A 56,407-nucleotide genomic window follows, 5' to 3' on the forward strand; every position below is an offset into this window, starting at 1 on the left:
ACCCCATGGTCCCGAGGCAGAGCCCAGCGAAGCGCGAACCGGGCGGGCGCACAAGCGCCGCAAGGCCCGGAGCTGGCGGAGGCAACCCCGCCATGCAAGCTGGAACAAACTAGTTTGCAACGGCGTATGCCAAGCTCCCTGAAATGACGTCCGGCGATGCGTGCCTGGGCATGGCCGCGTTCGGTCAGAGGCGAGTCGCACCAGCCCTGGTTCTTGTGGTGGACATTGAAGAGCGTCTCGCCGTGCCGCATGAGATAGAGCGCCTTCATTGTCTGTCTTTCTCCTGGAATGGGTCCTGGCCTGAGCATAGCAGGAGCCGGATGCTCTGTCTGAGCACACGGCTTTCAGGTGCGCTTCTGCCTGCGTTCAGCCTGGTTTTCATCTCTCTTCAAATGTCTCGAAGCATTGTGCGCTGTCTGCATTGTCGATGCCCACAAGCGTCCAGGCAGGCGTGACACGCGGTATATCTAGGCCAACAGCAATCGAGCTTTATGGAATGGAAGGGGTCCGTCATGAAGCGACCGAGCAGCCTCGAAGGCGTGTCTGTGCAGACAGGACGGAAGGCGTTCCGGAAAGATCTCGCACGAGTTGGTGCATTCGCGCTGACAGGCGTCCTCGTCTTCTCGTCTGCGCCTCTGTATGCCTTTGCAGAAGGGGCACCTGCCGCACCGAGCGGACAGTCCCAGCCGGGCGAGCCGCTGACAGGCGGCGCTGGCGGCATGGGCCAGGGTGCCGGAGCCGATACGATGGCCTACGACTACACAGGGACGCTTTCCGGCATCCTCGTCGCTGACGGCACGGAGAGCGACTCGACCAGCACGACCGTGAGCACGGCGAAGGATGTGAATGCTGCGCTTGTCCAGAATGGCGGCACGCTCACGCTTGATGCTGCGACGCTCCAGAAGTCGGGTGACGATACGGATGGAGACTCCTGCAACTTCTACGGCGTGAACTCGATCCTGCTTGCTGTGGGCGAAAGATCGACTGCCACGGTGCAGAGAAGCACGCTTTCGACTACCTCCGAGGGGTCGAACGGCATCTTTGCAACCGATGGTGCGACCGTCCTTGCCTATCAGGATGAGATCGCGACGACGGCAGGCAACTCGCGCGGTCTCGATGCTACCTATGGAGGTAAGATCCTGGCGTCGGAGCTCTCGATCTCGACCGAAGGCGACCATTGCGCCGCGCTTGCAACAGACCGCGGCGGCGGCACGGTCTCGGTCACGGCCTCAGATCTTTCGACGGCAGGCTCCGGCTCGCCTCTGCTCTATTCGACGGGCGATGTCGAGGTCTCGGGCGTCACGGGAACCGCCACCGGCTCGCAGATCGCCGGCATGGAAGGCTTCAACACGATCCTCATCGAGGACTCGGACCTCACGAGCACGATGACAGAAGCGACAGCGTCCGACCCCATGGCAGATGCCGTGATCATCTACCAGTCGACCTCAGGCGATGCGGAGAGCACGACAGGCGAGACAGCCAAGTTCCAGGCAGCGGACTCGACGCTCTCGAGCTCGATCCAGTCAGGCTCCTTCTTCTATCTGACGAACACGTCGGCCGATATCGTGCTTTCGAACACGACGCTCGATTTTGACTCCGACGCGGTGGCGCTGCTGACAGCAGAGGGCAACAGCTCGAACAATTGGGGCAGTGCCGGCTCGAATGGTGCGACGGTGCGCTTCACCGCTATCGGCGAGACGCTTTCCGGAAAGATCTCTGCAGACACGATCAGCTCGGCTGACGTCTATCTGACCGGCGGCACGACATGGACCGGTGCGGCGGACATCGAGCAGAGCTCTGCCGGCTCGACATCCGAGACGCCTCTTTCGGTTTCAGTCGATGGGACCTCTTCCTGGGCCGTGACAGCAGACTCGACGGTCTCGAACCTCACGCTTGCAGATGGTGCCACCGTTGTGGACAGCTCGGGAAACGACGTCCAGATCGTCGATGCTTCCGGCAAGGTGCTCAGATCCGGCACCTCTGATGTGATCGTGACGGTCGAAGGGAGCTATGGCACGGCCTACGATGCCTCCTCTGCTGGCACGCTTGCGACGAGCACGGCAGACCGCAGCGCCTTCGATGAGGCATTCGGTACCGATACATCCTTCACGATGGGCGAAGGCGTCACTCAGGCAAGCGATACCGAAGACACATCGGCTTCTTCCGAGGCGGCTTCTGATGCCGCATCCAGCACGGAGAGCACGCAGGCAAGCCCTTCGTGGTGGGACAGCATCGTGAACTTCTTCAAGAGCATCTTCGGATAGGAAAGACTGCACGGCCCTGAGGCTTCTCTCGGGGCCGTGCTGCTGTGCGAGGATGCCCGATCCAAGCACGCGCACGAGCGCCTCGGCATCCTCGTCTTTCGTGGCCCGGCTTGTCGCGAGACACACAATCGTGTGATGCTCGTCTGGCTTCTCCCGGAAGCTTGCAAGCGCCACTTCGCCGAGACGCTTTGCCTGGGAGTTGGAGAGGATGGGGAAGACCTGGTTCGTCTCGGTCGGATGGGCAAGCGCGATGCCGGCATCTTCGAAGGCATGAGAGATCTCGTGCGCGTGGGCGATGGCAGGCCTGCCGATGCGCTCATAGAGCCCATCCTCGAAGAAGGCCTCGAATTGGACGCCGAGCAGACGTCCCTTGGCAAGGCGGGCTCCTTGCTGCTTCACGAACGTGAAGAAGTGGGGGACAAGCTCAGGCTTCGGGAAGACAAGCGCCTCGCCGAAGAGCGCACCGCACTTCGTGCCGCCGATAAAGAAGGCATCGGTGAGATGTGCGGGGTCTTCGAGCGTGTCATCGTTTTCCGGTGCAGCAAGGGCATAGGCAAGGCGTGCGCCGTCGCAGCAGATCTTGAGATGGCGGGCATCTGCGACCGAACGCAGCGCCTCGAGCCCTGCCTTCGTATAGATGAGGCCATACTCGTCTGGCTGGGAGATGCAGATGAGTGCCGGCTGGACCATGTGGCCACGGTTGCCATCCTTCTCCCAGAGCCTCATGAATTCGTCGACATCCCCTGCTGCAAGCTTGCCGTCGTGGCCGGGGATTGCGGGCACCTTGTGGTCGCCTGCTTCGATAGCGCCTGCCTCATGCACGGCGATGCGTCCCGAGGTGGCGCAGATGACGCCCTCCCAGGGAGCAGGCAGGGCACAGATCGCGACCTCGTTCGTCTGCGTGCCGCCGACGAGGAAGAAGACCTCGGCGGAGGGCGCCTTGCAGGCACTCTTTATGAGCTGCTGCGCATGGAGGCTGTGCTCGTCGAGCCCATAGCCTGCGCTCTTCTCGTGGTTCGTTGCCACGAGACGGTCCATGATGGCATCGGCACAGCCCTCGAGATAATCGGAAGAGAAATCGAGCTTCTCCTTTGCGGCCTGCGACGCTTCCTGCCCATGGGTGCGCTCTGCATAGATCGTGTGGCGGGCGGTCTGGAAGGCGGCAATACGGAGATGGGCCAGTGGCTCAACAGCCGTGCGGTCGATCTCTGCTTCTGCGCAAAGCTGGCACGGGGCACCTGCTGCGACTGGAAGGCGCTCTATAGGGATGAGATGGTCATGTGGCTGCCGAAGGACCATCCTCTGGCAGGGGCTGCGAGCTATCCGATCCGGAATCTCGAGCACGAGGCATTCATCCATGCGCTTGACGACCATGATACGGACCAGGTCTGCTTGATCCGCGAGGAGGGGCTCCATATCGAGGACCGCTATGAGACGACCGATGGCTTCATGACCTGCAGCATGGTCGAGGCAGGACTCGGCGTGAGCTTCAACCAGCGTTTCATCAGCAGGAAATGGACGGGAGCCGTGGCAGAGGTCCCCTTCGAGGAGCCGCACTATATCTCTCTCGGCATCGCTGTGCCATCTCTTGCTGAAGCCTCTCCTGCAGCACAGCGCTTCATTGCCTGCATCGAGGGCCTCATGCCGCGCCTGGCGGCCCTTGCCCAAGCTCCTGCCTGAGCTTTCTGCATAGCCAAGGACCCTTCTCTCCGTTCGCGGAGCCTTACAGAAAGCTGCACATGGATAAGCCGCTTTCCTGCGAGAATGGCAGGTGTCTCATGGTGGGGCATGCTGCATTGCGAATATGTGAGGCATGCCGTATCATTTGACAGATGCAGGCAGAGCGTCTGAGGGGGCCTCAGCCTGCATGCATAGCCAGGAAGGTATCTGGCCATCCATACGCAGGGAGCGATCCCTGCCACGAGAGAGGGGTTCTGCTGTGGGATATGTGCTCACGCGGGATGGGTTCGACGAGCTCATAGCGAAGCTCGGCGAAACCTATCGCATCTATGCTCCGGTGCTCAAGAAGGGAGAGGGACGCTTCACCGACGTCGATGTCGTGCGCTATGACTTCGTGGCGTCCGGCTCCGAGATGGAGCTCGAGAAGAAGTCCGACTATCCGGCGAAGGAGATCCTGAGCCCGCTGTCGGAGACGCTCTTCTACTTCACGGAGGATTCCGTCAAGGAAGCAGATATCGATCCGCGCGACGTGATCGTGTTCCTGCGTGCCTGCGACCTCCACGGCGTCCGTCGTCTCGACCAGATCTATCTCGACAACGGTCCCTCGAAGGACTACTTCTACAAGCGCATCCGCGACCACGTGCACTTTGCCCTCATCGGCTGCACGAAGAGCTTTGCAAGCTGCTTCTGCGTCGATATGGGCACGAATGTGGCGCCCGTGGGCTGGATGTTCTCAGTCGAGGAAGCAGGGGACAAGATCCTTTCCGCTGTGGCAGACAAGGACCTGGACCCCATCTTCGCTGCCTGCGCAGAGAAGGAAGAGGACGTCACACCGGCTTCCGTCACGGAGAACGAGGTGCATGTGACACGCCCCGAGACGGTGCCGAATGCGATCTATCGCTCCGACATGTGGAACGAGTACACGGACCGCTGCATCGAGTGCGGCCGCTGCACGATCGCCTGCCCGACCTGCTCCTGCTACACGATGCAGGATGTGTTCTATACAGAGAACGGCCGTGTCGGCGAGAGGCGCCGTGTGCAGGCAAGCTGCATGATCGACGGCTACTCCGATGTCGCAGGCGGCGGCTCCTACAGAAAGACCGCTGGCGAGCGCATGCGCTTCAAGGTGCTTCACAAGGTCTATGACTTCAGGCGCCGCTTCGGCTACGACATGTGTGTCGGCTGCGGTCGCTGCGACGATATCTGCCCGGAATACATCAGCTTCGCTGCCTGCGTGAACAAGCTCAATGCTGCCTGCGAAGCCTACGAGAAGGAAGAGGAGGCGAAGGAGAATGCCTAGCCAGACGGTGACGTTCGACGCTGTGAACGATGCGGCCGTGAACCCCTACATCCCCTTCTCGTCAGAGATCCTCGATGTGATCAAGCACACGAAGAAGGAATACACGTTCAGGATGGCATATGAGGGAGAGGTGCGCCCGGGCCAGTTCTTCGAGGTATCCGTCCCGAAGTTCGGCGAGGCACCGATCTCTGTCTCCGGCATCGTGCCCGGCAAGTCCATCGACCTCACGATCCGCCGTGTCGGCAGGGTCACGAACGAGGTCTTCGAGAACTATGTGGGCCAGAAGCTCTTCCTGCGCGGGCCCTTCGGCAATGGCTTTGATGTAAGCCTCTACCAGACAGGCGAGGTCGTCGTCGTTGCCGGCGGCACCGGCGTCTCTCCGGTCCGTGGCGTCATCGACTCTCTTGCCTCCTCTCCCGACCCAGAGAACAAGTACGTGATCGTCGGCTTCAAGAGCCCGGACGATATGCTCTTCCGTGACGACCTTGCCCGCTGGGACAAGGCGCTGAACCTGACGCTCACAGTCGACGGGGCGCCTGAAGGCTACGAGGGCAATATCGGCCTTGTCACGAAGTACATCCCGGACCTGCCTCTCAAGGACCCGAAGACAGCCCAGGCCGTCGTCGTCGGTCCTCCTCCCATGATGCGCTTCTCGATCAAGGGCTTGCTTGAGCTCGGCTTTGCCGAGGAGAACATCTGGGTCAGCCAGGAAAGGCGCATGTGCTGTGGCCTTGGCAAGTGCGGACACTGCCGCATCGGCGAGCACTATGTCTGCCTCGATGGCCCGGTCTTCAACTATACCGTGTCCAAGGACATGCTGGATTAGGAGGGAACGCATGATTCAGGACGTGAATGTCAAGGCGCTCAAGAAGAATGCCTTCCGCTACAGCAAGGTCCGCGGCGAGACGGCAAGCCGTATCCGCATCCCGGGCGGCCTCGTCTCGGCAAAGAGCATGGCCAGGATTGTGGAGATTGCCGAGGAGTTCGGAGATGGCCAGATCTTCCTGACGAACAGGCAGGGCGTCGAGATTCCCGGCATCAAGCTCGAAGACATGCCGAAGGTGAACGAGAAGCTCCAGGCCATCATCGAGGACACGAAGATCAATCAGGAGGATACGGCAGACGGCTATCTGGCTTCCGGCACGAGGAACATCGTTGCCTGCCCGGGAAAGAGGCTCTGCCCCTTCGGCTGCTATGACACGACGGCCTTCGCCCAGCGCATGGACCAGGCAATCTTCCCGAACAACCGCCATGTGAAGGTCGCCTTCACCGGCTGCTCGAACGACTGTGCCCATGTCGCCCTCAACGACTTCGGCATCATCGGCATGACCGAGCCGCAGTACGACCCGGCACGCTGCATCGGCTGCGGCCAGTGCGTCAAGTGGTGCCAGCGCAGGTCGGTCTCTGCCCTCGAGATGGTGAATGGCAAGGTCGTGCGCAACGAAGACCGCTGCATCGGCTGTGGCGTCTGCGTCGTCTACTGCCCGACCCGTGCCTGGACGAGGAGCCCCGAGCACTACTTCCGCCTCAAGATCTTCGGCCGCACCGGCAAGCAGAATCCGCGCATGGCAGAGGACTGGCTGAGGTGGGTGGACGAGGAGTCCATCTTGAAGATCGTGAAGAACACCTACGCCTACATCGAGGAGTACATCAATCCGAATGCGCCGGAAGGAAAGGAGCACATTGGCTACATCGTGGACCGTACCGGCTTCGACGAGTTCGTGAAGTGGGCGCTCAAGGATGTGGAGCTCCCCGAGAAGTGCCAGCAGGCACACCGTGTCTACTGGGGCGGCACGCACTACGACCGCGACAACGAGCTCAGATAGCTTCAGCTCTCTCCGGCATGCAGGGAGGCGCGGAGCCGTGTGGCGCCTCCCTTTTCCGATTCTTCGCTGTCCCTGGCGGCAGTGCATGGGACCGCCAGCCATGCTGAGCAATCCGCTGGCTTTTCATGCAGCACCGAGGGGCTGATGCCGCACATGGCTCCGCTACCTATGCCTCTTGCGCGGCAGATCTTTCCTGCGGCATCGCCACAGCGGATGCCTGCTTTTGCTCGAAGCCCATGCTTGCCTGCAGAAACGAGCCATCTGCCCTCTTCCTGGACAGGATCGGGCATCTGGATGAGCTTTTGCCCGAAGGCTCAGGGAGCTCTTCGAAGGCCTGCTCTCTCAGGGGAATCAAGACTGACGGCTTTGATCTGGGACTCGGCCCTCAATCCCATGAGCGCATAAATGAAGGAAGACATCTCAATGATGCGCATGTCCAGCGGTTTTGCATATGCGGATATGCTGAGAGCTTCTTCGCTATCGATGGGGCAACAGCTGCCTTTGGTCTACGATTGCGCTTGTCCGGTTCCGCCATGGAAAAGGGAGGCCCGATGGCTGCAGGCAGGATCCGCGCCTTCGTGCGCAGGCTCAAGGACAGGATTGCGCTCAACAGGAAGACGTTCATCCTCTATTCGGTCCTGCGTGCGCTGGTGCTCGTGACCCTCATCCGCTGCATCATGACGGCGAGGTGGGAAGGCGTTGCGATATCGGTCCTTGTGCTCGTCCTCTTCCTGATGCCGGCGCTTCTCGAGGACCGGGCGCATGTCGACATCCCGCCGCTCTTCCAGAACATCATCTACATCTTCATCTTTGCGGCCGAGATCCTGGGCGAGATCGACCACTACTATGTCCTGATTCCTGGCTGGGATACGGTGCTCCATACCCTGAACGGGTTCCTCTGCGCAGCGGTCGGCTTCTCGCTTGTCGACCTCCTGAACCGCTCGAGCGACAAGATCAGCCTGTCTCCGATCTACGTGACGCTTGTTGCCTTCTGCTTCTCGATGACCATAGGCGTGCTCTGGGAGTTCGTCGAATTCTCGTTCGATTCCTTCCTCGGCATGGACATGCAGAAGGACACGATCGTGTCCTCTATATCCTCGGTCGCCCTGGACCCCACGGATACGGGCACCCGCATCCATGTGGACGATATCGTGGATACCGCCATCACATGCGCCTCGGGCGAGGTCGTGCATGTCGCAGGCTACCTCGATATAGGCCTTATCGACACGATGAAGGACCTGCTCGTGAACTTTGCCGGCGCCATGGCCTTCTCCGTCGTCGGCTATGAGCACCTGAAGCGCGGCGAGCAGGGCAGCTGGGCAGACGGGCTTCGGGTGGTGCCGGTAACGCCTCAGGAGGAAGAGGAGACAGATGTCCTTCTCGAGCATATGGCCGTGAAGCGCAACGAGCGCAGGCTGAAGCGGAAGTAGCCTGTCCGCCATCCATTCCTGTCGGGGCCGGCAGCTGCCAAGCGCGAAAGGCTGCGCGGAAAGATGGAGCAGCCCGGGCTTAGGGCTCGGAGCCGAAATGCTTGGGCATTGCCGGCGGCACGGAAGGAAGCGTTCCCGCAATGCGCGAAGCCCTGGAAAAAGAGTTCGCGGCGCTTGAGGAAGAGAAGGGCGCATGTCTTCTCTCTGCAGCAGAGTCCGGGAGCCGTACCGGGCGATTCGCTTCGTGCGGTGTGCGCTTCGTCCCTATGCATGAGCACGCGTGGCTTCTGAGGCGCGAGAAGGGGCGTGACGCCAGCGAATGGAAGTCGGCGAGACGCTCGATGTCTCGGGCTGGGAGATGGCAAGGTCCCTGAGGCCTGTGCGTGTCTTGAATGCCTCCGTTCTTGAATGGCCTGCATCTCCCATCGTCTGTCGGAAGCCCCCTGTCTTCGCAGGCATGAAGGAGCTGGCAGCAGGGGACCACCACCCACGTGTCGGCATCTGCCATTGTCTGGATATGCGATATGGAACCTCCGCGCAGGGCTCGTGCACCCGAAGAGGCGCTTCCCTGTTGCACACCCGATACTGGCAGCACGCCGGATTCTGCAACAGGGCACGGTTCATCCGTGCCCTTCGAAGACCTTTTTGCAGCAGAGCTTGAGCGTGAGCTCCTGCCTCATGCGGACAGGCTTCTGAAAGAGAAGATTAAGAGCGCACTGTGTGTCCGAGGATCCTGAGACCGATGGCTGGACCGAGCGGTCCTGCTCCGACATCCTGGACAGGGAAAAGCTCGCCCCAAGACGGAAAGGCTTTCATGGGAGTGCATCGGCGAGATGCTCCTGCATGCGCCGGAGGAAGTGCCTGAAAGCCAGACCCCGGCCGGGACACTTGCCTGAATTCTGTGCCGCCGCGCTCGGTGCTGGGGGCAATGAGTGCCTGGGCTTCGGCCAAGCGCGGCTTCTGCTCCCCGTCAGGCATGCGGGATTGCCGTCTTGCGCGAAGCGAAGAGCAGCCTCGCTGCATCTTCCGGGTACCCTTCGGAGGGCTCTGGCTCTCCGTCTTTTCGACAGCATGTGCCAGACCCGCACGAAAGCTGCGGCAGCCACGACGGCAGGAAGCAGCTGCCGGAAGCTTTCATGGACGGAGCGAAAGAGGCTGGAAGGCAGGTGGCGGCAGAAAACGAGAGGCTGATCCGATGCAGCCACCGAGTCTCCCAAGGCCGGTGCAGCAGATACGTGCTGCACCGGCTGCCTTGCTGGCGAAGGTGCTGCCGCTTCTGGCTAGGCCGTCTGGGCGCGGGAGCGTGTCCTGCCCTGGACCATGCCAACAAGAAGAAAGGCTAGGCCGAAGAGGGCACAGATCGCGATGTCGGCCAGAAGGGGAGCAGCAGCCGCAGGCGTGGCATCTGCCATTGCGCTGGCACCCTCTATTGCAAGTGCAGACCAATACGAGGGCGTGAAATGGGCAAGCGCGATGATGGAGTCGGGCAGAAGCGAGAGCCCTGTCCAGCCGCCGCCCAGGAAGGAGAAGAGCATGCCGAAGATGTTCGCAATCGCATTGGAAGCATTCTCGGAGCAGCCGAGCTGGCCCATGAGGAAGCCTGTGGCAGCCGAGACGAACGAATAGGCAAGCAGGGCGGCACCGACGATTGCCATCTGCACAGGCGAGTCCGCGATGGCAGTGCGTCCCAGGATGGCAGCCTGGAGGCCGAAGTTCCATGCCCAGGCAATGAGTGCGACTGCGGCGCAGGCAGCGAAGAGCGCAAGGCTTCTGGTGCGTGACGGTTCGGGAGAGGCAAGCCTTCTCATCTTCACCGGAGCCCTGTTGACCTCGGCCATGAGGACAGCGATGCAGACGGTCACGCTCGCAAAGATGGGATAGGCGGAAAACTCTGCTGCAACCACGGTGGACGACGGCAGGGGAGATGCCTTCTGAGCGATGAGGGAGGTCGCGGCGCTCTCCTTCCAGGCGCTGTCCGCTGCGTCCGCAATGCCTTCTGCATCTCCGCCTAGCACAGCCGCATTTCCGTAGAGTGCATTTGCATAGCTCGTGACTTCGAGGTCGAGGAGCCTGCCGCGGCCGGACTGATAGGAGATGTAGGTCTCGAGCGGAGGGGCATCTGTTCCGGCTGCGGCGGCATCCATGAGGGCATCTCCCCAGCCTTCGGGAATGACGAGAAGGTAGGAGACCGTATCGCGGGCCAGGGCATCCTGGATGGCGAGCTTGTCATCCGGGATGTCCATCGCATCGTTGCCGTCCTTTGCATGCGCGGCAAGCGCTTCGGAGAGCCGTGAGCCATCGCGGTCGATCACGGCGACGCTCACGGAGGCGGGACGGAATTCTGCCGTATCCGGCGAGGCGCTGCCGAGACCGGAGATGATGCCGACAGAGGAGATGAGGATGAGGTAGATCACGATATAGATCTAGTGGGCAGACAGGATCTTGAGGTAGGTCTTAAAGGTGCTCATGAGAGATCCTCCTCATACGCAAGGATGCCAGGGCGAAAAATGCCAGCGCCATGAAGACAAGGGCTGTGCAGCGCGCCTGGAAGGCATCGAGCGTGTCATAGTAGAGCAGGGCATAGAAGCAGTTCGTCATTTCCCAGAGCGGATTTGCATAGGCAAGGAAAGGCACTGAGGATTCGACGAGGTCGGCAAGCGACTGCGAGGCCGGGCCATAGAGCCCCGTGAAGAGGGAGAGCAGGCAGGTGAGGCCTGAGACCATGCCGCTCTCCATGGCAGGGATCGTGCCGAGGAGGGCACCTGCTGCACAGGCCACGAGCGCCGAGAGGAAGATGGCAAGAAGGACAAGCGCTGCATTGTCGCCGAAATCGACCTCGGCGACGAAGCGCATGAAGAGGAAGGCTGCGAACATGCAGGCAAACTCGCAGAGCCAGGTGCCGAGAAGCGTGCCCAGAAGCATGCGCCAGCGGGGCGTTGAGGCAAGCGTCGTACGTGCGCCGACAGATCCTGCCTCGGGCAGAAGCCTTCTCACCGATTGCATGGCAGCTGAGGCACCAAGTCCTGCTGCCATAGCAAGAAGGGCATAGTAGTAGCGGACATCCGGGGCGGGTGCCGTCTTCGTGGCGGTGAGGCGTACCGTGCTCACAGCTCCTGCTTGGAAAGCAGCGAGCGCTGCCCCTGACTGCACAAGATCGGGGCGCAGCGCTGTGATGTGTTCGATCGCAGAGCGCATCCTCACGTAGGTATCGAGCACTTCGGTCAGCACCGAGGCGGGGAGGTTTCCATGCTCGGTCAGGCTCGAGGCGCTCACATGCAGCTCGGGCACTCCGTCATCTGAGACGGTGAGGTAGGCATCGATTCTTCCTGCATCGGCTGCGTCCTTTGCTTCCTCTTCTGTCTCGAAAGAGACGAGGTCTGCGATGTGGCTCTCCGAGTCTGTGTCGGAGATGGAGGCGAGCGTCGCATCGAGGCCTGCCGCCTTCTCGAAGTTCTCGTCGTGCACGACGCCGAGCGTGGAGCCGACCATCGCATAGACATCGTCGAATCCTGAGAACATGCCCATGAAGATGCAGGTCAGGATGATCGGAAAGGCAAGGGCCCAGACAAGGAGCGCCTTGTCGCGCACAAGCGCAAGGACACAGGTCTTGAAGCTTGCAAGCATGGCTGCCTCCTTACGCCTCGTCGCGGAGCTCTCGTCCGCAGATCTCGAGGAAGACATCGTTCAGGGTCGGCGGCTCCGAGAGCACGCGGCCGTAGGCGATGTGCGCTCCGGCAAGCACGGCGAGGATGTCTTGGAGATTGTGGGCGCCAGCGGCGCACTGGACGCGGAGCATGCCGTCTGCCATCTCTGCGCGGCGCACAAGTTCAAGCGAGCGCAGCTGCTCGAGCGTTGTCTTGTCCATGCTGCCGACCTCGATCGAGATCTTCTCGCCGGTGCCGATCATGCCCTTGAGCTCGTCTGCACTTCCGCTTGCGACCGAGCGTCCATGGTCCATGATCATGATGCGGCTGCAGAGGCGCTCTACCTCTTCCATGTAGTGCGAGGTGTAGATCACGGTCGCGCCTTCGTGGTTCAGGCGCTCGATGCCTGAGAGGATGGACTCGCGGCTCTGGGGATCCACGGCCACGGTCGGCTCGTCGAGGATGATGAGATCGGGCCTGTGCGCGATGCCGCAGGCGATGTTGAGGCGACGGAGCAGTCCTCCTGAGAGCTTCTTCGGGCGGAACTTCTCGAATTTCTCGAGTCCTCCGAAGGCGATAGCGTCATCCACCAGTGCACGGCGCTGCGTCCGGTCTGGCACATAGAGCGCGCAGAAGCTGTCCACGTTCTCGCGTACCGTGAGCTCGTCGAAGACGGCAACCTCCTGGGGCACGACTCCGATGTGGCGCTTGAGGTCGTAGCTTGTGGGCTTCATGGGCTTGCCGAAGAGTTCGATCTTGCCATGGTCATAGGTCAGAAGCTGCAGGATGCAGTTGATGGTTGTCGTCTTGCCGGAGCCGTTGGGACCCAAGAGTCCGAACATCTCGCCGGGCATGATATCGAGGGAGAGATGGTCTACGGCAACGAGCTCGCCGTAGCGCTTCACGAGGTTGTCGATGTGGACGACGGGTGTGCGGGATTCCATGGTGGACTCCTTTCCAAGGCTGCTGATGCAATTCTCAGGGAACGGCGTGCCTTTCGGAAGTGACCTCCGTCACCGCCTGCACCATGACATTTGTCATGGTCTGCCCATGCTTTCCTCCGGCTGAAAAGGATGGAGGGCATCTGCGCCTATACTTGTCCCATGGAGAGAGCGGCTGACAAGACACTGATGGGATTTGCCTGCCTGGCGCTGGCTGCGCTGGCGGGCGAGGTGCCCGTTCAGACAGTGTGTGCACTGCTATTGGCAGTCTGCGCAAGCGCTGCCTACGAGCTCATCTGCGGACGTGTGCCTAGGGCTGCATCTTGCCTGAGCTGTGCATCCTGCATTCTTCTGGCCAGCGTGCCTGGGGCCGGAGCGGCACTTCCGCTCCTTGCCTATGACCTGCCACGCTCGGGATGGAAGTGGCTTGCCTGGGCGGGTCCTGCCTGTGCCCTCATCCCCTGGGCGGCGGGCAGAGCGTCTCTGGATGAAGCCTTCCTTCTTCTTGCAATCACTGTTCTGGCCGAAGCGCTCTCCTGGCGCTGCGGGCAGGAACTTGCGCTTGGAGAGAAGCTGCACGAGACACAGGACGATCTCTCCGACAAGGTGCTTGCGCTCAGAGGCAAGATGCAGGAGCTCGAGGATGCCCGTGTCTCGGAGACGCAGGCAGCAGCGCTTGCCGAGCGCACGCGCATTGCAAGAGAGATCCACGATTCGGTAGGGCATATGCTCACGCGTCTCGTGCTTGAGGTCGAAGCGCTGAAGGTCGTGCATAGAGACGATGCGGCAGCAACAGGGGAGCTCGAAGAGCTCTCAGGCGGTCTCAACGAAGCGCTGAGCTCGATGCGTACGAGCGTGCATGCGCTCGATGATTCGGCACACGATCTTGGGACAGAGCTCAACCGGCTCGGCAGGGAAAGCGGCATCGCCGAGGTCGCGGTCGACTGCAGGATAGAGGAGCTGCCGCCCCGGGAGGTCTTCCGCTGCTTTGTGGCGGTGACGCGGGAGGCGCTCACGAATGCAGCACGGCATGCCCGGGCGGGGCGTGCTTCTGTGCATGTGGCCGAGATGCCAGGCATCTGGCAGCTCAGGATTGTCAATGATGGAGCGGTGCCCGAAGAGGCGTCCGAGCTCGAAGAGCAAGGCATGGGCCTTCGCAGCATGCGTGAGCGTGTCGAGAGCTTGGGCGGCACATTTGCCGTCACAGCCGACGGAAAGCAGTTCTCGGTCTTTGCATCCGTCCCCCGAAGGAGGCAGGCGTGAGGATTATCGTCGTGGATGATGACAGAATCGTCGTGAGGTCGCTTGCAACGATTCTGGGTGCAGAACCCGATATCGACGTCGTCGGCACCGGCACGAGCGGGGAAGAGGCAGCATCCCTCTTCTCGCAGCTCCATCCAGACATTGCCCTCCTCGATATCCAGATGCCGGGAAAGGATGGGCTCTTTGCAGCAGAGCGGATGCTCGAAGAAGATCCTTCTGCGCGGATCGTCTTCCTCACGACGTTTTCGGACGACGACTATATCGTGCAGGCCTTGAAGCTCGGTGCCCGTGGCTACCTTATCAAGCAGGATGTGGCTACGATTGCTCCCGCCCTGCGCTCCGTGATGGCAGGGCAGAGCGTGCTCGAGGGGGAGGTGCTGGCGCGTGCTGCCTCGCTTTCGGAGAAGCAGGCACCGTCAGAGCACGATCTTTCTGCCTTTTCCTGCCTTACAGACAGGGAGCGCGAAGTGGTTGCAGGCATCGCAGACGGCCTGAGCAACGCAGAGATTGCCGCCGCGCTCTGCATGAGCGAAGGTACCGTGCGCAACCACATCTCGTCGATTCTGGCAAAGCTGGGGCTCAGGAGCCGGACGCAGATAGCGGTCTTCTACTACCGCCACTGAGGGCCGGAATTCATTCCTGCCGTGGCAGTCGGGTATCGTAGGAAGAGATCTCTTCTGCGATAGGAGTGCCATGCCTCTTTCGATTGTCCGCCAGGACATCACCCATATGAAGGTCGATGCAATCGTCAATGCTGCCAATGAGCGCCTCATCATGGGTGGCGGTGTCTGTGGTGCCATCTTCCGTGCAGCCGGTGAAGAGCAGATGAAGGCTGCCTGTGCAAAGATCGGCCATGTTGCATGTGGCAGTGCTGTCGCGACACCGGGCTTTGCGCTCCAGGCGCGCTGGGTCATCCATACGGCAGGGTCCCGGTGGGATGCAATGCCGGGCCCGGGCTCACGGAAGCGGCAGCTTCTTTCGGGCTGCTACATGAGCTCGCTCGATCTGGCAGGGAAGCTCGGTGCCACCTCGATCGCCTTCCCGCTGATCTCGTCCGGCATCTTCGGCTGCCCGAAGAGCCTTGCCCTCGAGATTGCCACAGAGGCTATCCGCAGCTGGTTCACAGAAGAGGCCAAAGCCAAGCCGGATGCTCCCGATATGGATGTCTATCTCTGCGTCTTCGGCCATGACGCGACGAAGGCAGCGCGGAAGCTCGACCGCGACCTCGAGGAATACATCGGCGAGACCTATGTCGACGAAGCAATGCAGAAGGACAGGCGCAGCCGCAGGCGCGAGCTCGAGCTCCTCGACGAAGGCACCTCCTTTGGAGGGGCGCCGCTCTCTGCCTCGGCGCCCATGCCAAGCGCTCACGAGGCAACTCCTGAAGACGAGCTCGACGATCTTCTCCGCAATCTCGACGCCTCGTTTCCAGAGACCCTGCTCTCCATGATCGATGCGAGGGGCATGACGGATTCTGAGGTCTATAACCGTGCGAATCTCACGAGGCAGTACTTCAGCAAGCTCCGGTCGGGCAAGATCCATCCCAGCAAGCGGGTCGTGCTTGCGCTTGCCGTAGCGCTCGGGCTCGATCTCGATCAGACAGAGCTCCTGCTGGGGCGTGCCGGCTACTCGCTTGCGCACAACAGCAAGTTCGATGTGATCGTCGAGTTCTATATCGGGCATGGCATCTGCGATATCGACGAGATCAACTATGCGCTCTTCAAGCATGACCAGCAGCTCTTGGGTGTCGCCTGAAGCCCTCTTCCTGGATGTCGCCTCAAAGGCTACCTGCAGAGAGGCTCCCTCTCCTAGACTCGTGGCAGCACGAGGTCAGGGTGGCCAAGGCCACCAGAGAGGAGCAGATATGTCTCAGCATGCAGACTTCCAGAAGAGGAACGGGTCCGGCACACATGATGTCCTGAAGCTTCATGGGAAGGTGCAGCAAGGGCTCACGGAGCTTGCCTTTGTCGTCGACGAGTCGGGCTCCATGTACGATCTGGCGAAGGATACGGTTGGCGGCTTCAACTCCATGCTCAGGAAGAACCGGGAGGCGGATGGCAAGGCGAACGTCTCTGCCGTGTTCTTCAGCGATGGCACGCGTGCCGCGCTTGACCGTGTCCCTATCGAGCACGTGCGTCCGCTGAATAGGTGTGACTACGAGCCAGGCGGCTCCACGGCACTGCTCGATGCGCTCGGTGGCGCCATCTCCCATACGGCAAAGGTCCAGAGCTATCAGCCAGAGGGCTTTCGCGCTGAGCATGTCGTCTTTGTCGTAATCACCGATGGCTACGAGAATGCAAGCCACCGCTATACCTATGCACGCGTGAAGCGGATGATCGAGGGCTATCAGCGCCAGGGATGGGAGTTCGTATTCCTCGGCGCAAACATCGATGCCGCCGCAGAGGCAGACCGTCTCGGCATCGCTTCGGACCATGCAGCGCAGTATGTTGCAGATGGCGCCGGTGTGGACCTTGCCTATCAGGCGATGGCAGAAGCGACGGTTGCCATGCGTGCTTGCGGCTGCATGCCAGAAGGCTGGAACGAGCGTGTGAATGCCGATGCAAGGAAGCGCGTCTAGAGCCCCGGAAGCCAGCATTCCAGAAGGGACATTCCCGCCGCCGGATCTGGCGCTGGGGTGCTCTGCTGAACGCATGGTGCATAGCTATCAAGTGTCTTACGCTATGACCAGCAATCTCATCCCGTCCTTGAAGCTGCAGACTATGGGCGGAAAGCCCTGAATGCTGGATACAGCATGCTGCGCAGAAGACAGAGATTAGATGCGTCTCCGTATACGTGAAACGTATAGCGACCTGCAGAATCAGCAGGCGGGATCTTGTCCCCTTGCCCTTGCACTGAAATCGTCAGGAAGAGGATCCCTGCATCCCTGAAGAGGCGCGGCGGGGATGCCGGAGGGGACTTCGGCTCCGGGACCAGGAAGGGCACAAAGATGGAGAGGCGGGTACTGGGAAAGAGTGGCATCGAGGTATCGCCTCTGGGCATGGACTGCATGGGACTCACGCACGCAAGCGGAGACCTGATGCCGGATGCCGAGGCTGAGCGTGTCGTGCGCGAAGCCTATGAGATGGGCTATACGTTCTTCGATACGGCCGAGTGCTATGTCGGGTTGCGTCCCGATGGCACGAAGGCCCACAACGAGGATGTCGTGGGAGCAGCGCTTGCGCCGGTCCGTGACAGCGTGGTCATCGCCTCGAAGTTCGGCGTCCGGCATGCTGCCGACCGCACGCCTGTAATGGATTCTTCGCCTGCGTCCATCAGGAAGTCTGCTGAGGGAAGCATCAGGCGCTTTCAGGCCGACCATATCGATCTCTGCTGCCAGCACCGCATCGATCCCAAGGTCGAGCCTGAGGCGGTCGCTTCCACCATGGCCGATCTCATGAAGGAAGGCAAGATCCGTGCCTGGGGCATCTCGGAGGCAAACGAAGAGTATCTGCGCCGCGCCTATGCGGTCTGCCCGGTTGCTGCTGTCGAGAACCGCTACTCGATCATGGCAAGATGGCATGAGCCGCTCTTCCCGGTGCTCGAGGAGCTCGATGTGGCGCTTGTCGCCTTCTCGCTGTTGGCAAACGGATTCCTGACAGGCGCCTATCCGTCAAAGACCAAGTTCGAAGGTGCACAGGACTACCGTCTCGGCATGCCCCAGTACACCGAGGAAGGCGAGAGGCGTGCACGTCCGCTGATCGAGCTCATCGCCCAGCTCGCCGAGAAGCATCATGCAGCCGATGTCCAGATATCGCTTGCCTGGATGCTCTGCAAGAAGCCCTGGATCGTGCCGATTCCGGGCAGCCGCAAGCCGGAGCGCCTGCGCCAGTTCAACGGAACGGACAATCCGGAAGAGCAGCACAAGATTGCAGAGGAGCTCCTGGGAGATATGGGAGCACGTGCTGTCCTTATGGCTCCCTTCCGCTGTACATACGGCGTGCACATCAGCCTCGGCGACGATGTCCTCGTGAACATGAACCGCACATTCCTCGATTCGAATCTCATAACGATAGGGGACCGCACCCTCATCGCTCCCGATGTGAAGATCTGCTGCGGCGAGCACAATATGGACGCGTCGAAGCGTTTCGGGACGAGGGCGGATGGGACGAGGTATCTGATCATGACGACCCGTCCGGTCACGATAGGCAAGGACTGCTGTATCGGCGGCAATGCGACGGTCCTTCCAGGCGTGACGATCGGCGACAACGCCGTCGTCGCAACGGGGGCTGTCGTCACAAAGGACCTCCCAAGCAATACCGTCTGCGGCGGTGTGCCGGCCCGGGTGCTGAGGGAGCTGTAGAGTCGAAACTATAGGCTGTGCCAAGCGAGATGGAGGAGACGCAATGGCTATCACGGTCAATCTGAGGTATACGGGAAAAGACAGCAGCGCAAAGAAGTTCGCCGAGGAGATGGAAGCGTCGGGTACGGTCGATGCCATTCGTGCTGAAGCGGGCAATCTCCGCTATGAGTACTGGGTCTCCTTCGACGACCCGGAGACCGTCCTTCTGATCGACTCCTGGGAGAACCAGGCAGCAATCGATGCCCACCATGCATCGCCGATAATGAAGACGATTGCAGAGCTGCGCGACAAGTACGACCTGCACATGACGTTCGAGCGCTATGTCTCGGATGAGGCGGGCATGCCTGAGAGCGACCAGAAGTTCATCAGAAAATAGCAGAGCATTCGCAATGTCTTGACCTGCGCCGTCCAGAGCTGCATCTGGGCGGCGCTTTCTGTTGGAGGCTATGGTGGGAAAGCTCCCAATGCGGCTCAACTCGACATGAAGGCAACCTTCCATAGTCTCATTCGTCCCATTTCGGCAATCTCGCCTTTGAGCTGCCCTTTCGGTGCAAGAATATGGTGCCGGAAGGAAGAGCCTTCCAGAGAAGACCAGCATCCCAGAGGAAGGGGAGGGAACATGAACGAGCATGATTCAGCTTGCACCATCAGCGTGCCGCAGGATATGAGCGAGAGCATCTCTATCAGAGTGGGCAGGACTGTAGCGGAGCTGCTTGTCCAGCATGAGCCCGTCTCCTTCTACTCTGTCGCAGAGCGATCGGCTGTATCGCGCAGCACGCTCTACCGCAGGGAAGACCTTCGCCGTCTTGTCTGCCGCGCCCGCGAAGGGAAGCTTGGCGCTGCGGGAAGCGATGATGCCGCTTCCGAGATAGCCCGGCTCGAGCTCGAGAATGCCGGGCTCCGCCGTGAGCTCGAAGAGGTCAGGCGCGAGAGGATGCTTCTCCAGCGGGGCTGGCAGGCGCGACGACAGCGCCAGGAGCATGCCCTGCGCAGGCTGCACAGGCATGCCTCAAGAGCGGCATAGCGAGGAATAAGAGCTCATCCGGAAAGCAAGAATAGGCTGCCGAATGACAGCCCGCCATGGAGCCATGCCGAGATGGGGCAGAGCTCCTGCCGGGCAGCTCATTGCTGCTGCATATCGTGCTCCGCACATCGCAGCAGCCTTTTCGGGGCGTGGCGGAACGGAAGACGCGCGGGCTTCAGGTGCCCGTGGCCATAGGGCCGTGCGGGTTCGAATCCCGCCGCCCCGACCAAGTGCATGAAAAACGTATCAAGGCATCGGGCGTGGGCTGCGATGCTGCTGCCTGCTGCTTCGGCAGAGGCAGATGAACCATAGAGAGATTCAGCAGAAGGAGGAAAGGGGCATGGCAGTGTATGCAAAGTACACGCATGTCGAGCGGCTCGGCACAGAGGAATGCGAGGGGCTTCTCGACAATGATTGCGTGTATGTCTCATCCAAGATAGATGGAACGAATGCCTGCGTCTTCTGGGATGAGGAGACAGGCGCACTCGGCGCAGGATCGCGTACGCGCACGCTTTCTGCCGAGTCGGACAATGCCGGCTTCTTCGTGTGGGCTACAGGCGATGCTCAAGAGGCAAAGCTTCTGAGAGAATACTGCAGGGCACATCCAGCGCAGGTCGTCTACGGCGAGTGGATGGGCAAGGACAAGCTCATCGGCTCCTTCAAGGGCTACGACAAGAGGGCTCTGGGCACGCTGTTCATCTACGACGTGCTCGACGAGGAGGCTGGAGGATATCTCCCCGAGCCCACGTGGAGGGAGGAGCTTGCCAAGGCGGGCCTCGAGCCCTATTTCGTGAAGCTTCTGGCTGTGCTTGACCATCCGACTGAGGTAGATGTTCTCGATCTTGCAAAGAGGAACGACTTCCTTATCGAGGGGACCGGCAAGGTCGGCGAGGGCGTCGTCTGCAAGGTGCCTGGCTGGAAGAACCAGTTCGGCCGCATGGCATACGGGAAGATCGTGCTCGACGAGTTCAAGCGGCAGGGGAGGAAGCCTGCCTTTCATGGACAGGTGGAGCCTGCCATCATCGAGGCATTCGTGACGGATGCCGAGATCGAGAAGACAATAGCGAAGGTATGCGTCGCGTGCGGCACCGACGAGTTCGACCCGGCGAGCCGCAAGATGATGGGGATGCTCATCTCCTTCAGCTGGAAGGATCTGCTTGGGGAGTGCCCGAACTGGGCCAGGAAGTTCAGGAATCCGAAGGTCGACCTCGGGACCATGCAGGGTCTCTGCTCCAGACGTGTCGGCACATTTGCTGCAGGCAAGCATTAGGACTGCCTGCATGGAGAAAAGCAGGAAAGAGCAGCCCGTATGGGACGGAAATGAACGTCCTGTACGGGCTTCCTGCTTTTATGGGAGGGATTCAGGAACTCCTGCTTACCTCGAGATCGAACGAGTTGCTGTCTCCGCGGTAGGTGGCAACGGAGTACTCCACCGCTGTCCCGTCCGCATCGCGCGCGACGGAGTGGAAGACGATCAGGGAGTCTCCTGGCTCCACATCGAGAAGCGCTGCCGTGGCACCTTCTGCCTTGATGGCCTCGAGGTGGCGCCGTGCACGCATGACCTGCTTCCCGCATTCGCTCATGGCGGCATAGAGGCTTTTCGTGTCGAAGTCGTACTGGTCGAGCCCAGGATAGAGCGCATAGGGGATGTAGCTTTCCACGAAGACATTGGGCTCTCCGTCTGCATAGCGCAGGCGCACAAGCTTGTAGACCTCGTTTCCCGGGGAGAGCTCGAGCGCCTCCTGCACCGCCTCGCCTGCACGCTCGCGGCGGAACGTGAGCACCTTCGTGCTCGGCATGCGTCCTGCCAGACGCATCGCATCCTCGAAGCTTGCGAGCTCCATCGTGAATCCGCGCTGGCTTACTTTGGGATGCGTAACGATCGTGCCACGCTTGCGGCGCTTTTCCAGGAAGCCCTCGCTTGCAAGGATCTGGAGCGCCTGGCGAACAGTGGGCCGGCTCACGCCGTAGGCCTGCGCGAGCTCGATCTCCGTGGGGATGGTCGTGCCCTCGGGATAGGTCCCGTCCTTGATCTTCGCGAGAAGGTCGTCCTTTATCCTGTCGTAGAGCGTCTCTGCCACGTCTGGCCTTTCGTCTGTGTGGATGCCCCCATTGTAGGTGACTGGGAATGGCATGAAGTAAGGTATGACATAAAAAGTCTGGGAAAGCAGCAAATTCTGGTCCAGGTACCTGCTGCTTGAAAGAATCTTCTGCAAGAAAGTCAGGCAATTGCGGCATAGAGGTCAGCTATAGGCGCTATTATGTCAGACATAAAGACCGACAGAGGCAGAACATGGTGCCTGCCTTCCGGAAAGGGAGCATGCATGAAGCGCTATACGATCTCAGAGCTTGCGTATATGGTCGACCATACGAATCTGCATCCCGATGCGACGCGCAAAGACATGGAGAAGCTCTGCCATGAGGCAGTGACGTATGGCTTCCATATGGTTGCCGTCAATTCGGTGCAGTCGAAGCTCTGCTCGACCCTGCTTGCTGGCACGAATGTCCATACGGGCGCTGCCATCTCCTTCCCGCTTGGCCAGACCTCGATCGCCACGAAGGTCTTCGAGACGAAGGATGCCCTTGCAAATGGCGCGAACGAGATCGACTATGTCGTGAACCTCACGGAAGTGAAGGCGGGCAACTGGGACTACATCGCATCGGAGATGTCGCAGATCGTGCGTGTCTGCCGCGAGGCAGGTGTGCCTTCCAAGGTGATCTTCGAGAACTGCCTGCTCACGCATGAGGAGAAGCTGAAGCTCTGCGAGGTGGCCTCGAAGGTGCTGCCGACCTTTGTGAAGACCTCTACCGGCTTCTCGACGGGCGGCGCTACGGTCGAGGATGTCCGCCTCATGAGGGGGCATGTCGATCCGCGCGTGAAGGTGAAGGCGGCAGGCGGCATCCGCACGGCCGATGCCTTCCTTGCAATGGTCGCGGCAGGCGCCGAGCGCATTGGCTGCAGTGCCGGCGTTCCCATCATGGAAGAGCTCAAGCAGCGTGCAGCCGAGTCCGGCACGGACATCTTCGAGCTGTAAGGACCTCTATGGGACCGATACTCTTGAGGCCAAACTACATCTCTCCCGTCTGGTCAGGTCCTCGAATCAATGAGGCGAGAGGACTCGAGGCGGATGTAGCCGGCCTCCACGGCGTCCGCGAGGTTGCCGCTTGAGGCTGTTGTGGATCCTCGCCACGGTATCGGCGACGTAGCCCTCCTTCAGGAGCTCGGCGTCCAGCGCCTTCACGGTCCTGGTGGTGATCTCGTTGATGCGCATGTTGCCCAGGTGCCTCCTGATCACGTCGACCTCGCTGCGGTACTTGGTGGCCGTGCTCGAGGCGATGAGCCTGTTGGCCTCCATCTGGTTGATGCTCTCCGGCATGAAGTCGCAGATCCGAGGGACGTCCTCCTTCCTCTGCTTCTCCAGCAGGTCGCCCATGACGGCCTCGCGCTCCAGCTGCTCGCGGATGTGGCGCTTCTCCCTCTGGGCGGCGCGCTGGCTCGTCGAGCGGAAGTTCCTGGACACGTACTTGCGCACCTCCCGGTCGTACTGGTCGCGTCCGTAGTAGCAGAACCTCGCCTGCCAGCGGTCGCCGTCTATGTGCCTTACCGAGCCCTCCGAGTACTTCGTCATGACATGCCTCCCGTCTGCTGCGGCGTCGCTGCGGGACCTGATGGCCCGCGGCGACGTCCGGGTTTCCGTAACTGGGTAGTGCCGAGATACCTCCCAGATGGATTCCGTTCCTAGATGGACTGTCGAGCCCAAGAATCCATCTAGGAGGCGTCAATTAGGCTAACGTGGTGGACTCCTGGCACATCCAGATGGACTGCGTTTCCGGACTCCGCGGACGAGAAAGCACTCGTGTCAGCCTACGTCACAAACGGTCATATGACCCAATCTGCCTGGGTGTTTGTGATGGACTGTGCGCGCGCTATAATGGCCTTGACATGGGGGAGCTGGGACTATGGCCCGGCTGAGAGGTGGCACCTTCTGCCACGACCCAATTACCTGATCCGGATAATGCCGGCGTAGGGACCAGAGCAACCTGTTCGGGCGCCTTACGTGATGCAGGGCGCCTTTTTGGTGCCCGGAAAGGATATGCATGAACTGCTCTGTCGCAATCCAGTATCTGCCGCTCGATGCGGCAACCGACGAAGAGGTATGCCGCATCGTCGATGCGGTCATCGCCTACATCGACTCCACGGGCATCGACTACTTCGTAGGGCCCTTCGAGACCGCTATCGAGGGCGATTACGACGAGTGCATGGAGATCGTGAAGCAGTGCCAGCTCGTCGGCGCCAAGGCCGGCTGCAAGCATGTGGCGACCTATGTGAAGATCGACTACCGCTCCGAGGGCGACGTAATGACCACAGAGCACAAGGTGGGGAAGTACCATCCCACGGACAGCGAGTTCCAGGACAGGAGCGAAGACGTTGCCTAGCGAGGATGTCTCCGAAGAGACGGAGAAGAAGGCAGAGGAGCTGCTTGCCAAGCGCAGGAAGCGTGCGCACCGCCGTGCCGTCATGATTCCTGCATTGACGATACTGGCGATCCTTGCAATCTGGCAGCTTGTCGTCGTGGTCGGCCTCATCCCGAACTTTCTTCTGCCGAGCCCGACCCAGGTCATCACGGCGCTTGTGACCGATGCAGGGCTTCTTGCCTCGCACTCCGTGACGACGCTTGTCGAGTCCATCCTGGGCCTCGTTATCGGCGTCGCCGTCGGCTTTGTCGTGGCAGTGCTGATGGACCGCTTCGAGGGCGTGGCACTGGCGCTCAATCCTCTCGTCACGATCAGCCAGACGATTCCCACCGTCGCAATCGCGCCGCTTCTCGTCCTCTGGTTCGGCTACGGCCTTGCCCCGAAGATCGTCCTCGTCGTTATCTCCACCTTCTTCCCCGTGACGGTATCGCTTGTCTCGGGATTTCGCTCGGTCGACCCCGATCTCCTCGACCTCATGCGTACGATGAACGCAAGCCGGTGGCAGATCTTCTGGCAGGTGAAGCTGCCGGCAGCACTGAATGAGTTCTATAGCGGCCTTCGCATCTCAGCTACCTACGCAATCGTCGGTGCTGTCATCGCCGAGTGGCTCGGCGGCTTCAGCGGACTCGGCGTGTACATGACACGCGTCAGGAAGTCGTTCTCCTATGACCGCATGTTTGCCGTGATCATCCTGATCTCGGCCCTCTCCCTTCTCCTCATGAAGGGCGTCGATGCACTCCAGAAACTCACCATGCCTTGGCTCAAGGCAGAAAGGAAGAACAGAAAATGAAGAATCTCTCCCGCCGCGCATTTTTGGGAGCAGGCGCCCTTGCCTGCACGAGCGCTCTTGCCGCCTGCGGATCCTATGACAACTCCGGTGCCCAGTCCCAGTCGCAGAGCTCGTCTGCTTCCTCGTCTTCGGATTCATCCGAAACGACGCATATCGACTTCTGCCTCGACTACACCCCGAACACGAACCACACCGGCATCTACGTCGCCCAGAAGAAGGGCTGGTTTGCCGATGAAGGTCTCGATGTCTCGATCATCCAGCCGGCAGACGATACCGCAGAGGCCCTGATCGGCTCGGGCCAGGCGCAGATGGGCGTCTCCTACCAGGACTACATTGCCAATGCCCTTGCCTCTGACAATCCGCTTCCAATCCAGGCAGTCGCTGCCATCATCCAGCACAACACCTCTGGCATCATGAGCCGCCAGGAGGATGGCATCACGTCCGCAAAGAAGATGGAAGACCATGTCTATGCGACGTGGGACATGCCGGTCGAGCAGGCGACGATCAAGCAGGTCATGGAGGCAGACGGCGGCGACTTCTCGAAGCTCAAGATGGTTGCCTACTCCGTGGACGACGAGGTCAGTGGCCTCAAGGCGAACATGTTCGACTGCGTCTGGGTCTATGAGGGATGGGCTGTGCAGAATGCTGCGGTCCAGGACTATCCGGTGAACTACTTCAGCTTCATCTCGATGGATCCGGTCTTCGACTTTTATACGCCGGTCCTCGCTGCGAACAACGACTTCTGCAAGGAGAATCCGGATACGGTTGCTGCCTTCGTGCGCGCTGCGAAGAAGGGCTACGAGTACGCAATCGAGAATCCGGACGAGGCGGCGGATATCCTGCTCGAAGAGGTGCCGGAGCTCGACTCTGCCCTCGTGAAGAAGAGCCAGACCTATCTTGCTGGCCAGTACCAGGCAGATGCCTCCTCCTGGGGCATCATCGACGCCGACCGCTGGGCAGCCTACTTCCAGTGGCTCAACGACAACGACCTTGTCACGAACAAGCTCGATGTCAATGCCGGCTGGACGATGGACTACCTCGAGGCTTGAGGCCATGGCAGAATCGGCAAATACGCCAGCGCTCGAAGCCGACGATCTCGTCCTTTCCTGGGATGGGGTCCATACAGTCGTCTCTCATGTGAGCATGTCGGTAGCGCCAGGAGAGGTCGTCTGCCTCGTCGGACGCTCCGGCTGCGGCAAGACGACAATCCTCCACGCCCTCTCAGGACTCACCGTCCCCGATGCGGGCCGCGTGCTCCTGCATGGGACAGACGTCACGGGGCATCCGGGCAAGGTGAGCTACATGCTCCAGAAGGATCTCCTGCTGCCACACAAGACAATCGAGGACAATGTCTCCCTGTCGCTCGTGCTCGGAGGCATGAAGAAAGAGGAGGCACGTGCCAAGGCGGCTCCGCTCTTCGGCCGCTTCGGCCTTGAGGGGACGCAGAAGAAGTGGCCCTCGGAGCTTTCGGGCGGCATGCGCCAGCGTGCGGCGTTCCTGCGCACCTACCTCATGGGCAACGATGTGATGCTTCTGGACGAGCCGTTCAGCGCTTTGGACGCCTTGACGAGAGCAGACATGAGGAGCTGGTACTGCAGCATGGCAGAGGAGCTCGGATATGCGACCCTCATGATCACGCACGATGTCGACGAGGCAGTGAGCATGGCACGAAGGATCTATGTCCTCGGCGGCAACCCCTCAGAAGGCAGGCCGAGCCACCTTGTCGGCGAGATTGCCGTGCCAAGAGGAGATCTCTCCGCTTCTGCTTTCGCGCTCACAGATGACTTCCTCTCCTGCAAGAAGCAGGTGCTCGAGCTTCTGGGTGCCAACGCTACAAGTTGATGGCAGTGTCAGCGATCTGATGTGCGCAAGGTCCCTTCGGAGGATAATGGATGTCCATATCCGATGAAGGGACTTTTTCATGCCGCTTACGCTCAATTCGGCGCTCTCCACGCTCAAGCCTTCGGGCATCCGCCAGTTTGCACGTCTCGCGCATGAGACGCCGGGGTGCATCTCGCTCACGCTCGGCGAGCCGGGGGAGACGACGCCTGCTCCCATCCGTGCAGAGGTTGCACATTCGCTCGAAGAGGGCAAGACCCACTATCCGCCGAACAATGGCACAGCTGAGCTCAGGGAAGCCATCTCATCCTACATGGCAGGGCGCGACCTTGCGTTTTCGCCGGAGCAGGTCATCGTCACCTCGGGCGCGACCGAGGCCATCTATACGATCCTCACGACGATTCTGGAGCCGGGCGATGACTTCATCATCCCCACGCCGGCATTCCTCCTCTACGATGCAATCGCGCGCATCTGCCGCGCGAATCCCATAACGCTCGATACGTCAGAGGACAGCTTCCAGATAGGGAAGGAAAAGCTCGCTGCTCTTGTGGGCCCCAAGACCAAGGCCATCATCCTGAACTCGCCCCTGAATCCGACAGGCACCGTGCTCACGAAGGAAAGCCTGGCTGCTGTGGCTGAGCTGGCCCGTGAGCATGACTTCTATGTGATCTGCGACAATGTGTATGAGCGGCTTGTCTATACGGACGAGTTCACGGGCTTTGCCGAGAGCTATCCGGAGCTTGCGGACCGGACAATCGTCGTGAACAGCTTCTCGAAGCCCTATGCCATGACTGGCTGGCGCCTGGGGTGGCTTGCGGCGCCAGAGCCCCTCATGCCTGCCCTTTCGATGGTCCACATGTATGCCATCTCGAGCGTCGTCGCATTCACGCAGGACGCCGCTGCCAGGGCGCTGGCAAGCGATGTGGAGCCCTTCAGGCAGAGCTACGAGAGGCGGCGCGACATCACGATTGCAGCGCTCCAGGAGATGGGCCTTCCCTGCGTCGTGCCAGAAGGCGCCTTCTATGCATTCCCATCGGTCGCAGGGCTTGCAGATACAGATGGGAGCCATATCGGTGCGGAGCGCTTCTGCACCCGTGCCATCAAGGAGGCAGGGGTTGCCCTCGTGCCGGGCACCTGCTTTGGCTGTGCCGGCCATGTACGCATCTCATATGCGACAGACGAGGAGACGCTCAAGGAGGGTCTCCGCCGTCTTGCGTCCTTCGTGGGAAGCCTGCAGAGGATCTGAGTTCGCAAGCTGGAGCAGAAAAGCAGATGGACATGAAGAGAGGGCAGCCAGCCGGCTGCCCTCTCGTGTTTTCCGCTGTCCTTGCCATCCGCCCTTATGGCATGCGGATCAGGCGCTCGTAGGCAGAAAGGCCCACCGTCAAGATCGACTCGTCGAAGTTGAAGTCTGCAGCATGGAGCGGCGTCTTCTCGCCGGTGCCGAGAAGCAGGAAGACGCCGGGAAGGTAGCGCTGGTACCAGGCAAAGTCTTCGGCAATAAGGAGCGGCTCGGGCAGAAGCTCGAGCTCGGGAAGCGCGGCAAGCGCCTTCTGGAAGAGGCCTGGGTCGTTCGTGACCGGGGGATAGCCCTGGGAGAAGTGGACCTCGGAGGTGCAGCGCTCGTCCTCTGCGGCTCTGGCAGCGAGATCTTTGACCTCGTCCTGAAGGCGCGTGTCCATTGCGTCGGAGAAGATGCGCAAGGAGCCTTCGAGCTTAGCCGTATCGGCAATCTGGTTTCTGACAGAACCCGCCTCCATGCGGCCGAACTTCAGGATGCAGGGCTCCACTGCCCTGCGTTCCTCGAGGAGGTCTGCAGCCGCACGCTGGAAGCGACAGGCAGCAGAGAGGGCATCTGCTCCCTGGTCTGCTTTCGCGATATGGGACGCCTTGCCCAGGAACGTGACGTCGGTCTCATGCGAGCCTGCCAGAAGAGGTCCTGGCTTTGAGGCAAGCGTGCCTTTCGGAAGATCGGGCCAGAGATGGAAGCCGAAGATTCTGTCCGCATGGACCTTCCTGAAGATGCCCGACTCGCAGATAATCCGGGCGCCTCCCGTCGTCTCCTCTGCCGGCTGGAAGACGAGGAGCACCGAGCGGGGAAGCTCATCTGCACAGGTGACAATATGGTGCGCGAGTCCCAGAAGCATTGCCATGTGTCCGTCATGTCCGCAGGCGTGCATCTTGTGCGGATGCGTCGAGGCAAAGGGGACGCCGGTCGTCTCTGTGACAGGCAAGGCATCCATATCGGAGCGGAGGGCTGTCGTGTGCTCGCTTCCGCGGTCGAGGAAGAGGCAGACAGTGGAGCGGCAGGGGTGGAGGATCTCAGCTTTCTGCCCACTGGCTACGAGGGCATCCCTCACGCCTTCGAGCTCGTGCTCGATATAGGCAAGCGTCTCAGGCAGGTCGAAATCGGTCTCTGGTATCTGGTGCAGGTCGCGCCGCCACTGGCGCAGGTCTGCTGCAGTCGGCTCTTTGGACATAGGCAAGGTCCTTCCGTGCTATGGATAGGTTGCTACATCAATTGTGATGCAGCCGTGTGGGGCCGCTGTGGGCGCCGCGCATCCATTCTGTTACAGGGACGGGAGCATTCTGGCCCCGCTCCCTATAATCGGATGCGTATACGATTGCAGGTGCATATCGATAGCCACATCAGGCATCCAGGGAGGCGCCGCGTGCAGACCAAACATCCCTTCGCGACGAAGGAGCAGCTCGAAGAGATAGCGAAGAGCTATCCGACACCGTTCTATATCTACGATGAGAAAGGGATCAGGGACTGCGCCGAGCGCGTCAAGGATGCCTTCTCGTGGAATCCTGCCTACAAGGAGTTCTTCGCAATCAAGGCAACGCCCAATCCTGTCCTCATCAGCATGCTCCATGAGTATGGCTTCGGCGTCGACTGCTCGAGCAAGGCAGAGCTCATGCTCGCAGAGGCTCTGGGCATCACGGGCCGCGATATCATGTTCAGCTCGAACGATACGCCGGAAGAGGAGATGGCCTACGCCGTCAAGCTCGGTGCCGGCGTGAATCTGGACGATATCTCCCATATCGCGCTCCTGAAGAAGGTGGCAGATCCGCTTCCTGAGTTCGTGAGCCTGAGGTTCAATCCAGGCGGCGACTTTGCCTTCGCAAATGGCATCTTCGGCTCTCCTGAGGATGCGAAGTTCGGAATGACCGAAGAGCAGATCTTCGAAGCCGTGCGCGAGCTCTCCGAAGCTGGCGTCAAGGAGTTCGGCCTCCATGCCCTGCTTGCCTCCAACACGGTCACGAACGACTACTACCCGGCGCTCGCACGCCTGCTCTTCACGCTCGCCGTGAAGCTGAAGAAGGCATTCGGCGTGAAGGTCACGCTCGTGAACCTCTCGGGCGGCGTCGGCATTCCCTACAAGCCCGAAGAGGAGCCGAACGATATCGCGCTCATCGGCAGGCGCGTAGAGGAGGCATACAACGAGATCCTCGTACCGGAAGGCATGGGGGATGTCGCTGTCGCGACCGAGCTTGGCCGCTTCATGATGGGTCCCTACGCGGGACTCGTCACGAGAGTGCTCCATATGAAGCATATCTACGATGACTATGTGGGTGTCGATGCCTGTGCGGCAAACCTCATGCGCCCCATGCTCTATGGGGCCTACCATCACATCACGGTCATGGGGAAAGAGGATGTGCCAGCAACGGAGCGCTACAGCGTGACGGGCATGCTCTGCGAGAACTCCGACCGCTTTGCGACGCACAGGGCGCTGCCGCCTGTCAAGGTGGGCGACCTCCTCTTCATCCACGATGTGGGTGCGCATGGCCACTCGATGGGCTACAACTACAATGGCCGGCTCCGTTCGGCAGAGCTCCTGCTCAAGGAGGACGGTTCGGTCGAGCTCATCCGCCGTGCCGAGACGCCGCTCGACTACTTCGCGACGCTCGATGTGCTGCCGGTCTTCAAGAGGCTCGAGGCCATCGAGCATAGGCTGGATAACGAAGAATAGACGTATCTGACAGGAAGGAGCGTCCATGGACGCACAGGAAATCATCGACTACATCGCTACGGCTCCGAAGAAGACGCCCGTGAAGCTCTATATAAAGCTTGCGCCTGAGGCAGAGATGGACTGGCTCGACTGGGGAGACAGCAAGGTCTTCGATGCTGGCCAGACCGCCATTGTCTTCGGCGACTGGGCAGAGCTTGCCCCCGTCGTCGAGGAGCATGCAGAAGAGATCGAGGACATCGAGATCGAGTGCGACCGCAGGAACTCCGGCGTGGCACTTCTCGACCTCAAAGGCGTGAATGCCCGCATCGAGCCGGGTGCCATCATCCGCGAGAAGGTCGAGATCGGCGACAACGCCGTCATCATGATGGGTGCCATCATCAATATCGGTGCCGTCGTGGGCGAGGGCACGATGATCGATATGGGTGCCGTCCTGGGTGGCCGCGCCACCGTCGGCGCACACTGCCACATCGGTGCCGGCACCGTGCTTGCAGGCGTCGTCGAGCCTGCCTCTGCCACCCCTGTCATCATCGAGGACAATGTCATGATCGGCGCCAACGCCGTCGTGATCGAAGGCGTCCATGTCGGCGAGGGTGCCGTCGTCGCTGCCGGCGCTGTCGTGATTGAGGATGTCCCGGCTGGCGCCGTCGTTGCTGGCTGCCCCGCCAAGGTCATCAAGATGAAGGACGCAAAGACGGCCGGCAAGACGGCGCTCGTCGATGCGCTGAGGACGCTCTAGTTTTTCAGATACTGGCTGCAGATAGAAAGAGAAGCGCTCCCGGAGGTGGTCTCCAGGAGCGCTTCTTCCTATCTATGCATAGATGGCTCTACTCGGTCTTGAGGAAGGCCTTGTAGCCCTTGTAGGCATTGAAGATGTCGATCTTGGACGTTGCCTCCCAAGGTGCATGCATCGAAAGCACGGGCACGCCGCAGTCCACGACATCCATATCGTACTTGGCAAGGATGTAGGCAATCGTGCCGCCGCCACCGGCGTCGACGCGGCCAAGCTCGGCTGTCTGCCACTTGACGTCTGCCTCGTCCATGGCAGCGCGGACCTGGGCCAGGTACTCCGCGTCAGCATCGTTCGAGCCAGCCTTGCCGCGCGAGCCTGTGTACTTGTTGAACGTGAGGCCACGCCCGAGGAAGCAGGAATTCTTCGTCTCGAAGACCGAGGCAAAGCTCGGATCGAAGCCAGCCGATACATCGCTCGAGAGCATGCGGGAGTGTCTGAGGCAGCGCCTCAAGGCAAGCGGCGAGGTTTCGCCCGCAAGTGCCAGCACCTCTGCAATCGTGTCCTCGAAGAAGCTGCTCGTCATGCCCGTTGCGCCGACAGAGCCAATCTCCTCCTTGTCGACGAGAAGCGTGACGGCCGTGCGTGCCGGTACCGGATTCTCGAGCTGGGCCAGAAGGGACGGATAGCTGCAGACGCGGTCGTCCTGGCCATAGGCCAGGATCATCGAGCGGTCGAAGCCAAGGTCTCTGGCAGCGCCTGCCGGCACGATCTCGAGCTCGGCCGAGAGGAAGTCCTCTTCCTCGATTGCGTAGCGCTCTTTCAGGATCGAGAGGACGTGTGCAGCGACAGGGTCCTTCGCCTCGTCTGCGTCTCCTTCGATGGCAAGCGGCTCATTGCCGACAAGAAGGTCCAGGATCTCGCCTTCGACAGCCTCCGCTGCCTTCTTGGACATCTGGTCCTTCGCGAGATGGGGGAGAAGGTCGGTCACGCAGAAGACGGGGTCGGACGGGTCTTCGCCGAGCGCGATCTGGACCTTCGTGCCGTCCTTCTTGCAGACGACACCGTGAAGGGCGAGCGGCAGCGCAGTCCACTGATAGCTCTTGATGCCGCCGTAGTAGTGCGTGTCAAGGTAGGCAAGGCCCGACTTCTCCTCGAGCGGGTTCTGCTTCACATCGAGCCGGGGCGAGTCGATGTGGGCGCCGAGGATGTTGAGTCCCTCCTCGAGAGGCTTCGTGCCGACCTCGAGGAGCAGGAGCGCCTTGCCGTGGTTCGTGGCATAGACCTTGTCGCCGGAGACGAGCTTTGCTCCCTCGGCGATGAGGCTATCGAGTGCACGGTAGCCCTGCTCTTCTGCCAGCGCAGCTGCTGCCGCGCAGCACTCGCGCTCGGTCTTGTTCTGGCTGATGAATGCCTTGTATCCCTCGCAGAAACGCAGCGCCTCCTGGCGCTCGTCCTGCGTCGATTCCTTCCATGCGTTCGGTCGTTCCATGGAACCTCTTTCCGGCTGATGGATGCTTATAAAAACTGCATCCATTGTGCCACAGGAACCAGGAGCGTTGCGCTGTGCACAGAAAAGGGCCGCATCCCGAAAGATGCAGCCCTCGATATGCCAGGCTGTGGCAGCTTGCTATGAGTTCGTGGAGCTTGTCGTCGTGGAGCTGGTCGTGCCTGTGCCCGATGTGCCGGAGCCAGACGTGCTGCTCGAGCTCTTGGAGCTGTCCGTCGAGCTGGAACCCGAGCTCGTGCCTGAGTTTGAGGAGCTGTTCGAGCTCGAGGAATCAGAGGATGTGCCGGAATTCGAGCTCGAAGAGTTCGACGTGCCGGAATTCGAGCTCGAAGAGCTGGAGCTCGAGGAGCCTGAATTGTTTGATGTGGAGCTCGACGTGCCCGTGCCTGACGTGCCGCTGTTCGACGAGGAGCTCGTGCCAGAAGCGCTCTCATCATTCGCATCGGTGCTCGAGGTGCCGGAGTTCGTAGACGAGGTAGTGCCCGTGCCGGAGTTCGATGTCTTGGAAGACGATGTGGCGTTCTTGTCGGAAGACGTCGTATCCGTCTTCTTGTCGTCGGTCTTCTGGTCGTCTGCCTTCGTGTCGTCTGCGCTCTCGCTCTGCTGGGCAGGAGCGGCGAATGTCGTCTTCGTGCCGAGGCCGTTTCCTGCGGTCGCGACATTGATCACAGCTGCGCCGATTGCGACGGCGGCGACAGCGGCAATGGAGGTCACAGCGATAGCGATGCGCTTCTGGCGCTTGCGCTGGGAGTCGGCTGCCGCAAGCATGGAGTCGGAAGCGATGCGCTGGCCGTCAGGGCCGATCTCATAGCTTCCGAGCTCGGAGGAGTCCATGACACCCTCGATCTGCTCTTCGCCGCTGTCTTTGAGGCTCTTGAGCTTGTCGGCAGAGCGGGAAAGGATGTTCTTATAGATCGAGGTCGCGACCGCAGAGGCGGCAGCGCCGAGGCCGACGCCGATGATGGAGCCGGCGATGCCGATCTGGGAGGAGAGGAGGGTGGAGGTGACAGCGGCAAGCGCCGTTGCAGTCACCTGGGCAAACGAGATGTCGCTGAACATCCCCTTGTCCTTCTTGCCATCGCCGCTATCGTTTCCGTCTCCGCCCTGGCCATATGGGCTCTGGGAGGAGATGTTCTGCGTTGCCTGGACGCCGTAGGGGTTCTGGGAAGCGAAGTTCTGCGTCGCACCGTAGGGGTTCTGGGTGGCGTAGTTCTGCGTCGCCTGAGAGGCGTAGGGGGAATGCTGCGCATGTGCGGTGCGGATGCGTGCTGCCTGGGCACCCGGTGCCACGACGGTCGCATCAGCGTCTTTGTGCTCCGGGAAGAGCTCATGGAGTGCCGGAGCATCTGCTACCGTTGCCTGCTGGGTCTCGTCGCTTGCACTAAATGTCTGTGTTCTATCGTTCGAACCATAGGCCTGGGGATTGTAGACCTGGGTCTTGCCATCATTGTCTTCGTAAGACACGGATACTGCCTCCTTGGAAAGGGATGGGCTCCATGGACAAGGGGTCGTTGTCTTTCGGAGCGTTCAGTATAGCGGCGGCGTGTGACAAAAAAGTAGGCAGAAACGGAGGGCGTGCCCACTCTCTACAGCTGCTCTATGAAAGCGTCAGCAAATCTTGACAAAACGGAAGTCTACCTGCAACTTTGCAGTGCATAAGTAAAGCGATTCTATGCTCGGGAAGGACTTCTGGCTCGGCCTGTGCCGCCTTCTGGCGAAATCTTATGCAGTATTGACTGCAGCGCATGAAAGGTGCTGCAAAGCGGTAAAATCTGAATTGTCCAGTGTTTGCAGCTCTGTCAAACGGAGGTAACAATGCTTGTCAATGCAACGCACATGCTCCAGTCCGCCGAGAAGGGCCACTACGGCCTTGGTGCTTTCAACACCAACAACCTCGAGTGGGCCCAGGCAATCCTGACCGCAGCTGAGGAGGAGCAGTCCCCGCTGATCATCCAGTGCTCCATGGGTGCAGCAAAGTATCAGGGCGGCTACGACGTCGTTGCTGCTATCGTCAACCACCTCGTCAAGAATATGAACATCACGGTTCCTGTGGCCCTTCACCTCGACCACGGCACCTATGAGGCCTGCTTCCAGGCAATGGACGCTGGCTTCACGTCCATCATGTACGATGGCTCCCACGAGGAGACCTTCGACATCAACGTCGAGCACACCACGGAGCTCGTGAAGCTTGCCCACCAGAAGGGCATCTCCATCGAGGCTGAGGTCGGCGGCATCGGCGGTACCGAGGACGGCGTCACCGGCATGGGCGAGATCGCAGATCCTGAGGAGTGCAAGGTCATCGCTGACCTCGGCGTCGACTTCCTCGCCTGCGGCATCGGCAACATCCACGGCCTCTATCCGGCAAACTGGAAGGGCCTGCAGTTCGACGCCCTCGCAGCCATCAAGGAGAAGGTCGGCGATCTTCCGCTCGTCCTTCACGGCGGCACCGGCATTCCTGTCGACCAGGTCAAGAAGGCAATCTCCCTCGGCGTCTCCAAGGTCAATGTGAACACCGACCTTCAGGTCGTCTTCGCTGAGGCTACCCGCAAGTACATCGAGGCTGGCAAGGATCAGCAGGGCAAGGGCTACGATCCGCGCAAGCTCCTCGCTCCTGGCAAGCAGGCCGTCATCGACCGCACCAAGGAGCTCATGGAGGAGTTCGGCTCCGTGGGCAAGGGCTGGGAGTAAGCTTCAAACCCAGTGCCAATCAGGCGCAGAGCAGGGGGCTGCACTTCGGTGCGACCCCCTTTTTCATGTCGAGATACTATTTCAGGTATGTTGAAGACGTTCGCAGGATTCTTCGAATTGCCCCAAAAGGGTTCCATTGAAAATCGATGCTGCTAGACTTGAGACCGTTAGTATACGCCGGAGGACATCATGTTCTCGGACGAATGATGACCGAAAGGGGCTTCATGACGCGCAGAAAGACTGTTGCTTTTGCAATCGCTTCCGTGCTGACGTTCGGCGGTACCCTCGGGGCAATCTCGGTTCCTGCCCTTGCCGAAGACTCGGCGACGCTGCAGACGCAGCTCGATGAGGCGAACTCTCAGCTCTCCCAGATGGGCTACCAGCTGGCAGCTGTACAGGAGGACCTCAACAATACCGTCGTCCAGCTGAACGACACCCAGTCGAAGATCGACCAGCTCAACTCCGATATCGCTTCCAAGCAGGAAGAGCTTTCGCAGGCTCAGGCCACGCTCGGCAAGCGAGTCTCCGCGAACTACAAGACGGGCGGCGTCAATCTCGTCTCCCTCGTGCTCGACTCTGACAGCTTCGAGGACCTGTTCTCCCGCATCTACTATGCAGACAAGGTCGCAGAGTCCGACGCCAATGCTATCAGCCAGGTGAAGACGCTCCAGAACGAGCTCAAGGATCAGCAGTCCGAACTCGAGGCACAGAAGAGCCAGCAGGAGTCGCTTGTCGCACAGAAGTCTTCCCAGACCGAGTCCCTGCAGTCCCAGATTTCCGACCAGCAGTCCTATGTGGCATCCCTTTCCGATGAGGTGAGGGCGGCTGTACAGGAAGAGGCCGACGCACAGGCTGCCGCCGCACAGCAGACCGCAGCCAATGCAGGTGCCAATGCTTCCGAACTCGCACAGGCTGCACTTGATTCCTCCTCGAACGGCACTTCGTCCGATGCGGCTACGACGGGCAATGGCGGAACGTCTGACAATGGTGCTTCGGGCATGAGCTCGAACACCGATGGCGGCACCAATACCAACACCAATACGAACACGGATACGACGCCGTCCACCCCATCGACTCCGTCCACGCCGTCTACGCCGAGCACGCCGGCTACACCTTCGACGCCGTCGTACAGCAGCAGCTCGAGCGATACGTCTGCAAGTGGCCTCACGAGCGCCCAGCGCTCTGCAATCCTGAGCGTTGCCTATGGCGCGCTTGGCACGCCGTACGTGTGGGGCGGCGCCTCTGCTTCCGGCTATGACTGCTCCGGCCTCACGATGGTCGCCTACGCAGCAGCTGGCATCTCGCTGCCGCACTCCTCCGATGCACAGATGGCCTACTTCACGTCCATCCCGCTGTCCCAGGCACAGCCTGGCGACCTCATCTGGTACTCCGGCCACGTGGGCATCTATGTCGGCAACAACACGATTCTCCATGCACCGTATCCTGGCGTCTATGTCAGGACCGAAAGGGTGTGGGGCGGCTATATCATGGTCGGCACCTACCGCTAGGATCTTCTCTAAGAGACATCCAGAAAGGCACGGAAGGGCATCTGCTCCTCCGTGCCTTTTCCTATGTGCCGATAGTTCTGCTCATCGAGCTTCGGATCATGCATGGTGTATGCAGCATGAGGCTCTGAGAGCATGCGAGAGCATCGATGCGGCCTGCATGGAGAAAAGACGCCTCTTTGATAGAAGAAGGGCCCGGAGCGGCTGCTCCGGGCCCTGCAGCATGCAATGAGGCTGCTTCAAGGAAGGCTACTTCTCCTTGCCTTTCTTTGCGTCGCGTTCCTCGAGCTTCTCCTCCGCTTCGCGCAGCGCAAGCTCTTCCGGCGTGAGCTTTGTGAAGCCTGCCGAGAGCGTGATATCGCGCAGCGTCTTCGAGTCGAGGTACTCCGAGGTGACCTTGCCAAGATCGCGGTATATCATGACCGTGGGGCAGTCCTTGAGGTGCGAGCAGATATCTCCTGTGCTGCAGTCAAGGCAGGCGACAGGGGCAAGCGAGCCTTCGGCTGCACGCAGGATCTCGCCGAGCGTGTAGTCCTCAGGCTTTCTCGTGAGGCGGTAGCCGCCTCCCTTGCCGCGCTGGCTCTCAACGTATCCTGCCTTATGCATGAGGGCAATGACCTGCTCGAGGTACTTCCTCGAGATGCCCTGGCGCTTCGAGACATCGCCGAGAGAGACCCAGCCATCATGTGTGGCGAGGTCTGCCATGGCACGCAGGGCGTAGCGGCCCTTGGTGGAAAACATGTTCCCCGCCATGATTAGTCCTTGTCCTCCGTCGTGGAAGCCTGGGAAGTGTTCCCCTTGAGCATCTCCTCGAGCGTCCTCCAGGAGAGCTCGGCGCACTTGACGCGTGCCGGCATGTGGGAGACGGACTTCAGGCTTGCTGCCTCGTCGAGCTCGTCGAGCTCCGCATCGTCGGTCACCTTGCCGGTCACCATGCCCATGAAGAGCTCGCACAGATGAATGGCTTCCTCGGGGGTCTTGCCGACCATAAGGTCGCTCATCATGTCGGCCGAAGCCTGGGAGACGGCACAGCCGTGGCCCGTATAGGCGGCCTCCTCGATCTTGCCGTCATCTCCGAGTTTCACAGACAGCGTGAGATCGTCGCCGCAGGAGGGGTTGATGCCCTCATGCACGATGCTCGGGTCGTTCATCTGGTACTTGTAGTCCGGATGGGCGACATGGTCGATGAACTCGGCGTTGTAGAGATCAGTTGCTTCCATGGAACACCTGCCAAACGAATGTGAGTGCATCGATCAGCTGATCGATGTCTTTCTTCTCATTGTAGAACGCAACAGAGGCGCGGCAGCAGCTCGAGATGCCCATAGAGGTCAGGAGCGGCTGCGCGCAGTGATGGCCTGCGCGGATGCAGACATTGCGCATATCGAGCAGCGATGCCACATCATGCGGGTGGATGCCCTTCACATTGAAGGAGATGGCAGAGACATGGCGGTCAGGGGAGGCAGGACCGACCATCTCGATGAAGGGAAGCTCTTCGAGCTTCTCGGTGAGGTAGCGGGCAAGCTTGCGCTCGCGGGTCTCGAGCGCTGCAAAGTCATGGTCTTCGAGGTAGGTGATTGCAGCACCCGTCGCATAGATGCCGGCAGCATCCTGCGTGCCTGCCTCGAACTTCTGCGGTACCGGCGCCCAGACAGCGGCCTGCTCCGTCACGGAGTCGATCATCTCGCCGCCTGTGAGGAACGGAGGCATCTTGTCGAGGATGTCTGCCTTGCCCCAGAGGACGCCTATGCCCATGGGGCCGCCGAGCTTGTGGCCGGAGAAGGCCAGAAGGTCTGCATCCATCGCCTTCACATCGACCTTCACATGCGGGACGGACTGGGCGCCGTCGATGACCATGTAGGCACCGACCGCATGCGCATGCTTCGCGATGTCGGCAATCGGGTTCTCGACGCCGAGGACATTGGAGACCTGCGTCACAGACACGATCTTCGTCTTCGGGCCGATCTTCTTCTCGAGTTCCTCTTCCGTGAAGCGGAAGTCATCATCGAAGCGCAGATACTTGAGCGTAGCGCCCGTAGCGGCGCAGACCTGCTGCCAGGGGATGATGTTGGAATGGTGCTCCATGATGGAGACGACGACCTCGTCGCCCTTATGCAGGACCGTGCGGCCGAGCGTCCAGGCGACAAGGTTCAGGGCCTCGGTCGCATTGCGCGTGAAGACGATCTCGGAGCCCTGGGGCTCGCCCTTCTCGTTCACGGCGCCGATGAAGCGGGCAATGTGCTCGCGGGTCTTGTCGATCTCTTCTGTCGCCTTGACAGAGAGCTTGTAGAGGCCACGCAGGGGATTGGCGTTCATCGTCTCATAGAAGTGACGCTGGGCGTCGAGCACGGAGGCAGGGCGCTGTGCCGTGGCCGCAGAGTCGAGGAAGGCAAGGCCGGGCTGTGCTGAGAGAAGCGGGAAGTCCTGCCTGAACGGGTTCGATGCGATATCGGCGATATCCATGATCAGTCCTCCTTATCGAGTGCAAGTCCAGCCAGGGCATCTGCCAGGGCGTCCTCGCTGAGCACAGCCTTCATGCGGGTGCCAAGCGCCTCGCGCGATGCCGTCTCCGGCGCATGGATGAGGGCATCGTCGAAGATGGATTGGGCAAAGAGCTTCGAGACGCCGTCTTCGCCGAGGCCGCGGGCAGCGAGATACATCTCCTGCTCGGGGCTGATCGAGCCGATCGAGGCGCCGTGGTTGCCCTGGACATCCTCCTCGTCGCAGAGGATGACAGGAAGCGTCTTGTTGACGATATCGTCGCCCTCGACAAGCACGGTCTCGAGCTCGTTGCCCTTGGAGCCCTTGCCGCCATGCACGAGGTCGATTGTCTCGCGCAGGGTCTTCTTGGCAGCGTCTGCCAGAAGGCCGGAGGCGTTCATGTCGCAGCGGGTGCTGCAGCCGCGCTGGCGCACCGTGTGGGTGAGGTCGAGCTCCTCATGTCCGCGCACGAGGTAGCGGCTCACAAGGTCGAAACGGGCGTTGTCCTCGGCAAGGTCAGCGGCCAGGCCGGCAGCGACCTTTGCGCCGCCGAGCGCATACTGGCGCACATCGACGACAGCGTTCCTTGCAGCACGGATGCCGATGCCTTCGAGATGCTGGTGCTTTTCAGGCAGCGCCATGATCTCGATGATATGGACCTGGGCATCGTGCTCTGCAACGACGCGCACGAGGTTCGCAGAGGTAGCTGCATCTGCCTTCTCGCCACGGGAGACGACGACGATCGTCGCCTCGGCGTGATGGCGGACCATGATGCCGGTATCGGCTACCTCGCCTTTGTCGCCGTCGACGACGCAGACGATGGGCTCTTCGCGCTTATGGTGTGCCGGCACCTCGATATAGGTGGCGTCCTTGGCAGCGTCCTCGATCCAGGAGACGGCCTCTTCGCCGATGCCGCACTCAAGGGCATCGAAGAGACGGGGGAGGCGTGCATAGACATCGCCTGTCGCCTTGGCGGCAGGGACCGTAAGCGAGGTCTCATCGATCTTGAGGTAGTTCCACGTCTGCGCAGGCGGAACATTGATATGGGAGAGCGTGGTGAGCGCTTCTTGCGTGTCTGCCATCAGCCGATCGCTCCTTCCATCTCGAGCTTGATCAGGTTGTTCATCTCGACGGCGTATTCGAGCGGGAGCTCCTTGGAGACCGGGTTCGCGAATCCGTTCACGACCATGGTCCTTGCCTCCTGCTCGGAGCAGCCGCGGCTCATCAGGTAGAGGATCGTATCGTCCGAGATGCGGCCGATTGTTGCCTCGTGGCCTACAGAAGCGGAGCTGCAGCGCACGTCCATGGCAGGAATCGTGTCGGAGCGGGAGATGTCGTCGAGCATGAGGGACTGGCAGGAGACCGTAGCCCTTGCATGCTCTGCGTGCCTGCCAACGACGACCGAGCTCCTGAACGTGTTGATGCCGCCGTCCTTGGAGATGGACTTCGTCTCGACGGAAGCGGTCGTGTCGCGGCCGTTCAAGATCACCTTGCAGCCGGTGTCGAGGTCCTGCGTGGCGCCTGCGAACGTGATGCCCGTGAACTCGCAGTGCGAGCGGTCGCCTGCGAGGATCGTCGTCGGGTAGAGGTAGGAGACATGGCTTCCGAAGGAGCCGGAGACCCACTCCATCGTGGCGTCCTTGCCGATCGTCGCGCGCTTCGTGTTGAGGTTGTACATGTTCTTCGACCAGTTCTCGATCGTCGAATAGCGCAGACGTGCGCCATCCTTCACGAAGAGCTCGACGGCACCGGCGTGGAGGTTTGCCTCATAGTACTTGGGTGCCGAGCAGCCTTCGATGAAGTGGAGGTTCGCGCCGGGCTCGACGATGATGAGCGTGTGCTCGAACTGGCCGGCACCGGAAGCGTTCAGGCGGAAGTAGCTCTGGAGCGGATACTCGACCGTGACACCTGCCGGCACATAGACGAATGAGCCGCCGGACCAGACTGCGTAGTGGAGCGCTGCGAACTTGTGGTCGGTGGGCGGAATCAGCGTGCCGAAGTACTGCTTAACGACAGGCTCCCACTTCGGATCGTGGATGGCATCCTCGATCGTCGTGTAGACGACGCCGTACTTCGCGACCTCGTCGCGCATGTTGTGGTAGACGATCTCGGAGTCGTACTGGGCGCCGACGCCGGCGAGGCTGTCACGCTCTGCCTGCGGGATGCCGAGGCGCTCGAACGTGTCCTTGATGTCCTTCGGCACGTCGTCCCAGTTCCTGGCCTGCTTTGTCTTCGGGTTCACATACGTGGAGATGTGGTCCATATCGAGGCGGGCGATGGAGGGGCCCCAGTTTGCCGGCATCTTCATGTCCTGGAAGAGCTCAAGCGCTTCAAGGCGCTTCTTGAGCATCCACTCGGGCTCGTCCTTCTTCTCGGAGATGGCACGCACGATATCCGGCGTCAGGCCGTTCGCGTAGCGCTCGTAGCCCTCCTCCGGCTTCACGAAATCATAGAGGGAGCGGTTGATATCCGCTACCTGTGTCTTCTTCTCGCTCACAGCCTCACGCCTCCTGGGACTTCTCGGAGTTCTCGAGTGCCTGCTCGAAGCGGCCGAAGCCGTGGGTGTCGATTTCGGTGATGAGGTCGGCGGGGCCCTCTTCCACGAGGTTGCCGTGGACCATCACATGGGTGCGGTCGACAGAGAGCTTGTCGAGGATGCGCGTATTGTGCGTGATCATGAGAAGCGCGCCGTCGCAGTCCCTGCGGTAGGCTTCGATGCCCTTGGAGACGATCTTCAGGGCGTCGACGTCGAGGCCGGAGTCGGTCTCGTCGAGGATGGCCAGCTTCGGCTTCAGGAGCAGGAGCTGCAGCATCTCGATCTTCTTCTTCTCGCCGCCGGAGAAGCCGACGTTGAGCTCGCGCGTCAGGAACGACTCGTCCATATCGAGCTCATCGGCAATCTCGTTCACGCGCTGGCGGAACTTGCGTGCTGTCGTCTTGAGCTCGGGGCGCATCTGCGTGATTGTGCGCAGGAACGTGTAGAGAGGAACGCCAGGGACCTCGACCGGTGCCTGGTAGGAGAGGAAGATGCCGGCAAGCGAGCGCTTGTCAGCAGCAAGCTCGGTCACGTCCTGGCCGTCGAAGACGATCTTGCCTTCGCTCACGATATACTGCGGGTCGCCCATGATCACATGGCCGAGCGTGGACTTGCCGGCGCCATTCGGGCCCATGAGGACATGGGTCTCGCCTGCACCCACCTCGAGCGAGATATTGTGCAGGATGGGCTTGTCTTCGGTGCCCGCTGAAAGATTGCTCACCTGGAGCAGAGTCTGGGACATAGTTCTCTCCAAAACGCTCGCGAGGCCTTCCGGTCTCTTTCCGGCTGCGGTGTGCAGCCCCCTCTGACCAATTCATAGTACTCGTAGGGGTATTTAGGAGACAAGCTCCGAACAAAGCCTGCAAAGTGCTGGCATCATGGTCCCTGCACGCCTTGTACGGGGCGTCTTTCATAATTCCTACCGTACTTTGGGTATTTTACCGCCTCATTCCATTTCTATACCGGCCAATTGCGACCAATTGAGGACACATTCTCCGAATGTGCACAATGCAGGGGCTTTGACGGAAATCCGGCCATCTGGATGGGTCCCGAAACGTTGCAGTGCGGTTGCAGCGTGCGGATGTCCGCTCCTTCCGCTATAGAATGTTGAAGCAATCAGAACGCACACGAGACCGAAAGGCAGGAATACCGCATGGCTCTTTCGAGAGAAGATGTGGCAGGGATTGCGGACTATGCCCGCATCCATCTGACCCCTGACGAGCTCGACGAGATGACGCAGTACATGAACGATGCAATGGACATGCTTGCGCCTATCCGGCAATACGACCTCGAGGGGGTGGAGCCGACCTTCCACCCCATTGGAGACCTCTCGAATGTGATGGGCGAGGATATCGTCGACGATTCCGTCCGCCATCTCGATATCGATACAGCGCTCCAGAATGCCGGCTCGGTGCACGAGCGCTACTTCAGGGTCCCCTCGATCCTGGGCGATGAGGAAGGAGACCGCTAGTGGCAGACATCGACGAGCTCTCGGCATCCCAGATTGCCCAGGGCGTGAAGGATGGCTCCTTCAGCGCAACCGAGGTCGCGAAGGCGACGCTCGACGCAGTGGACAAGCGCGAAGGCGATATCCAGGCCTTCCTCGAGATCTCGGCAGACCTCGCGCTTGCAGCTGCCGAGCGCACAGACAAGGCACGCGCGAAGGGGGAGCCTCTCGGCATCCTTGCCGGCGTCCCCTGCGCCTTCAAGGACAACATGCATCTTGTCGGCACGCACACGACGTGCGCCTCGAAGATGCTCGAGAACTATGAGTCCGTGTTCACGGCAACCTGCGTCCAGCGCATGCTCGATGCAGGAGCGACGCCTGTCGGCAAGACGAACATGGACGAGTTCGCATTCGGCTCTTCGACGGAGTCTTCCGCCTTCCACCGCACGAACAATCCGTGGGACACGACGAGGGTGCCGGGCGGCTCCTCGGGCGGATCTGCTGCAGCGGTCGCTGCAGGCGAAGTCACGCTCTCGCTCGGCTCCGATACGGGTGGCTCGATCCGCCAGCCGGCAAGCCTCTGCGGCGTTGTCGGCATGAAGCCGACCTACGGTGCCGTGAGCCGCTACGGCGTCGTCGCCTTCGGCTCCTCGCTCGACCAGGTCGGCCCCTTCGGCAGGAGCGTCGCCGATGTTGCACTTGCGATGAATGCGCTTACCGGTCCTGGACGCGACCCGTATGACTCGACGAGCCAGAACTGCCCGGTCGACTTCCTCGAGCATCTCGAGGACCCGATCGAGGGCAAGGTTGTCGGCATCGTCCCCGAGCTTATGGATGCTCCTGGCCTCACGCAGGAAGTGAAGGATGCGCTTGCCGGTGCCATCGCAGCGCTCAAGGACCAGGGTGCCTCTGTCGTCGAGGTCGATCTTCCGAACATCCGCTCCGCCATTGCCGCCTACTACGTGATCGCCCCCTGCGAGGCATTCTCGAACCTTGCCCGCTTCGACGGCGTCCGCTATGGCTACCAGGAGCCGGACTGTGCAACGCTTGCCGAGCAGACAGCCAAGAGCAGGAGCCATGGCTTCGGGGAGGAAGCGAAGAGGCGCCAGATGCTCGGTGCCTACCTCCTTGCTTCGGGCGTCTACGACAAGTACTACTATCCGGCGCAGCAGGTACGCACGCTCATCACCCAGGACTATGTCAACGCCTACAAGAAGTGCGACGTGATACTCATGCCGGCGGCACCCCGCACGGCCTTCCGCTTCGGCGAGATGAGCGATCCGACCGAGATGTATGCCTCCGACATGTTCACGATTTCGAACAACATTGCCGGAAATGGCGGCATCTCCGTGCCGCTCGGACTCGGCGCAGAATCGAAGCTTCCGGTCTCGGCACAGCTCCAGGGACCTGCCTTCTCCGACAGAAGGCTCCTGCAGTTTGCACGCGCGATCGAGCGCGCCTTCACGGCTGAAGGCACCGTCGCGCCTGCATTTGCCGGGAAGGGAGGCGAGCTCAGATGATGACGCTCGAAGAGGTGCTCAAGGACTGGGAGGCCGTGATCGGCCTCGAGGTCCACACGGAGCTCACGACGCTCGATACGAAGATGTTCTGCAACTGCCGCCTCTCGCACAACGATCCGCCCAACACGAATGTGTGCCCGGTCTGCCTCGGCATGCCCGGCGCCCTGCCGGTCCCGAACAAGAAGGCCATCCAGTCCATTGTCATGGCCGGCCTTGCGACGAACTGCCAGATCATGAAGCACTCGATGTTCTACCGCAAGCACTACTTCTATCCAGACATGGCAAAGAACTACCAGACGACGCAGGGCCCGGTTGCCTTCTGCATGCATGGACATCTCGACCTCACCGTCGACGGAGCAGGCGCGAAGGAGCGCCCTGCCTGGGAGGATATGGCAGCTGACGGCACACCGATCGAGCGCGTCGAGGACGGCTCCTATACGGCACCGATCAGGATCTTGCGTATCCACATGGAAGAGGATGCTGCAAAGATGGTGCACTCGGGCGGCGAGGAAGGCCGCATCACGGGTGCTGCCGAGTCATTCGTCGACTACAACCGCTGCGGCACGCCCCTGATCGAGCTTGTCACGGAGCCCGACCTCAGGACTCCTGAAGAGGCCCGCCTCTTCATGGAGAAGCTCCAGCAGACGTTCCGCACGCTCGGCATCTCCGACTGCTCGCTCGAGTCCGGCTCCATGCGCTGCGACGGCAACATCTCCCTCAGGCGCCGCGGAGAGACGAAGCTCGGCACGAAGACCGAGATGAAGAACATCAACTCGTTCAAGAGCCTCCACGATGCACTCGAGTACGAGATCCGCCGCCAGGCAGAGGTGCTCGAGGAGGGCGGCATCATCTATCAGGAGACCCGCCACTGGGAGCCCTCCAAGCGCCGTACTGTCGTCATGCGCGTCAAGGAGACGGCAGACGACTATCGCCTCATGCCCGACCCCGACCTGGCACCCTTCGACCTTACCGACGACTTCATCGACGACTGCCGCTCGCGCATCCCGGAGCTGCCGGATGAGAAGTGTGCACGCTACGAGCGTGACTACGGTCTCAAGCATGCTGACGCCGCGCAGCTTGCAGGAGACCCGGATGTCTCGAAGTTCTTCGAGGAGGCGCTTGACGGCGCCGACAAGAAGACGGTCCCCACGGTCGCGAATGTGATGGTGAACCTCGTGCCAGGGCATGCTGACGTGAAGCCTGCCCAGGTCCAGAGCCTCTCTAAGCTTCTGGCAGAAGATGCAATCACGTTCGCACAGGCACGCGAAGTGCTCGATGCGGTCGATGGAACGGACAAGGATCCGGCAGCTGTCGTCGACGAGCGCGGCATGCGCCAGGTCTCCGATGCGGGCGCTCTTGAGCCCATCGTCGACGAGGTGCTTTCGCGCTGCACGGACCAGGTCGCACAGTATCAGGGTGGCAACAAGAAGGTCCTGGGATACCTTGTCGGCCAGTGCATGAAGGCATCGAAGGGCAAGGGCAACCCGAAGCGCTTCAACGAGATGCTGAGGGAAAAGCTCGGCTAGCTCTCAGGACAGGAGCTCATCGAGGGGCTGCTCTTCGGGGCAGCCCCTTTTCATGGAGTTCACGGCTTGTCCATGAGCCGGCCACGAACAAAACAGATGGAAGCGGGAAATCGACCGTCTGCGGCCGAATGTGGCCGTTCACGCGGGCGCAAGATTTGGAACGCTTTATGCGGGCATCATATGAGTGCGCAAGGGCAGACAGGACAAGGAGGTGTACTCGGCACCTCAGAGGTTCTGCCAAGAGCCCGGAAAGTGGGGGTCCCGTGATTTCGTCCGGGGCCCCCGTCAAGTCTGAAGACATATATAAGAGATGGAGCGCTAGGCTTCCTTCTTCTCCTCTGCTGCAAGCGCATCGGTTGAGACATGGCGGAGCATCAGGGCAAGCGTGACGGCCAAGCCCTTCGGCAGGCTCGTCGCATCGATCCATTCCTCGCGCGTATGGGCACCGCCGCCGACGATCGTGCCGACCGAGGTAGCAGGGATTCCCATGGAGAGCGGGATGTTCGCATCGGTCGAGGCAGGGGAGGTATCGGGTGCAGCTCCTGCAATCTCTCTCAGCGCATCGAGGCAGGCGTGCGTGAGCTCTTCCTCATCCTCCTCCGGGATATCGCCGTTGCCGGGGCGGCTGCCGATGGGGGAGATGTCCATCGTGCAGCCAGGCACGGCAAATGAGGCGACGATCTCGCGGAGCTTCTGCTCGAGCTCTGCGAGCACGCTCTCGTCGGTCGAACGGAACTCGAAGAGAAGCGACGCATCCTCGGCGATGGAATTCACGGTCGTGCCGCCTTCCATCCTGCCGATGTTCATCGTCGTGCGCGGATCCTTCGGAAGCTCGAGCGCATAGAGGCGCTCTGTGAGCGCACAGAGGCGCTCGAGCGCATTCGGCGTTCCGAAATCTGCCCAGGAGTGTCCGCCCTGCGTATGGCAGCTGATGCGGAAGCGGCGCGATCCCACGGCGACAGAGCAGCACTGGGGCATGTAGCGGTCGAATGAGATGTATTCGTGGATGCGGTGGCCGAGCTTCTCGAAAACCTGGCGGGTGCCATCGAGGTTGCCGAGGCCCTCCTCGCAGGAATTCGCGACGACGAGGATGCCGCAGTCGAGATGCTCTGCAATCTCGGGATGGCGGATGAGGTAGCGTGCCGCAAGAAGGAGCCCGGCAAGGCAGGCCGTGTCATCGCCGATGCCTGGCGCCATGATCTTCTTTCCATCCACCTCGGGGTGGAAGGAATCGCGGTCAGGGAACACGACATCGGTGTGCGCAGCAAAGACCGCAAGGTCACGAGGCGAGCCATCCTTGTGGCGGGTGGCGATGGGCACGATAACGTTTTTCTGGGAATCGATGTAGGCCTGGGGCGCGCCGTTTGCATGGAACCAGTTGCAGACGAACTGGGCACGCCTGCCTTCATGGTGGGAGGGGGCAGGAAGCGAGGCGAGGGCGCTTGTCAGCATGATCTCCTCGTCGTAGACAGTGCGTGCATATGCCTTTGCAAGGGCGGTGAGCTTCGCGTCCATATCTGCCTTCCGGTCCGGTTCCCACTGGTCGGCCCCATCGTAGCAGAGGGAAGCTTTTCTGCCAGTTAGCCTAGGCGTCTACCTGTCCAAGCTCCTGCAAAAGCGCATAGGTCTCGTTCAGGATGCCGGTGAGCTCTTCGAGCTGGTCCTGGCCGATGACCGCTCCATAGTCCTCGATGATCTTCTGGAAGCTCTGGCGCGTACCGGCAACGAGCTTCTTGCCCTTGCGCGTGATCGTGACCCTGATCTTGCGGGCATCATGCGGATCCTTCACACGCTTTGCGAGCCCCTGCTCTTCGAGGTCGTCGATGATCTGCGTGATGCGGGGGCGCGTGAGGCCGACCTCTTCTGCGATGCGGACAGCAGAGGTGTCATGCTTATGGGTGTCGAGATAGAGGAGCACGGTCGCATTGCCCTGCGAAAGGCAGCGCAGCAGCGGTATCGAGATGCGGTAGAGGCTCTCGAATGTCTCGAGGCAGGCCTTTGCCGCTTTGGCTCCGCTGTCTTCGGAAGGCGCATTCTCTGCTTGGTCTGCGCGCAGTGCTTCTGCCTTTGCAGACAGTTCATCAGCATGCAGGACCTTGGAAGCAACCGATTCGATGGAAGACGTGCCGCTGTATCTCATGTAAACCTCTTTAGCGGAAACTGGGCAGAGTGCCATTTGGAACTCCGTATCATAATAGGGCAGAGATATTGAACGAAAACCGTGTTTTTTGCAGTGAGTGCATTATTTGGCACTTTGTTTCGGCAAACGTGCTTTCGGTGTGCCCAAGGTGCATGGACCATCTACGTTTCATCCCTATTTCCGATAGGGTGCATCCCTTTTTCAGCGCCATTCTCCGTGCTACCATGCGCTCAAGGTAGAGGCGCGGACAGATGATGCCCAGGCGAGCCGGCAGGCAAAGACCTTGGGCGGAGGCGGAATCCGCCGAACCTCCTCGGCAGGCATGTCGAAGGGGTGGGCCCCGCGGGAATACGGCGGGGACTGTCTGCGGGAATGCCTGCAGGAGCGCTATGTCATGTGGCCGAGGTCGCCAGCAAAGTGCTCTTTGCTGGCGATTGCTGTATTGGGCAGGATTTATGGAAAGGAAGACCGCATGGATCTTCAGAAGCTCACCGGCTCCATCGTCGCTCTTGTCACGCCGTTCAATGAGGACGGCTCCATCGATTACGCTTCGCTCGACAAGATTCTCGAATTCCAGGTCACGAATGGGACGGATGGCATCCTCGTGCTCGGCACCTCGGGCGAGTCGGCGACCATGACAGACGCAGAGGATATCGCCGTCGCGAAGTTCGCGGTCGAGCATGTCGGAGGTGCGGTGCCTATCTTCGGCGGCGCAGGATCGAACTGCACGCGCGAGAGCTACAACAAGTCGCTCGAGCTCGAGAAGGTCGGCGTCGATGGCCTCCTCGTCATCACCCCGTACTACAACAAGTCGAATAAAGAAGGCATCTACCAGCACTTCAAGACCGTGCTCGATGCAATCGATGTGCCGGCCATCCTCTACAATGTGCCCTCCCGTACCGGCTGCTCCATCAGCGTGAAGAACCTCGAGCGCCTCTCGAAGCATCCGCGTGCCCTTGCTATCAAGGAGGCGTCGGGCTCCATCGGCTATGCGACCGAGATCGCACACTGCCTGGGACCTGACTTCGGCATGTTCTCCGGCAACGACGATATGGTCCTGCCGCTCATGAGCCTCGGTGCCCGCGGCGTCATCTCCGTCTGGGCCAACGTCATGCCCAAGGAAGTGCACGAGATGTGCAAGAACTACCTTGCCGGCAACATCGAGGAGGCCAGGAAGACCCAGCTTGCCTGCCTCGACCTCATCCATGCCCTGTTCTGCGAAGTGAACCCGATTCCCGTGAAGCAGGCCATGGCAGACATGGGGCTGCTCCAGGCGAACTACCGCCTGCCGCTCTGGCCGATGACAGACGAAGACCATGCAAGGCTTCGCCGTGCGATGGAGGGAGTGGGTCTTCTTGGCTAAGGCAGTACTGATCGGCACGGGGCGCATGGGTACCGTGCTCGAAGGCCTCATTGCCGAGCGTGAAGGATTCGAGCTCGTGGGCAAGGTCGGCTTCGAAAACAGGGAAGACCTGCCCGATAGCCTGCCTCTCGCCGATGTCGCGATCGACTTCTCTGCACCGGCGCTCACAGCCGATCTCTGCACCTATGCCAGGAACTGCGGCTGTGCCGTCGTCTCGGGCACGACGGGGCTGGGGGAGCAGGAGCTCTCGCTTCTCGAGGAGCTCGGGAAGTCTGTCCCGGTCGTCCATTCAGGCAACTACTCTCTGGGTGTCGCCGTGCTCCGCCGCCTTGTCGCTGAGGCAGCGAGTGCGCTTCCTGGCTGGGATATCGAGATAGAGGAGACGCACCACAAGAAGAAGGTCGATGCTCCGTCCGGAACGGCGAAGATGCTCATCGAAGCGGCAGACCCTGAAGGCGCGTGCTCGCTTGTCTATGGGCGCGAAGGCATCGTGGGCGAGAGACCTCAACGTGAGATCGGTGTCCATAGCCTTCGTGGCGGCACCGTGGCCGGTACCCACGAGGTGCACTTCTTCGGCACGGACGAAGAGCTCGTGCTCACGCATCGTGCCCAGAGCCGCCAGATCTTCGCAGAGGGTGCGCTTGCTGCAGCGGAGAAGCTCCTTGCAAAGGAGCCTGGCTTCTATTCCTTCGAAGATCTCATGTTCGCATAGCATATTTCCCGATAGCAGCTGGGGCCGCCGTTCGCCGATGGGCGAGCGGCGGCATTTTCGATATTTCGGCGATTCCAATCTCGTGAATCGCAGCATCTGGACAGGAAATGCCCAGAAAGCCGCATCTGCGTTCAGAATGCGGGAACAGAATATGCGCAATATTGCGAATTCTCATGTACGCGATTTGGGGCACGATTGGTCTGACCCTGTACACGGCAGCTTGGAAAGGACTGTTTCATGGTCAATCGTTTCGTGCTCAACACCATCTCCTATCACGGCGCTGGCGCTATCAAGGAGATTCCGGGCGAGATTTCCCGTCGCGGCTACAAGAAGGCCTTCGTCTGCTCCGACCCCGACCTCGTGAAGTTCGGCGTGACCTCCAAGGTCACCGACCTGCTCGATGAGGCCAAGATTCCCTGGAGCCTCTATTCCGAAATCAAGCCGAACCCGACCATCCAGAACGTCCAGGACGGCGTTGCCGCCTTCAAGGCATCCGGCGCTGACATGATCGTCACGATCGGCGGCGGCTCCTCTATGGATACCGCCAAGGCCATCGGCGTCATCGTCGAGAACCCTGAGTTCGCCGATGTCCGCTCCCTCGAGGGCGTCGCTCCGACGAAGAAGCATGCCGTGTTCACGATTGCTGTCCCGACGACGGCAGGCACAGCGGCCGAGGTCACGATCAACTACGTGATCACCGACCCGGAGAAGGTCCGCAAGTTCGTCTGCGTCGACACGAACGATATCCCTGAGGTCGCTGTCGTCGACCCCGAGATGATGGCTTCGATGCCGGCAGGCCTCACGGCTGCCACGGGCATGGACGCACTCACCCATGCTATCGAAGGCTACACGACGAAGGGCGCCTGGGAGCTCTCCGACATGTTCCACTACAAGGCCATCCAGCTCATCTCCCAGAACCTCCGCGATGCCTACGCCGAGGCCAAGAGCGGCAAGCCCGCATCCGGCCGCGAGGGCATGGCGCTTGGCCAGTACATCGCTGGCATGGGCTTCTCCAACGTCGGACTCGGCATCGACCACTCGATGGCACACACGCTCTCTGCGCACTATGACACGCCGCACGGCGTCGCCTGCGCAATGCTGCTCCCGATCGCGATGGAGTTCAACAAGCCGGTCGTCACGAAGCGCCTCGCTGAGGTCGCTGTCGCTATGGGCGTCGACACCAAGGGGATGACGGACGACGAGGCAGCAGATGCCGCCATCGCCGCTGTCCGCAAGCTCTCCGAGGATGTCAGCATCCCGAAGACGTGCAAGGGCCTCGTCGAGGAGGACCTCGACCAGCTCGCAAAGGATGCCCTCGCCGATGCCTGCTATCCGGGCAACCCGCGCGAGGCCACGCCGGAGCAGGTCAAGGACATGTTCCGCAAGATCATGGCATAAGGATTCAGCCGGAAACCGAAATGCTGCATGTGCGCCCTTCCGGAATTTCCGGAGGGGCGCTTTCTTCTGCTACGATGCTCTGAAGCACCGGATGCGGATGGGGGAGCTATGGGGACGATCGATGACTATCTTCTGTGGCGGGGAGACCTCTCCTTTGCGGAGCGTCCCTTCAACGACTGCGACAATGTCATCTGCTCCTGCATCTCCTACCTCGACCTTGCCTCGTTCGTGCCGAAGGAGGGGGAGTCTGGCTCTGCTTCTGTGCATGATGCCCTCCGCGGCCTTCTTGCAGCGTCGGGCGGTGACATCTCGCCCTATGTGCGGTCGATGGCAAACATCACGGCTGAGACGCTCGAGCTCCTGGCAGAATCCCGCCGCTTCGGGCCTCTTGCCCTCCACGATATGGTCGATGTCTTCGTGCCGGAGCGCTTGGTCCAGGCATCGGCGGTCACGATCGATGTCACGCCGCACGAGAGCTATGTGTCCTTCCGCGGCACGGACTCGACGCTTGTGGGGTGGCAGGAGGACTTCATGCTGAGCTTCACTGTCACGGAAGCGCAGGAGATCTCTGCAGAATATCTTGCGCGCATGGCGAGAAGGGCCCAGAAGGAGGGCAGGCGCCTCTATGTGGGCGGTCACTCGAAGGGCGGGAACCTGGCTTCCTATGCCGCATCGATGCTGCCATCCGACCTTGCGCCTGAAGTCCTCTTCTGCTGGAGCAACGATGGCCCCGGCATGGATGCAGAGGTCTCGCCGAAGAGCGCCTGGGATGTGCTCGGACACCGGTTCCTGCGGATTCAGCCGACCTACTCCATCGTGGGCGAGCTCTTCGACAGACCCGAGGAGCCGCGCATCTATGTGAAGAGCACGGCGCAGGGCGCCCTCCAGCACGATCCGACCTCCTGGGAGATGGGGCCTTCAGGCATGGTCGCAGCAGAAGACCTTCTGCCCCAATGCAAGGTCACGAACCAGATATTTGCGGACTGGATCGCTTCGGTCCCGAAAGACCAGCGCCGCTCCTTCACGGAGGAGCTCTTCCGCGTGCTTGCTGCAGGAGGAGCTGAGACTTTGGATGAAGTGACGGCGACGCCTGATGGCATCCAGAAGGTCGTGCAGGCACTGGCCGGGTCGAGCCCTGCCACGAAGGATGCCATCATGAAGCTTGTGGCATCGACGGTCACAAACACGATGTCCTATGCCCGCCACGCCGCAAGCCGTGCTGTGGAGACAGCCGCCTTGAACGCTGCAAAGCTTGCCTCGCAGCTGCCACAGGGACGTCTACGCGATGACGGCATTCAGGATGGCAGAGACGACAGAGATCACGAGGGCGCCCCAGAAGGCAGCGCCGAAGCTCGTGCAATAGATGCCAAGGCCGAAGACCGAGACTGAGAGCCAGCTTGCAATCTCGAGCGCGACGGCGTTCACGACAAGCGAGAACACGCCGAGCGAGATTATCGTCAGGGGCAGCGACAGCACCTTCATGATGGGCTTGATCGTCGCGTTCACGAGGGCGAGCGCGAGCGCTGCGAAGATGGCGCTCTTCACGGTATCGCCCAGAGGCACGATGTCGGGCACGAGATAGATGGCAAGGGCGATGGCAAGGGCACAGACGAACCAGCTCTTGAGAAAACGCATGGAAGACGCTCCTTTCCTCTTTCCTCGAGTCTACCCGAGAAGGCTGCCTGTCTTCTGAAGCGCTTTCCTGTTTCGCTTCCTCAGAGCTCTTCCCATCCTTTCTTCACAGCTGCTACTTTAGTGTGCTAAAGTAGACGGACGTCGTCCGGAGGGAGAGACATGGGCACCGATATGGGAAGAGCAGGGGAGACCGAACGTCTCATGGAGGCATTCTGCCTGCTCGAGACTCCTGACGAGGCACGTGCGTTCCTTCTCGACCTTCTGAGCAAGCGCGAGATCCAGGATCTTGCCCAGCGCCTCGAGATGGCGCGCCTTCTGGATTCCGGATCGTCGTATACCGCCGTGTCTGAGGCGACGGGCGCCTCGTCGACGACCGTGAGCAGGGTCTCGAAATGCCTCAATGGCCCTGAAGGGGGCTATAGGCTCGTGCTGGGACGCCTCAAGGGCAAGGGGTTCGCCTAGGCCAGGCATTGCTGTCGCCTCCGCGCGCTACCATAGATGGAGACACCGGAAGCAAGGAGCAGCAATGGGAATGCATATCGTGCATACGCACGCAGAGGGCGTCGTGTCGGCAGATGTCGTGGCAGCGCTTCGCGAGGCCAGCAGCAAGGGCGCAGCTGTCCTTGTCGTGCCCTCATTCGAGGCACAGATTGCAGCGCAGAAGCAGCTTGCAGGCCTTTCCGACCCAGTCCTTTTCGGCATCTCGGTCACGACGCTCTCCGCGTGGATCAAGGAGCGCTGGGATGTGTGGGGAGACGGCAGACACCTCGTCGAGAAGCCGGTCCGCACGATCGCAATCGAGCAGGTGCTCCTCGATGCTGGCCAGGCAGAGCCGCTTCCGGGCATGCTGCGCCTGCTCTCGTCTTTGGCAGAAGAGGCGCTGCCCTGGCTTCCGCTCATGCCGAACAGCAAGGTCGATGAATTCCGGGCAAAGCAGTATGGCCTTACGGCTGCCGAAGCCTCTGCAATAGGGCTTGTCGGCGCCTACGCAGACATGATCCATGCGCTTGGCTATATAGAGCCTGCAGAGGCTTCAGCCGAGATCGTCCCTGCGATGGAGCGTGCAGGGGCACAGGTGCCCACGCTCGTCGTGAGCGGCATCTCGAAGCTGGGACGCAGCCAGCGCGAGCTTCTGGCGGCAGCTGCAGGTGTATCCGACGTCTGGTTCATTGGCACCGAGCGCAATGCGGAGGCAGACCGCGGGCTCAGGAGCCTCGAGGAAGAGCTTCTTGCCCTTGCGGGCGACAATCATGTCGCATGCGAGGAGCAGGAGTCCGAAGCACCGGAGTCCACGGCACGAGCCGAGGAGCTCTCGAAGCTCAGACGCGCCCTCTTCACGGAGGCAGAGACGATGCATGGCACCGGCGCTATCTTTCTGGCCGAGCCGGAAGGGCCCCTGGCCGAGGCAGAGCATCTGGCTGCAACGATCTGCCGTCTTGCTGATGCAGGCGAGAAGAAGATTGTCGTTTCCGCGCCCGATCCCGAGCGTGCCTGGCGTGAGCTTGCGCCGAAGCTTGCTTGCCGCCATATCGCCGTCTCGGCCAGGCTTGAGCGCCCTCTTGCGAAGACCGAGGCGGGACATGCCTTCATCTCCTATGCGGAGACGGTAGCAGAGCTCGCCGAGCTTGCAGAGACGTGGCCCGAGCCTGAGACGCTCGAGGATGGGACGGAGCGCATTCGCCTCGGCGACATGTCCTGGTGGCCGCCCCGGGGCCTCACGGATTTCCTGCTCTCCGATATCAGCCACATCACGACGGGGAAGGCACAGACGCTCGACGCAAAGTGGAGGTCTGACAGGCTCCTTGTACCGGAAGGCGTGCTCACGACGCTCCAGAACGAGCGCGAGGTCGGCGCTTCCTGCGCCCGTGCCACTCAGGAGCTTCTGCGCGGCCGCATTGGCACGGCAGCACAGAGGCTGCTCACGCCCTATATCGCAGGTATCGAGACGCCTGACGATCTTTTCGTGGATGAAGACCGGGACATCAGCATACGCACGGAGAGGCTCTCCGACACGCTTTCCGACACTTTCGAGGCAGGCACGCTCGAAGGCATCCTCTCGCTTGCGGGGACCTTGAAGGAGCTTGGCATCTCGGCTGACCCGAAGGCAGAGCATCCGGTATCGCTCAGGCTTGTCGTGGCCCTGATGAAGCAGGCCATGGGGGAGAAGGCGCTTGTGACGAGGCCTGCCTGGAGCGAGAAGGACGCCCTTGCCCAGGTGCGCATCGCGTCTCAGTCCGAGGTGGCAGGCATGGAGCCCTGCTCGGCAGATGCCCTCATCTGCTGCGGACAGACATCGCAGGAAAGCAGCATCGGCACCGGCGATGATGTGCTCTCTGCTCTGCTCGAGCGCTGCGGCATCGAACCGGCACCCGACCCCATGCAGGATGCACGTGCCCGGTTCGTCTCGGCCCTCTCGGTACCCCGCCATCTCCTTGTGATGGAGCGCGTCAGAAACGATGCAGACGCAAAGG

52 protein-coding genes, 1 tRNA gene, 1 pseudogene and 2 riboswitches (1 of these 56 cut by a window edge) are annotated in these 56,407 nt (G+C 60.9%); of the genes and pseudogenes, 35 read left to right on the forward strand and 19 right to left on the reverse strand.

The features are described 5' to 3' along the window. Positions 1-308 (reverse strand): phosphoglycerate mutase family protein (locus tag ABVS03_RS04210; RefSeq protein WP_368018167.1); only part of this gene is annotated, 308 nt, incomplete at its 3' end. 204 nt (positions 309-512) lie between these two features. On the opposite strand from ABVS03_RS04210, the gene ABVS03_RS04215 reads away from it, so the two are divergent. Continuing rightward, positions 513-2,264, forward strand: a complete 1,752-nt coding sequence (locus ABVS03_RS04215) for a hypothetical protein (protein WP_368018168.1) — start codon at positions 513-515, stop codon at positions 2,262-2,264. A gap of 264 nt (positions 2,265-2,528) precedes the next feature. Here the strand turns inward: ABVS03_RS04215 and ABVS03_RS04220 are convergent. Continuing rightward, positions 2,529-3,302: pseudogene (locus ABVS03_RS04220) on the reverse strand (low specificity L-threonine aldolase); the annotation flags it as partial. Positions 3,303-3,380: 78 nt separating this feature from the next. Between ABVS03_RS04220 and ABVS03_RS04225 the strand changes: the two are divergent. The 6 genes from ABVS03_RS04225 (at position 3,381) to ABVS03_RS04250 (ending at position 9,161) form a co-directional block, all read left to right on the forward strand. Beyond that, on the forward strand, positions 3,381-3,944 hold the full coding sequence (locus ABVS03_RS04225; protein ID WP_368018238.1) for a LysR family transcriptional regulator substrate-binding protein: 564 nt from the start codon (positions 3,381-3,383) through the stop codon (positions 3,942-3,944). Between the two features lie 259 nt (positions 3,945-4,203). Continuing rightward, positions 4,204-5,244, forward strand: coding sequence for an anaerobic sulfite reductase subunit AsrA (gene asrA / locus ABVS03_RS04230; protein WP_368018169.1), 1,041 nt, complete (start codon positions 4,204-4,206; stop codon positions 5,242-5,244). Further along, positions 5,237-6,070 (forward strand): anaerobic sulfite reductase subunit AsrB, encoded by an 834-nt coding sequence (asrB, locus tag ABVS03_RS04235; RefSeq protein WP_368018170.1) that lies wholly within the window; start codon positions 5,237-5,239, stop codon positions 6,068-6,070. The genes asrA and asrB overlap by 8 nt, the downstream gene beginning before the upstream one ends. Positions 6,071-6,080: 10 nt before the next feature. Further along, entirely contained in the window at positions 6,081-7,070 is a 990-nt protein-coding gene (asrC, locus tag ABVS03_RS04240; protein WP_330972982.1) for a sulfite reductase subunit C, read from the forward strand. Between the two features lie 551 nt (positions 7,071-7,621). Beyond that, positions 7,622-8,500, forward strand: coding sequence for a hypothetical protein (locus ABVS03_RS04245; protein WP_330972983.1), 879 nt, complete (start codon positions 7,622-7,624; stop codon positions 8,498-8,500). Between the two features lie 319 nt (positions 8,501-8,819). Beyond that, on the forward strand, positions 8,820-9,161 hold the full coding sequence (locus tag ABVS03_RS04250) for a nucleotidyltransferase domain-containing protein (protein WP_368018171.1): 342 nt from the start codon (positions 8,820-8,822) through the stop codon (positions 9,159-9,161). Between the two features lie 619 nt (positions 9,162-9,780). Here ABVS03_RS04250 and ABVS03_RS04255 read toward each other — a convergent pair. The 3 genes from ABVS03_RS04255 to ABVS03_RS04265 are packed head-to-tail and all read right to left on the reverse strand — an operon-like array spanning position 9,781 to position 13,088. Further along, positions 9,781-10,914, reverse strand: coding sequence for an ABC transporter permease (locus ABVS03_RS04255; RefSeq protein WP_368018172.1), 1,134 nt, complete (start codon positions 10,912-10,914; stop codon positions 9,781-9,783). Positions 10,915-10,954: 40 nt separating this feature from the next. Continuing rightward, complete coding sequence (locus ABVS03_RS04260) at positions 10,955-12,124, reverse strand: ABC transporter permease (protein WP_368018173.1); 1,170 nt, start codon at positions 12,122-12,124, stop codon at positions 10,955-10,957. A 10-nt stretch (positions 12,125-12,134) separates the two neighbouring features. Beyond that, positions 12,135-13,088, reverse strand: coding sequence for an ATP-binding cassette domain-containing protein (locus ABVS03_RS04265; protein WP_368018174.1), 954 nt, complete (start codon positions 13,086-13,088; stop codon positions 12,135-12,137). 357 nt (positions 13,089-13,445) lie between these two features. Between ABVS03_RS04265 and ABVS03_RS04270 the strand changes: the two genes are divergently transcribed. The 9 genes from ABVS03_RS04270 to ABVS03_RS04310 all read left to right on the forward strand — a co-directional run bounded on the left by ABVS03_RS04270 (position 13,446) and on the right by ABVS03_RS04310 (position 20,942). After that, positions 13,446-14,348 (forward strand): sensor histidine kinase, encoded by a 903-nt coding sequence (locus tag ABVS03_RS04270; RefSeq protein ID WP_368018175.1) that lies wholly within the window; start codon positions 13,446-13,448, stop codon positions 14,346-14,348. Continuing rightward, complete coding sequence (locus tag ABVS03_RS04275; RefSeq protein WP_368018176.1) at positions 14,345-14,971, forward strand: response regulator; 627 nt, start codon at positions 14,345-14,347, stop codon at positions 14,969-14,971. The genes ABVS03_RS04270 and ABVS03_RS04275 overlap by 4 nt, the downstream gene beginning before the upstream one ends. A 70-nt stretch (positions 14,972-15,041) precedes the next feature. Next, positions 15,042-16,103, forward strand: a complete 1,062-nt coding sequence (locus ABVS03_RS04280) for a macro domain-containing protein (RefSeq protein ID WP_368018177.1) — start codon at positions 15,042-15,044, stop codon at positions 16,101-16,103. A 109-nt stretch (positions 16,104-16,212) separates the two neighbouring features. Then, a complete protein-coding gene (locus tag ABVS03_RS04285) occupies positions 16,213-16,926 on the forward strand; it encodes a VWA domain-containing protein (RefSeq protein ID WP_368018178.1) in 714 nt (237 codons plus the stop codon). A 369-nt stretch (positions 16,927-17,295) separates the two neighbouring features. Next, positions 17,296-18,648 (forward strand): aldo/keto reductase, encoded by a 1,353-nt coding sequence (locus ABVS03_RS04290; RefSeq protein WP_368018179.1) that lies wholly within the window; start codon positions 17,296-17,298, stop codon positions 18,646-18,648. Positions 18,649-18,691: 43 nt separating this feature from the next. Further along, positions 18,692-19,024: a putative quinol monooxygenase gene (locus ABVS03_RS04295; protein ID WP_368018180.1), complete on the forward strand. Its 333-nt coding sequence runs from the start codon at positions 18,692-18,694 to the stop codon at positions 19,022-19,024. Between the two features lie 243 nt (positions 19,025-19,267). After that, positions 19,268-19,672 carry a DUF6262 family protein gene (locus tag ABVS03_RS04300; RefSeq protein ID WP_368018181.1) on the forward strand — a complete coding sequence of 135 codons (405 nt, stop codon included), beginning with the start codon at positions 19,268-19,270 and terminating at the stop codon, positions 19,670-19,672. Between the two features lie 143 nt (positions 19,673-19,815). Next, a tRNA-Leu gene (locus ABVS03_RS04305) sits at positions 19,816-19,901 on the forward strand. A gap of 111 nt (positions 19,902-20,012) precedes the next feature. Next, on the forward strand, positions 20,013-20,942 hold the full coding sequence (locus tag ABVS03_RS04310) for an RNA ligase family protein (RefSeq protein WP_368018182.1): 930 nt from the start codon (positions 20,013-20,015) through the stop codon (positions 20,940-20,942). 91 nt (positions 20,943-21,033) lie between these two features. Here the strand turns inward: ABVS03_RS04310 and ABVS03_RS04315 are convergent, their stop codons facing one another. Beyond that, the gene (locus ABVS03_RS04315) at positions 21,034-21,753 is read right to left on the reverse strand and encodes a GntR family transcriptional regulator (RefSeq protein ID WP_368018183.1); all 720 of its coding nucleotides are present in this window, start codon (positions 21,751-21,753) and stop codon (positions 21,034-21,036) included. A 243-nt stretch (positions 21,754-21,996) separates the two neighbouring features. Between ABVS03_RS04315 and deoC the strand changes: the two genes are divergently transcribed. Then, positions 21,997-22,707 (forward strand): deoxyribose-phosphate aldolase, encoded by a 711-nt coding sequence (deoC, locus tag ABVS03_RS04320; protein ID WP_330971871.1) that lies wholly within the window; start codon positions 21,997-21,999, stop codon positions 22,705-22,707. Positions 22,708-22,773: 66 nt separating this feature from the next. Here the strand turns inward: deoC and ABVS03_RS04325 are convergent, their stop codons facing one another. Then, a complete protein-coding gene (locus ABVS03_RS04325; RefSeq protein WP_368018184.1) occupies positions 22,774-23,301 on the reverse strand; it encodes a hypothetical protein in 528 nt (175 codons plus the stop codon). Positions 23,302-23,608: 307 nt separating this feature from the next. Next, a riboswitch (TPP riboswitch) is annotated at positions 23,609-23,720 on the forward strand. A 50-nt stretch (positions 23,721-23,770) separates the two neighbouring features. Here ABVS03_RS04325 and ABVS03_RS04330 point away from each other — a divergent pair. From ABVS03_RS04330 to ABVS03_RS04350, 5 genes are all read left to right on the forward strand, one after another. Next, entirely contained in the window at positions 23,771-24,109 is a 339-nt protein-coding gene (locus ABVS03_RS04330) for an MTH1187 family thiamine-binding protein (RefSeq protein ID WP_368018185.1), read from the forward strand. An 82-nt stretch (positions 24,110-24,191) separates the two neighbouring features. Then, positions 24,192-24,938 (forward strand): ABC transporter permease, encoded by a 747-nt coding sequence (locus ABVS03_RS04335; protein ID WP_330971879.1) that lies wholly within the window; start codon positions 24,192-24,194, stop codon positions 24,936-24,938. Continuing rightward, on the forward strand, positions 24,935-25,987 hold the full coding sequence (locus ABVS03_RS04340; protein ID WP_368018186.1) for an ABC transporter substrate-binding protein: 1,053 nt from the start codon (positions 24,935-24,937) through the stop codon (positions 25,985-25,987). Before ABVS03_RS04335 ends, ABVS03_RS04340 begins: the two co-directional genes overlap by 4 nt. 4 nt (positions 25,988-25,991) lie before the next feature. Beyond that, positions 25,992-26,780 (forward strand): ABC transporter ATP-binding protein, encoded by a 789-nt coding sequence (locus ABVS03_RS04345; RefSeq protein ID WP_368018187.1) that lies wholly within the window; start codon positions 25,992-25,994, stop codon positions 26,778-26,780. 79 nt (positions 26,781-26,859) lie between these two features. Beyond that, positions 26,860-28,023: a pyridoxal phosphate-dependent aminotransferase gene (locus ABVS03_RS04350; protein WP_368018188.1), complete on the forward strand. Its 1,164-nt coding sequence runs from the start codon at positions 26,860-26,862 to the stop codon at positions 28,021-28,023. A 94-nt stretch (positions 28,024-28,117) separates the two neighbouring features. Here ABVS03_RS04350 and ABVS03_RS04355 read toward each other — a convergent pair whose 3' ends face one another. Then, positions 28,118-29,257 (reverse strand): amidohydrolase, encoded by a 1,140-nt coding sequence (locus ABVS03_RS04355; RefSeq protein ID WP_368018189.1) that lies wholly within the window; start codon positions 29,255-29,257, stop codon positions 28,118-28,120. 192 nt (positions 29,258-29,449) lie between these two features. Between ABVS03_RS04355 and ABVS03_RS04360 the strand changes: the two genes are divergently transcribed. Continuing rightward, complete coding sequence (locus tag ABVS03_RS04360) at positions 29,450-30,751, forward strand: diaminopimelate decarboxylase (RefSeq protein ID WP_368018190.1); 1,302 nt, start codon at positions 29,450-29,452, stop codon at positions 30,749-30,751. Positions 30,752-30,776: 25 nt separating this feature from the next. Further along, positions 30,777-31,487, forward strand: coding sequence for a 2,3,4,5-tetrahydropyridine-2,6-dicarboxylate N-acetyltransferase (gene dapD, locus ABVS03_RS04365; protein WP_330971862.1), 711 nt, complete (start codon positions 30,777-30,779; stop codon positions 31,485-31,487). 88 nt (positions 31,488-31,575) lie between these two features. Here the strand turns inward: dapD and ABVS03_RS04370 are convergent, their stop codons facing one another. Further along, positions 31,576-32,970: an aminopeptidase gene (locus ABVS03_RS04370; RefSeq protein WP_368018191.1), complete on the reverse strand. Its 1,395-nt coding sequence runs from the start codon at positions 32,968-32,970 to the stop codon at positions 31,576-31,578. 138 nt (positions 32,971-33,108) lie between these two features. After that, positions 33,109-34,452, reverse strand: a complete 1,344-nt coding sequence (locus ABVS03_RS04375; protein WP_368018192.1) for a hypothetical protein — start codon at positions 34,450-34,452, stop codon at positions 33,109-33,111. A 351-nt stretch (positions 34,453-34,803) separates the two neighbouring features. Here ABVS03_RS04375 and fba point away from each other — a divergent pair, with 351 nt between their 5' ends. Together fba and ABVS03_RS04385 are read left to right on the forward strand one after the other, a co-directional pair. Next, positions 34,804-35,676, forward strand: coding sequence for a class II fructose-1,6-bisphosphate aldolase (gene fba, locus ABVS03_RS04380; RefSeq protein ID WP_330971859.1), 873 nt, complete (start codon positions 34,804-34,806; stop codon positions 35,674-35,676). A 224-nt stretch (positions 35,677-35,900) separates the two neighbouring features. Further along, on the forward strand, positions 35,901-37,184 hold the full coding sequence (locus tag ABVS03_RS04385; protein ID WP_368018193.1) for an NlpC/P60 family protein: 1,284 nt from the start codon (positions 35,901-35,903) through the stop codon (positions 37,182-37,184). 246 nt (positions 37,185-37,430) lie between these two features. Here the strand turns inward: ABVS03_RS04385 and ABVS03_RS04390 are convergent, their stop codons facing one another. Genes ABVS03_RS04390 through sufC form a run of 6 tightly spaced genes read right to left on the reverse strand, consistent with a single transcriptional unit; the run spans position 37,431 to position 42,937 of the window. Further along, a complete protein-coding gene (locus tag ABVS03_RS04390) occupies positions 37,431-37,934 on the reverse strand; it encodes an Rrf2 family transcriptional regulator (protein ID WP_330971857.1) in 504 nt (167 codons plus the stop codon). Between the two features lie 2 nt (positions 37,935-37,936). Further along, entirely contained in the window at positions 37,937-38,401 is a 465-nt protein-coding gene (gene sufU / locus ABVS03_RS04395) for a Fe-S cluster assembly sulfur transfer protein SufU (RefSeq protein WP_330971856.1), read from the reverse strand. Continuing rightward, a complete protein-coding gene (locus tag ABVS03_RS04400; RefSeq protein ID WP_368018194.1) occupies positions 38,388-39,641 on the reverse strand; it encodes an aminotransferase class V-fold PLP-dependent enzyme in 1,254 nt (417 codons plus the stop codon). Before ABVS03_RS04400 ends, sufU begins: the two co-directional genes overlap by 14 nt. 2 nt (positions 39,642-39,643) lie before the next feature. Then, positions 39,644-40,741, reverse strand: a complete 1,098-nt coding sequence (locus ABVS03_RS04405) for a SufD family Fe-S cluster assembly protein (protein ID WP_368018195.1) — start codon at positions 40,739-40,741, stop codon at positions 39,644-39,646. Then, entirely contained in the window at positions 40,741-42,156 is a 1,416-nt protein-coding gene (gene sufB, locus ABVS03_RS04410; protein WP_330971853.1) for a Fe-S cluster assembly protein SufB, read from the reverse strand. Before sufB ends, ABVS03_RS04405 begins: the two co-directional genes overlap by 1 nt. A 4-nt stretch (positions 42,157-42,160) precedes the next feature. Then, positions 42,161-42,937, reverse strand: coding sequence for a Fe-S cluster assembly ATPase SufC (gene sufC / locus ABVS03_RS04415; RefSeq protein ID WP_368018196.1), 777 nt, complete (start codon positions 42,935-42,937; stop codon positions 42,161-42,163). 411 nt (positions 42,938-43,348) lie between these two features. Between sufC and gatC the strand changes: the two genes are divergently transcribed. Genes gatC through gatB form a run of 3 tightly spaced genes read left to right on the forward strand, consistent with a single transcriptional unit; the run spans position 43,349 to position 46,688 of the window. Next, a complete protein-coding gene (gene gatC, locus ABVS03_RS04420; RefSeq protein WP_330971851.1) occupies positions 43,349-43,666 on the forward strand; it encodes an Asp-tRNA(Asn)/Glu-tRNA(Gln) amidotransferase subunit GatC in 318 nt (105 codons plus the stop codon). Further along, on the forward strand, positions 43,666-45,162 hold the full coding sequence (gene gatA / locus ABVS03_RS04425; protein ID WP_368018197.1) for an Asp-tRNA(Asn)/Glu-tRNA(Gln) amidotransferase subunit GatA: 1,497 nt from the start codon (positions 43,666-43,668) through the stop codon (positions 45,160-45,162). Before gatC ends, gatA begins: the two co-directional genes overlap by 1 nt. Continuing rightward, positions 45,159-46,688: an Asp-tRNA(Asn)/Glu-tRNA(Gln) amidotransferase subunit GatB gene (gene gatB, locus ABVS03_RS04430; RefSeq protein ID WP_368018198.1), complete on the forward strand. Its 1,530-nt coding sequence runs from the start codon at positions 45,159-45,161 to the stop codon at positions 46,686-46,688. The genes gatA and gatB overlap by 4 nt, the downstream gene beginning before the upstream one ends. Before the next feature lie 318 nt (positions 46,689-47,006). Here the strand turns inward: gatB and ABVS03_RS04435 are convergent, their stop codons facing one another. Both ABVS03_RS04435 and ABVS03_RS04440 read right to left on the reverse strand, forming a co-directional pair. After that, entirely contained in the window at positions 47,007-48,203 is a 1,197-nt protein-coding gene (locus ABVS03_RS04435) for a M20/M25/M40 family metallo-hydrolase (protein ID WP_330971848.1), read from the reverse strand. A 70-nt stretch (positions 48,204-48,273) separates the two neighbouring features. Continuing rightward, positions 48,274-48,828: a MarR family winged helix-turn-helix transcriptional regulator gene (locus ABVS03_RS04440; RefSeq protein WP_368018199.1), complete on the reverse strand. Its 555-nt coding sequence runs from the start codon at positions 48,826-48,828 to the stop codon at positions 48,274-48,276. 228 nt (positions 48,829-49,056) lie between these two features. Further along, a riboswitch (Lysine riboswitch) is annotated at positions 49,057-49,226 on the forward strand. A gap of 74 nt (positions 49,227-49,300) precedes the next feature. Here ABVS03_RS04440 and dapA point away from each other — a divergent pair. The 4 genes from dapA to ABVS03_RS04460 all read left to right on the forward strand — a co-directional run bounded on the left by dapA (position 49,301) and on the right by ABVS03_RS04460 (position 53,690). Continuing rightward, positions 49,301-50,191, forward strand: coding sequence for a 4-hydroxy-tetrahydrodipicolinate synthase (gene dapA, locus ABVS03_RS04445; protein ID WP_368018200.1), 891 nt, complete (start codon positions 49,301-49,303; stop codon positions 50,189-50,191). Further along, positions 50,184-50,903 carry a 4-hydroxy-tetrahydrodipicolinate reductase gene (gene dapB / locus ABVS03_RS04450; protein WP_330971845.1) on the forward strand — a complete coding sequence of 240 codons (720 nt, stop codon included), beginning with the start codon at positions 50,184-50,186 and terminating at the stop codon, positions 50,901-50,903. Before dapA ends, dapB begins: the two co-directional genes overlap by 8 nt. Before the next feature lie 237 nt (positions 50,904-51,140). Beyond that, positions 51,141-52,301 carry a lactaldehyde reductase gene (gene fucO / locus ABVS03_RS04455; protein ID WP_368018201.1) on the forward strand — a complete coding sequence of 387 codons (1,161 nt, stop codon included), beginning with the start codon at positions 51,141-51,143 and terminating at the stop codon, positions 52,299-52,301. 108 nt (positions 52,302-52,409) lie between these two features. Next, positions 52,410-53,690, forward strand: coding sequence for an Mbeg1-like protein (locus ABVS03_RS04460; protein WP_368018202.1), 1,281 nt, complete (start codon positions 52,410-52,412; stop codon positions 53,688-53,690). On the opposite strand, the gene ABVS03_RS04465 is transcribed toward ABVS03_RS04460, so the two are convergent. Next, entirely contained in the window at positions 53,580-53,936 is a 357-nt protein-coding gene (locus tag ABVS03_RS04465) for a phage holin family protein (RefSeq protein ID WP_368018203.1), read from the reverse strand. The two genes, ABVS03_RS04460 and ABVS03_RS04465, sit on opposite strands and share 111 nt — an antisense overlap. 159 nt (positions 53,937-54,095) lie before the next feature. Between ABVS03_RS04465 and ABVS03_RS04470 the strand changes: the two genes are divergently transcribed. Then, entirely contained in the window at positions 54,096-54,398 is a 303-nt protein-coding gene (locus tag ABVS03_RS04470) for a YerC/YecD family TrpR-related protein (protein WP_368018204.1), read from the forward strand. A 64-nt stretch (positions 54,399-54,462) separates the two neighbouring features. After that, on the forward strand, positions 54,463-56,407 hold the 5' portion of the coding sequence (locus tag ABVS03_RS04475; protein ID WP_368018205.1) for a PD-(D/E)XK nuclease family protein. Its footprint extends 1,319 nt past the window's final position; only the first 1,945 of its 3,264 coding nucleotides appear in the window; its start codon is at positions 54,463-54,465; its stop codon lies off the right edge, out of view.

The organism is Olsenella sp. AGMB03486 (assembly GCF_040884255.1).
GTDB classification, from domain to species: Bacteria; Actinomycetota; Coriobacteriia; order Coriobacteriales; family Atopobiaceae; genus Olsenella_L; species Olsenella_L kribbiana.

Bases quoted from the DNA above. Each gene is read 5' to 3' on its own strand.
- ABVS03_RS04330 (WP_368018185.1), top strand. From the start codon at position 23,771: ATGAACTGCTCTGTCGCAATCCAGTATCTGCCGCTCGATGCGGCAACC.
- ABVS03_RS04250 (WP_368018171.1), top strand. From the start codon at position 8,820: ATGGAAGTCGGCGAGACGCTCGATGTCTCGGGCTGGGAGATGGCAAGG.
- deoC (WP_330971871.1), top strand. From the start codon at position 21,997: ATGAAGCGCTATACGATCTCAGAGCTTGCGTATATGGTCGACCATACG.
- sufC (WP_368018196.1), bottom strand. From the start codon at position 42,937: ATGTCCCAGACTCTGCTCCAGGTGAGCAATCTTTCAGCGGGCACCGAA.
- ABVS03_RS04460 (WP_368018202.1), top strand. From the start codon at position 52,410: ATGGGGACGATCGATGACTATCTTCTGTGGCGGGGAGACCTCTCCTTT.
- ABVS03_RS04385 (WP_368018193.1), top strand. From the start codon at position 35,901: ATGACGCGCAGAAAGACTGTTGCTTTTGCAATCGCTTCCGTGCTGACG.
- ABVS03_RS04345 (WP_368018187.1), top strand. From the start codon at position 25,992: ATGGCAGAATCGGCAAATACGCCAGCGCTCGAAGCCGACGATCTCGTC.
- ABVS03_RS04390 (WP_330971857.1), bottom strand. From the start codon at position 37,934: ATGGCGGGGAACATGTTTTCCACCAAGGGCCGCTACGCCCTGCGTGCC.
- ABVS03_RS04290 (WP_368018179.1), top strand. From the start codon at position 17,296: ATGGAGAGGCGGGTACTGGGAAAGAGTGGCATCGAGGTATCGCCTCTG.
- ABVS03_RS04300 (WP_368018181.1), top strand. From the start codon at position 19,268: ATGAACGAGCATGATTCAGCTTGCACCATCAGCGTGCCGCAGGATATG.
- asrB (WP_368018170.1), top strand. From the start codon at position 5,237: ATGCCTAGCCAGACGGTGACGTTCGACGCTGTGAACGATGCGGCCGTG.
- ABVS03_RS04295 (WP_368018180.1), top strand. From the start codon at position 18,692: ATGGCTATCACGGTCAATCTGAGGTATACGGGAAAAGACAGCAGCGCA.
- ABVS03_RS04325 (WP_368018184.1), bottom strand. From the start codon at position 23,301: ATGACGAAGTACTCGGAGGGCTCGGTAAGGCACATAGACGGCGACCGC.
- ABVS03_RS04215 (WP_368018168.1), top strand. From the start codon at position 513: ATGAAGCGACCGAGCAGCCTCGAAGGCGTGTCTGTGCAGACAGGACGG.
- fba (WP_330971859.1), top strand. From the start codon at position 34,804: ATGCTTGTCAATGCAACGCACATGCTCCAGTCCGCCGAGAAGGGCCAC.
- asrC (WP_330972982.1), top strand. From the start codon at position 6,081: ATGATTCAGGACGTGAATGTCAAGGCGCTCAAGAAGAATGCCTTCCGC.
- ABVS03_RS04340 (WP_368018186.1), top strand. From the start codon at position 24,935: ATGAAGAATCTCTCCCGCCGCGCATTTTTGGGAGCAGGCGCCCTTGCC.
- fucO (WP_368018201.1), top strand. From the start codon at position 51,141: ATGGTCAATCGTTTCGTGCTCAACACCATCTCCTATCACGGCGCTGGC.
- ABVS03_RS04335 (WP_330971879.1), top strand. From the start codon at position 24,192: ATGATTCCTGCATTGACGATACTGGCGATCCTTGCAATCTGGCAGCTT.
- ABVS03_RS04285 (WP_368018178.1), top strand. From the start codon at position 16,213: ATGTCTCAGCATGCAGACTTCCAGAAGAGGAACGGGTCCGGCACACAT.
- ABVS03_RS04225 (WP_368018238.1), top strand. From the start codon at position 3,381: ATGGGTGCGCTCTGCATAGATCGTGTGGCGGGCGGTCTGGAAGGCGGC.
- ABVS03_RS04355 (WP_368018189.1), bottom strand. From the start codon at position 29,257: ATGTCCAAAGAGCCGACTGCAGCAGACCTGCGCCAGTGGCGGCGCGAC.
- ABVS03_RS04260 (WP_368018173.1), bottom strand. From the start codon at position 12,124: ATGCTTGCAAGCTTCAAGACCTGTGTCCTTGCGCTTGTGCGCGACAAG.
- ABVS03_RS04435 (WP_330971848.1), bottom strand. From the start codon at position 48,203: ATGGACGCGAAGCTCACCGCCCTTGCAAAGGCATATGCACGCACTGTC.
- ABVS03_RS04265 (WP_368018174.1), bottom strand. From the start codon at position 13,088: ATGGAATCCCGCACACCCGTCGTCCACATCGACAACCTCGTGAAGCGC.
- dapA (WP_368018200.1), top strand. From the start codon at position 49,301: ATGGATCTTCAGAAGCTCACCGGCTCCATCGTCGCTCTTGTCACGCCG.
- gatB (WP_368018198.1), top strand. From the start codon at position 45,159: ATGATGACGCTCGAAGAGGTGCTCAAGGACTGGGAGGCCGTGATCGGC.
- ABVS03_RS04465 (WP_368018203.1), bottom strand. From the start codon at position 53,936: ATGCGTTTTCTCAAGAGCTGGTTCGTCTGTGCCCTTGCCATCGCCCTT.
- ABVS03_RS04440 (WP_368018199.1), bottom strand. From the start codon at position 48,828: ATGAGATACAGCGGCACGTCTTCCATCGAATCGGTTGCTTCCAAGGTC.
- ABVS03_RS04405 (WP_368018195.1), bottom strand. From the start codon at position 40,741: ATGGCAGACACGCAAGAAGCGCTCACCACGCTCTCCCATATCAATGTT.
- dapD (WP_330971862.1), top strand. From the start codon at position 30,777: ATGGACGCACAGGAAATCATCGACTACATCGCTACGGCTCCGAAGAAG.
- ABVS03_RS04310 (WP_368018182.1), top strand. From the start codon at position 20,013: ATGGCAGTGTATGCAAAGTACACGCATGTCGAGCGGCTCGGCACAGAG.
- ABVS03_RS04245 (WP_330972983.1), top strand. From the start codon at position 7,622: ATGGCTGCAGGCAGGATCCGCGCCTTCGTGCGCAGGCTCAAGGACAGG.
- ABVS03_RS04400 (WP_368018194.1), bottom strand. From the start codon at position 39,641: ATGGATATCGCCGATATCGCATCGAACCCGTTCAGGCAGGACTTCCCG.
- ABVS03_RS04280 (WP_368018177.1), top strand. From the start codon at position 15,042: ATGCCTCTTTCGATTGTCCGCCAGGACATCACCCATATGAAGGTCGAT.
- ABVS03_RS04370 (WP_368018191.1), bottom strand. From the start codon at position 32,970: ATGGAACGACCGAACGCATGGAAGGAATCGACGCAGGACGAGCGCCAG.
- sufU (WP_330971856.1), bottom strand. From the start codon at position 38,401: ATGGAAGCAACTGATCTCTACAACGCCGAGTTCATCGACCATGTCGCC.
- ABVS03_RS04350 (WP_368018188.1), top strand. From the start codon at position 26,860: ATGCCGCTTACGCTCAATTCGGCGCTCTCCACGCTCAAGCCTTCGGGC.
- ABVS03_RS04470 (WP_368018204.1), top strand. From the start codon at position 54,096: ATGGGCACCGATATGGGAAGAGCAGGGGAGACCGAACGTCTCATGGAG.
- gatC (WP_330971851.1), top strand. From the start codon at position 43,349: ATGGCTCTTTCGAGAGAAGATGTGGCAGGGATTGCGGACTATGCCCGC.